Origin of the sequence: Collinsella sp. AF36-3AT (assembly GCF_003475205.1) — a bacterium.
GTDB lineage: Bacteria > Actinomycetota > Coriobacteriia > Coriobacteriales > Coriobacteriaceae > Collinsella > Collinsella aerofaciens_AF.
Genome location: NZ_QROZ01000007.1, coordinates 57,268 through 114,180 on the forward strand (window position 1 = coordinate 57,268; position 56,913 = coordinate 114,180).

55 protein-coding genes (2 of these 55 cut by a window edge) are annotated in these 56,913 nt (G+C 60.8%); 45 read left to right on the forward strand and 10 right to left on the reverse strand.

What is annotated here, in order from left to right:
- From DW003_RS07200 to DW003_RS07215, 4 genes are all read left to right on the forward strand, one after another.
- Positions 1 to 35, forward strand: partial view of a hypothetical protein gene (locus tag DW003_RS07200; RefSeq protein WP_118388300.1) — the 3' end only. 331 nt of this gene lie to the left of the window's left edge; 35 of the gene's 366 nt are visible here — the last part of the coding sequence; its start codon lies beyond the left edge, outside the window; its stop codon occupies positions 33 to 35.
- Positions 36 to 164: 129 nt separating this feature from the next.
- On the forward strand, positions 165 to 920 hold the full coding sequence (locus DW003_RS07205; protein WP_118388302.1) for a metallophosphoesterase: 756 nt from the start codon (positions 165 to 167) through the stop codon (positions 918 to 920).
- A 9-nt stretch (positions 921 to 929) separates the two neighbouring features.
- Complete coding sequence (locus DW003_RS07210; RefSeq protein ID WP_118388304.1) at positions 930 to 1,568, forward strand: metallophosphoesterase; 639 nt, start codon at positions 930 to 932, stop codon at positions 1,566 to 1,568.
- Positions 1,565 to 2,290 carry a metallophosphoesterase gene (locus tag DW003_RS07215; protein ID WP_118388306.1) on the forward strand — a complete coding sequence of 242 codons (726 nt, stop codon included), beginning with the start codon at positions 1,565 to 1,567 and terminating at the stop codon, positions 2,288 to 2,290. Before DW003_RS07210 ends, DW003_RS07215 begins: the two co-directional genes overlap by 4 nt.
- 15 nt (positions 2,291 to 2,305) lie before the next feature.
- Here the strand turns inward: DW003_RS07215 and gluQRS are convergent, their stop codons facing one another.
- Positions 2,306 to 3,310, reverse strand: a complete 1,005-nt coding sequence (gluQRS, locus tag DW003_RS07220) for a tRNA glutamyl-Q(34) synthetase GluQRS (RefSeq protein WP_255413732.1) — start codon at positions 3,308 to 3,310, stop codon at positions 2,306 to 2,308.
- Positions 3,311 to 3,817: 507 nt separating this feature from the next.
- Here gluQRS and DW003_RS09940 point away from each other — a divergent pair.
- On the forward strand, positions 3,818 to 5,764 hold the full coding sequence (locus tag DW003_RS09940; protein ID WP_158573196.1) for a DUF2207 domain-containing protein: 1,947 nt from the start codon (positions 3,818 to 3,820) through the stop codon (positions 5,762 to 5,764).
- Positions 5,765 to 5,953: 189 nt separating this feature from the next.
- Here the strand turns inward: DW003_RS09940 and DW003_RS07230 are convergent, their stop codons facing one another.
- Positions 5,954 to 6,595, reverse strand: coding sequence for a GNAT family N-acetyltransferase (locus DW003_RS07230; RefSeq protein ID WP_117640393.1), 642 nt, complete (start codon positions 6,593 to 6,595; stop codon positions 5,954 to 5,956).
- 277 nt (positions 6,596 to 6,872) lie between these two features.
- Here DW003_RS07230 and purH point away from each other — a divergent pair, with 277 nt between their 5' ends.
- The 4 genes from purH to DW003_RS07250 all read left to right on the forward strand — a co-directional run bounded on the left by purH (position 6,873) and on the right by DW003_RS07250 (position 11,366).
- Entirely contained in the window at positions 6,873 to 8,480 is a 1,608-nt protein-coding gene (purH, locus tag DW003_RS07235) for a bifunctional phosphoribosylaminoimidazolecarboxamide formyltransferase/IMP cyclohydrolase (RefSeq protein WP_117759750.1), read from the forward strand.
- A 250-nt stretch (positions 8,481 to 8,730) separates the two neighbouring features.
- Positions 8,731 to 9,462 carry a hypothetical protein gene (locus tag DW003_RS07240; protein ID WP_118388310.1) on the forward strand — a complete coding sequence of 244 codons (732 nt, stop codon included), beginning with the start codon at positions 8,731 to 8,733 and terminating at the stop codon, positions 9,460 to 9,462.
- A gap of 179 nt (positions 9,463 to 9,641) precedes the next feature.
- On the forward strand, positions 9,642 to 10,313 hold the full coding sequence (locus DW003_RS07245; protein ID WP_117564915.1) for a response regulator transcription factor: 672 nt from the start codon (positions 9,642 to 9,644) through the stop codon (positions 10,311 to 10,313).
- Positions 10,314 to 10,322: 9 nt separating this feature from the next.
- Positions 10,323 to 11,366 carry a sensor histidine kinase gene (locus DW003_RS07250; RefSeq protein WP_118388312.1) on the forward strand — a complete coding sequence of 348 codons (1,044 nt, stop codon included), beginning with the start codon at positions 10,323 to 10,325 and terminating at the stop codon, positions 11,364 to 11,366.
- 221 nt (positions 11,367 to 11,587) lie between these two features.
- On the opposite strand, the gene DW003_RS07255 is transcribed toward DW003_RS07250, so the two are convergent.
- Positions 11,588 to 12,025 (reverse strand): universal stress protein, encoded by a 438-nt coding sequence (locus DW003_RS07255; RefSeq protein ID WP_006235921.1) that lies wholly within the window; start codon positions 12,023 to 12,025, stop codon positions 11,588 to 11,590.
- Positions 12,026 to 12,274: 249 nt separating this feature from the next.
- Here DW003_RS07255 and DW003_RS07260 point away from each other — a divergent pair, with 249 nt between their 5' ends.
- Positions 12,275 to 13,249 (forward strand): undecaprenyl-diphosphate phosphatase, encoded by a 975-nt coding sequence (locus DW003_RS07260; protein ID WP_118388314.1) that lies wholly within the window; start codon positions 12,275 to 12,277, stop codon positions 13,247 to 13,249.
- A gap of 332 nt (positions 13,250 to 13,581) precedes the next feature.
- Complete coding sequence (locus DW003_RS07265; RefSeq protein ID WP_118388316.1) at positions 13,582 to 16,482, forward strand: ATP-dependent helicase; 2,901 nt, start codon at positions 13,582 to 13,584, stop codon at positions 16,480 to 16,482.
- A gap of 158 nt (positions 16,483 to 16,640) precedes the next feature.
- On the opposite strand, the gene DW003_RS07270 is transcribed toward DW003_RS07265, so the two are convergent.
- Entirely contained in the window at positions 16,641 to 17,573 is a 933-nt protein-coding gene (locus DW003_RS07270) for a type I phosphomannose isomerase catalytic subunit (RefSeq protein ID WP_370448113.1), read from the reverse strand.
- A 75-nt stretch (positions 17,574 to 17,648) separates the two neighbouring features.
- Entirely contained in the window at positions 17,649 to 18,368 is a 720-nt protein-coding gene (locus DW003_RS07275; protein WP_117759762.1) for a GntR family transcriptional regulator, read from the reverse strand.
- A 339-nt stretch (positions 18,369 to 18,707) separates the two neighbouring features.
- On the opposite strand from DW003_RS07275, the gene DW003_RS07280 reads away from it, so the two are divergent.
- The 3 genes from DW003_RS07280 (at position 18,708) to nhaA (ending at position 22,377) form a co-directional block, all read left to right on the forward strand.
- Positions 18,708 to 19,661, forward strand: coding sequence for an ROK family protein (locus DW003_RS07280; protein WP_233539868.1), 954 nt, complete (start codon positions 18,708 to 18,710; stop codon positions 19,659 to 19,661).
- A 166-nt stretch (positions 19,662 to 19,827) separates the two neighbouring features.
- Positions 19,828 to 20,751, forward strand: a complete 924-nt coding sequence (locus tag DW003_RS07285; protein WP_118388320.1) for a manganese-dependent inorganic pyrophosphatase — start codon at positions 19,828 to 19,830, stop codon at positions 20,749 to 20,751.
- 267 nt (positions 20,752 to 21,018) lie between these two features.
- Entirely contained in the window at positions 21,019 to 22,377 is a 1,359-nt protein-coding gene (gene nhaA, locus DW003_RS07290; RefSeq protein WP_118388321.1) for a Na+/H+ antiporter NhaA, read from the forward strand.
- A gap of 373 nt (positions 22,378 to 22,750) precedes the next feature.
- On the opposite strand, the gene DW003_RS07295 is transcribed toward nhaA, so the two are convergent.
- Entirely contained in the window at positions 22,751 to 23,005 is a 255-nt protein-coding gene (locus tag DW003_RS07295) for a hypothetical protein (RefSeq protein ID WP_117785965.1), read from the reverse strand.
- A gap of 149 nt (positions 23,006 to 23,154) precedes the next feature.
- On the opposite strand from DW003_RS07295, the gene DW003_RS07300 reads away from it, so the two are divergent.
- The 7 genes from DW003_RS07300 to DW003_RS07330 all read left to right on the forward strand — a co-directional run bounded on the left by DW003_RS07300 (position 23,155) and on the right by DW003_RS07330 (position 30,107).
- On the forward strand, positions 23,155 to 24,459 hold the full coding sequence (locus DW003_RS07300; RefSeq protein ID WP_118388323.1) for an aminotransferase class I/II-fold pyridoxal phosphate-dependent enzyme: 1,305 nt from the start codon (positions 23,155 to 23,157) through the stop codon (positions 24,457 to 24,459).
- Between the two features lie 66 nt (positions 24,460 to 24,525).
- On the forward strand, positions 24,526 to 24,840 hold the full coding sequence (locus tag DW003_RS07305) for an STAS domain-containing protein (RefSeq protein WP_035137695.1): 315 nt from the start codon (positions 24,526 to 24,528) through the stop codon (positions 24,838 to 24,840).
- A 152-nt stretch (positions 24,841 to 24,992) separates the two neighbouring features.
- Positions 24,993 to 25,565 carry a twin-arginine translocase TatA/TatE family subunit gene (locus DW003_RS07310; protein WP_158573197.1) on the forward strand — a complete coding sequence of 191 codons (573 nt, stop codon included), beginning with the start codon at positions 24,993 to 24,995 and terminating at the stop codon, positions 25,563 to 25,565.
- A complete protein-coding gene (tatC, locus tag DW003_RS07315) occupies positions 25,565 to 26,356 on the forward strand; it encodes a twin-arginine translocase subunit TatC (protein WP_055285525.1) in 792 nt (263 codons plus the stop codon). The genes DW003_RS07310 and tatC overlap by 1 nt, the downstream gene beginning before the upstream one ends.
- A gap of 6 nt (positions 26,357 to 26,362) precedes the next feature.
- On the forward strand, positions 26,363 to 26,719 hold the full coding sequence (gene hypA, locus DW003_RS07320) for a hydrogenase maturation nickel metallochaperone HypA (RefSeq protein ID WP_117565013.1): 357 nt from the start codon (positions 26,363 to 26,365) through the stop codon (positions 26,717 to 26,719).
- Between the two features lie 55 nt (positions 26,720 to 26,774).
- Positions 26,775 to 27,458: a hydrogenase nickel incorporation protein HypB gene (gene hypB, locus DW003_RS07325; RefSeq protein WP_117583579.1), complete on the forward strand. Its 684-nt coding sequence runs from the start codon at positions 26,775 to 26,777 to the stop codon at positions 27,456 to 27,458.
- Between the two features lie 54 nt (positions 27,459 to 27,512).
- On the forward strand, positions 27,513 to 30,107 hold the full coding sequence (locus DW003_RS07330; protein WP_118388327.1) for a DNA topoisomerase I: 2,595 nt from the start codon (positions 27,513 to 27,515) through the stop codon (positions 30,105 to 30,107).
- A 142-nt stretch (positions 30,108 to 30,249) separates the two neighbouring features.
- On the opposite strand, the gene DW003_RS07335 is transcribed toward DW003_RS07330, so the two are convergent.
- Positions 30,250 to 31,233 (reverse strand): zinc-ribbon domain-containing protein, encoded by a 984-nt coding sequence (locus tag DW003_RS07335; RefSeq protein ID WP_118388329.1) that lies wholly within the window; start codon positions 31,231 to 31,233, stop codon positions 30,250 to 30,252.
- 238 nt (positions 31,234 to 31,471) lie between these two features.
- Here DW003_RS07335 and tmk point away from each other — a divergent pair, with 238 nt between their 5' ends.
- The 13 genes from tmk (at position 31,472) to DW003_RS07400 (ending at position 45,325) form a co-directional block, all read left to right on the forward strand.
- Positions 31,472 to 32,155: a dTMP kinase gene (gene tmk, locus DW003_RS07340; protein ID WP_117802803.1), complete on the forward strand. Its 684-nt coding sequence runs from the start codon at positions 31,472 to 31,474 to the stop codon at positions 32,153 to 32,155.
- 1 nt (position 32,156) lies between these two features.
- Complete coding sequence (locus DW003_RS07345; protein WP_117802804.1) at positions 32,157 to 33,284, forward strand: ATP-binding protein; 1,128 nt, start codon at positions 32,157 to 32,159, stop codon at positions 33,282 to 33,284.
- The gene (locus DW003_RS07350; protein ID WP_118388331.1) at positions 33,275 to 34,975 is read left to right on the forward strand and encodes a regulatory iron-sulfur-containing complex subunit RicT; all 1,701 of its coding nucleotides are present in this window, start codon (positions 33,275 to 33,277) and stop codon (positions 34,973 to 34,975) included. Before DW003_RS07345 ends, DW003_RS07350 begins: the two co-directional genes overlap by 10 nt.
- Before the next feature lie 102 nt (positions 34,976 to 35,077).
- Positions 35,078 to 35,884, forward strand: coding sequence for a double zinc ribbon domain-containing protein (locus DW003_RS07355; RefSeq protein WP_233545544.1), 807 nt, complete (start codon positions 35,078 to 35,080; stop codon positions 35,882 to 35,884).
- Positions 35,885 to 35,894: 10 nt separating this feature from the next.
- The gene (locus DW003_RS07360; RefSeq protein WP_118388333.1) at positions 35,895 to 37,004 is read left to right on the forward strand and encodes a hypothetical protein; all 1,110 of its coding nucleotides are present in this window, start codon (positions 35,895 to 35,897) and stop codon (positions 37,002 to 37,004) included.
- Positions 37,005 to 37,754: 750 nt separating this feature from the next.
- On the forward strand, positions 37,755 to 38,762 hold the full coding sequence (locus DW003_RS07365) for an ABC transporter substrate-binding protein (protein WP_158573198.1): 1,008 nt from the start codon (positions 37,755 to 37,757) through the stop codon (positions 38,760 to 38,762).
- Positions 38,763 to 39,079: 317 nt separating this feature from the next.
- Positions 39,080 to 39,664, forward strand: a complete 585-nt coding sequence (hpf, locus tag DW003_RS07370) for a ribosome hibernation-promoting factor, HPF/YfiA family (RefSeq protein WP_035137685.1) — start codon at positions 39,080 to 39,082, stop codon at positions 39,662 to 39,664.
- An 80-nt stretch (positions 39,665 to 39,744) separates the two neighbouring features.
- The gene (locus tag DW003_RS07375; protein WP_118388337.1) at positions 39,745 to 40,698 is read left to right on the forward strand and encodes a DegV family protein; all 954 of its coding nucleotides are present in this window, start codon (positions 39,745 to 39,747) and stop codon (positions 40,696 to 40,698) included.
- A 92-nt stretch (positions 40,699 to 40,790) separates the two neighbouring features.
- Entirely contained in the window at positions 40,791 to 41,870 is a 1,080-nt protein-coding gene (locus DW003_RS07380; protein ID WP_118388339.1) for an NAD(P)-dependent oxidoreductase, read from the forward strand.
- Between the two features lie 5 nt (positions 41,871 to 41,875).
- Positions 41,876 to 42,304 (forward strand): hypothetical protein, encoded by a 429-nt coding sequence (locus DW003_RS07385; RefSeq protein ID WP_055310425.1) that lies wholly within the window; start codon positions 41,876 to 41,878, stop codon positions 42,302 to 42,304.
- 15 nt (positions 42,305 to 42,319) lie between these two features.
- Positions 42,320 to 43,018, forward strand: coding sequence for a hypothetical protein (locus tag DW003_RS07390; protein WP_118388341.1), 699 nt, complete (start codon positions 42,320 to 42,322; stop codon positions 43,016 to 43,018).
- Between the two features lie 6 nt (positions 43,019 to 43,024).
- Positions 43,025 to 44,110: an isocitrate/isopropylmalate dehydrogenase family protein gene (locus DW003_RS07395; protein ID WP_118388343.1), complete on the forward strand. Its 1,086-nt coding sequence runs from the start codon at positions 43,025 to 43,027 to the stop codon at positions 44,108 to 44,110.
- 126 nt (positions 44,111 to 44,236) lie between these two features.
- Positions 44,237 to 45,325 carry a hypothetical protein gene (locus DW003_RS07400; protein WP_118388345.1) on the forward strand — a complete coding sequence of 363 codons (1,089 nt, stop codon included), beginning with the start codon at positions 44,237 to 44,239 and terminating at the stop codon, positions 45,323 to 45,325.
- Between the two features lie 114 nt (positions 45,326 to 45,439).
- On the opposite strand, the gene DW003_RS07405 is transcribed toward DW003_RS07400, so the two are convergent.
- Both DW003_RS07405 and DW003_RS07410 read right to left on the reverse strand, forming a co-directional pair.
- Positions 45,440 to 45,655 carry a helix-turn-helix transcriptional regulator gene (locus DW003_RS07405; RefSeq protein WP_254179377.1) on the reverse strand — a complete coding sequence of 72 codons (216 nt, stop codon included), beginning with the start codon at positions 45,653 to 45,655 and terminating at the stop codon, positions 45,440 to 45,442.
- A gap of 33 nt (positions 45,656 to 45,688) precedes the next feature.
- Entirely contained in the window at positions 45,689 to 46,327 is a 639-nt protein-coding gene (locus DW003_RS07410) for a DUF2975 domain-containing protein (protein WP_158573199.1), read from the reverse strand.
- Positions 46,328 to 47,029: 702 nt separating this feature from the next.
- On the opposite strand from DW003_RS07410, the gene DW003_RS07415 reads away from it, so the two are divergent.
- The 8 genes from DW003_RS07415 (at position 47,030) to nagA (ending at position 53,721) form a co-directional block, all read left to right on the forward strand.
- Positions 47,030 to 47,473, forward strand: coding sequence for a PTS fructose transporter subunit IIA (locus tag DW003_RS07415; RefSeq protein WP_055310428.1), 444 nt, complete (start codon positions 47,030 to 47,032; stop codon positions 47,471 to 47,473).
- Complete coding sequence (gene yajC, locus DW003_RS07420; RefSeq protein ID WP_089572405.1) at positions 47,473 to 47,754, forward strand: preprotein translocase subunit YajC; 282 nt, start codon at positions 47,473 to 47,475, stop codon at positions 47,752 to 47,754. Before DW003_RS07415 ends, yajC begins: the two co-directional genes overlap by 1 nt.
- Positions 47,755 to 47,790: 36 nt before the next feature.
- Positions 47,791 to 48,273, forward strand: a complete 483-nt coding sequence (gene agaV, locus DW003_RS07425) for a PTS N-acetylgalactosamine transporter subunit IIB (RefSeq protein ID WP_089572404.1) — start codon at positions 47,791 to 47,793, stop codon at positions 48,271 to 48,273.
- Between the two features lie 90 nt (positions 48,274 to 48,363).
- Positions 48,364 to 49,164, forward strand: coding sequence for a PTS sugar transporter subunit IIC (locus DW003_RS07430; protein WP_089572403.1), 801 nt, complete (start codon positions 48,364 to 48,366; stop codon positions 49,162 to 49,164).
- Positions 49,154 to 50,236 carry a PTS system mannose/fructose/sorbose family transporter subunit IID gene (locus DW003_RS07435; protein ID WP_118388351.1) on the forward strand — a complete coding sequence of 361 codons (1,083 nt, stop codon included), beginning with the start codon at positions 49,154 to 49,156 and terminating at the stop codon, positions 50,234 to 50,236. The genes DW003_RS07430 and DW003_RS07435 overlap by 11 nt, the downstream gene beginning before the upstream one ends.
- Before the next feature lie 185 nt (positions 50,237 to 50,421).
- Positions 50,422 to 51,153, forward strand: coding sequence for a GntR family transcriptional regulator (locus tag DW003_RS07440; protein WP_117806791.1), 732 nt, complete (start codon positions 50,422 to 50,424; stop codon positions 51,151 to 51,153).
- A gap of 114 nt (positions 51,154 to 51,267) precedes the next feature.
- Complete coding sequence (locus DW003_RS07445; RefSeq protein WP_118388353.1) at positions 51,268 to 52,434, forward strand: SIS domain-containing protein; 1,167 nt, start codon at positions 51,268 to 51,270, stop codon at positions 52,432 to 52,434.
- Positions 52,435 to 52,551: 117 nt separating this feature from the next.
- On the forward strand, positions 52,552 to 53,721 hold the full coding sequence (gene nagA / locus DW003_RS07450) for an N-acetylglucosamine-6-phosphate deacetylase (RefSeq protein ID WP_117635803.1): 1,170 nt from the start codon (positions 52,552 to 52,554) through the stop codon (positions 53,719 to 53,721).
- A gap of 75 nt (positions 53,722 to 53,796) precedes the next feature.
- On the opposite strand, the gene DW003_RS07455 is transcribed toward nagA, so the two are convergent.
- A complete protein-coding gene (locus tag DW003_RS07455) occupies positions 53,797 to 54,381 on the reverse strand; it encodes a flavodoxin domain-containing protein (protein ID WP_233503118.1) in 585 nt (194 codons plus the stop codon).
- Positions 54,382 to 54,537: 156 nt separating this feature from the next.
- On the opposite strand from DW003_RS07455, the gene DW003_RS07460 reads away from it, so the two are divergent.
- From DW003_RS07460 to DW003_RS07475, 3 genes are all read left to right on the forward strand, one after another.
- Positions 54,538 to 55,419 carry an aldose 1-epimerase family protein gene (locus DW003_RS07460; RefSeq protein WP_118388355.1) on the forward strand — a complete coding sequence of 294 codons (882 nt, stop codon included), beginning with the start codon at positions 54,538 to 54,540 and terminating at the stop codon, positions 55,417 to 55,419.
- Between the two features lie 59 nt (positions 55,420 to 55,478).
- Entirely contained in the window at positions 55,479 to 56,414 is a 936-nt protein-coding gene (locus DW003_RS07465; protein WP_118388357.1) for a hexose kinase, read from the forward strand.
- 197 nt (positions 56,415 to 56,611) lie between these two features.
- Positions 56,612 to 56,913, forward strand: the 5' portion of a protein-coding gene (locus DW003_RS07475; protein ID WP_117716293.1) for a YhcH/YjgK/YiaL family protein. 172 nt of this gene lie beyond the right edge of the window; 302 of the gene's 474 nt are visible here — the first part of the coding sequence; its start codon is at positions 56,612 to 56,614; the stop codon falls past the right edge of the window.

Here is a 56,913-nt window from a genome sequence, read left to right on the forward strand (position 1 = left end):
CAACATGCTGCCCGCCAACAGTGTGCTCGATCTAGTTTTTTGGGTGTTTGATCCGTTTGGATGGAAGAACGAGGGGTAAGCCCTAAGGGGTGCGGATGCCGGGGCTGATCCGCAATTTCTGCCATCGATTTGTCTAGAGTCGCACAGCACGGAGGTGCCGCTTAATGTCCATTTTCGTTACCGGAGACGTTCACGGTGTTGCCGAGTACGGGGCGAGCCGCTTCTCGTCGCGCGTTTGGCCATTGGGCCGTACGCTGACGCGCGATGACGTGGTGATCGTTGCCGGCGACTTTGGCTTTATATGGAGTGGCTCAAACACCGACAAATACTGGCTCGACTGGTTTGAGTCCAAGCCCTGGACTACGTGTTTTGTCGACGGCAATCACGAGAACTATCATCTGCTGGCGGGGCTGCCGATCCGAGAGTGGAACGGGGGCCTCGTTCACGAGGCTCGCCCGCATGTGCTGCACCTGATGCGCGGAGAGGTGTTCGACATCGCGGGGAACACGGTGCTCGCCATGGGTGGCGCCGCGAGCCATGACAAACAGTGGCGCCGGGAGGGAAAGACGTGGTGGCCCGAGGAAATGCCGAGTGAGAGCGAGATGGAATACTGTCGCGCCTCGCTCGATCGTGTGGGCTGGAAGGTCGACTATGTTGTGACTCACGAGGCGCCGGTCGATTTGGCAGACGAGCTGTGCATGGAGTGCAATCGCGAGTTCTACGACGATTCGCTGCAGGCCTTTTTGGGCGAGCTCGACGGGCGACTCGACTACCGCACCTGGTTCTTTGGCCATTACCATGACGATGAATGGCGCGACGACAAGCATCGCCTGATCTACCAAGATATCGTGCGGATCGAAGCGCGATGTGCTGACGGATTCGGCGAGGCGACGAGCAACTATTCCGAGCAAGAGCGTTAGGAGGTCCCCGTGATCTGGTTTACCAGCGATACTCATTTTGGACACGAGAACATGCTACGGCTTAGCGATAGGCCTTGGTCGACTGTTGCGCAGATGAACGACGCCATGGTCGCCAGCATTAATAGCAAGGTCGCTGCGGATGACGAGCTTTACATCTTGGGCGACTTTAGCTTTAAGATGACGGTCCAAGATGCCTACGAGCTGCGCAAAAGCATTGTCTGCAAGCGTGTCCATCTGCTGCCCGGCAACCACGACAAAGACTGGACGCAGCCTGCGGTGGCGGATGCTTTTATCGTCGAGGCGCCCATTTGCGTGCTCAAGATCGACCGTCAGAAAATTGTGCTGAGCCACTATCCCATGGTCGACTGGCAGGGTATGTCGCACGGCGGCTGGCATCTTCATGGGCATATCCACAGCTGCGGCGGCGCGTACAACACGTTCAACCTTCGGCAGGGGCTGCGGCGCTATGACGTGGGCGTGGACGCCAACGGCTACGCCCCGGTGAGCCTGGAGGAGCTCAAGTCTTGGTTTGCGCAGGTCGATGAGCCGGTGTGTTGCGCTAAATGGCCGTGGTGGGTCAACGCCACGGGCGATGAGCAGGTTGAGCGCGATCTCGAAGCCTATAAGAGGGAAGTGGCAATCCGATGACGGTTTATGTGACGGGCGATGTCCACGGTGGCATCGACATGCAAAAGCTGCGCGATTGGGAACGCGGCGACTCGCTCTCGAGCGACGACTATCTCATCATCGCGGGCGACTTTGGCTTTCCGTGGGATTTCTCTGCCGAGGAATGCGCCGATATCGCGTGGCTCGAGTCGCGTCCCTATACCGTGCTGTTCGTCGACGGCAACCACGAGCGCTTCGATCACTGGGCGGAGCGTCCCATGGAGTTGTGGCACGGTGGGCTGACACAGCGCCTATCGGACACCTCGCCCATACGGCGCCTGACGCGCGGCGAGGTCTTTGAGCTCGACGGCTCAACGATCTTTACCATGGGCGGCGCCACGAGCGTGGACAAGGAATACCGCGTGCCGTATTCCAGCTGGTGGCCGCAGGAGCTGCCGGGTGAGCGCAACTTTGAGAAAGCGCGGACAAAGCTCGATAGCGTGGGCTGGAAGGTCGACTACGTAATCACCCACACCTGTTCCACGCGCATGCTCTCGCCCACGCTCTATCCGGCACCTGGCTGGAATTACCCCGATGTCGATCGGCTTACGGCATTTTTCGACGAGCTAGAAGGCCGCCTGGATTACAAGCGCTGGTACTACGGGCATTTTCATCGGGATGCCAACCCGGCCGAGCGCCACACCGTGCTCTACGACTGCATCGTTCGCCTGGGCGATGAACTCCAGCCCTGGGACGTTGCGTAGGGGCGGGGCGTTTGGTTACTCGGCCATGATGGTGATGTTCTCGCGGTGTGCGCGAATGACGTTCCAGCTAAAGTGTTCGACCAGCTGCTCGGCGGAGCACGGCGTGGTGTCTGGCGCGATGCCCGTTTGCCCGGCGAGCCAGCCCAGCAGTGCTTCGGGCGTGGCAAAGCGGGTGCGCAACTCGCCCAGGTCCAGATCGCGGTCGCGCTTGGAAAGGCGGCGGCCGTCCGCCGACATGAGCAGCGGAATGTGCGCGTAGTGCGGCGTGGCAAGTCCCAGCAGATGCTGCAGGTAGATCTGGCGGGGCGTGGAGCCCAGCAGGTCGCATCCGCGCACGACCTCGGTGACGCCCATGGCGGCGTCGTCGACCACTACGGCCAGCTGATAGGCAAATACGCCGTCGCTGCGGCGCACCAAAAAGTCGCCGCACTCGGTGGCGAGCGCCTCGCATTGGGCGCCGTACGTGCGGTCTACGAACTCGACCACATCGTCGGCGAGGTCATCGACCGTGGGTACGCGCAGGCGCGTGGCCGGGGCGCGCAGGGTGCTGCGGCGGGCAACCTCTTCGGCCGAAAGAGCACGGCAGGCGCCGCGATAGATGGGCGTGCCGTCGCTGGCGTGCGGTGCGCTCGCGGTGTGGAGCTCGGCGCGCGTGCAAAAGCAAGGGTAGGTGAGGCCGGCGTCTTGCAATTGGCGCAAGGCGGCTTCGTACAGATCCAGGCGATCGTGCTGGTAGTAGGGGCCTTCGTCCCACTCGAGACCCAGCCAGGCCAGGTCGTCGATCAGCTGGGCCGCAAGTTCGGGACGCTTGCAGCGATCGTCCAGGTCCTCGATGCGCAACACGATACTGCCGCCCTGGCTGCGGGCCGAAAGCCACGCGCACAGGCAGCTGAACACGTTGCCCAGGTGCATGCGGCCCGAGGGCGATGGGGCAAAGCGGCCCACGACGGGGGTGGGAGAGGGAGTCGCCGTCGACGTGGCCACGGCGGGCGTTGCTATGTTGCGTGCTTTGATATCCATGCGGACGAGTATAGCGCGGGGCGCGATGGGGAGGCGTCACTGTGGTCCGCAAGTTGTCGAGGCCCCTCATTGCGTATGGCGGGTCGCAGACTCGGTGCTTTGATACCTGTCCATCAACTCGGCACCTAAGACGACAGAAACCCCGGCAGCTCTTCGCAACTGCCGGGGTTTCCGCGGAAAAGGGGGACATGATCCTCGAGCGAACGGGAAAGGGGCAAACCGTTTTCGCTCAACTGCTTTATGCCCTTCGCCCGCAGGCTCAATCAGCGTTTTAGCGGCAACACAAAGCCGCTACACCTGTGACGGAGCTGTGAAGTGGTGTCTGCTGCTGGCGCGGGCCATGGCAAGGAGTGTCCCAGACTGCCGGCAGATAAGGAACGTCCCCAAGTGCCGGCCGTGGACGTGACTTTCGTCCCGTTTGATACTCCGCTGGCCTAGATGTTCGTCACATGAGCCCGCAAACGTGGGACAATGACGCTACTGGTACCACAGACAAAGGATGTGCCTATGAACGCCCCCGTTGCCCAGCCCTGTCGGCAGCGCCGCCTGTTTGCGCGATTCGCTTCCGTCTGCGCACTCGTCGCGCTTGCGTTGTTGCTGCTGCCTGCCGCCGCGCACGCCGACGGCTACTCCATGAGCCAAACCTACATCGGCGCCACGGTTGAGGCCGATGGCTCGCTGACCGTTGTCGAGGGACGCCAGTTCGATTTCGACGACGACATCAACGGCGTGTATTGGGATATCAATACAGGCTCTAACCAGCAAGGCGGCTCGGTGGTCGTCAATGTGCTAAGCGTCGAGGAAGACGACACTGCGTTTAACAAGGTCGACAGCGCAAACAAAGGCGACGACGGCGTTTACACGGTGGAACAGTCCGACGACGGCGTAAAGATTAAGGTGTTCAGCCCCCACGAGAGCGGCGACAGCGCAATCTACTACGTGAGCTATTCCATGACCGGTGCGGTTATGAACTGGGCCGATACCGCCGAGCTTTACTGGAAATTTGTGGGTGACGGCTGGTCGGCGGATTCCGATGACGTCGAGATGGAAGTGTATTTCGCAAATGCCGCTGCCGGGACGGCTGCCGTCAAGGGCGATAACTTCCGCGCATGGGGCCACGGTCCGCTGACGGGCGACGTGTCGCTCGATGAGGACGAGCCCATGGTCACCTATACCATTCCCTGCGTGCATCAGGGCGAATTCGCCGAGGCACGCATCGCCTTCCCCAGCGACTGGGTGCCGCAGCTTGCCGCCTCGGGCGAAGAGCGCATGTCAACGATCCTGAGCGAAGAGAAGGAATGGGCCGACGAAGCTAACGCCCGCCGTGAGCACGCGCGTGCGGTTGCCAGCGCGATTGCCGTGGTGTGTGTTGTCGTGGCGGTTGCCTATACCGGTGTGATCGTGATGCTTAAGCTGCGCAGGCCCAAGCCCAAGCCGCTCTTCCAGGACGAGTACTTCCGCGATGTGCCCTCGGCCGACCATCCCGCGGTGCTTGCAGCTCTCATGAGCTGGAACGACGTGCCCGATCAGGCATATATCGCCACGCTTATGAAGCTCACCGACGACCGCGTGATCAAGCTGGAAGAAGCGACCGAGACCAAGAAGAAGGGTCTGCTCCGTCGCGAAAAAGAGAAGCAGACGTATCGCATCACAGTGACCGACGAGGCCTGGAAGGCTGCCAAGAAGGACGGCATCGATCGCGATGTGCTCAAGGTCTTCTTCGCCGGCGTTAAGCCCGATAAAGACGGCGTCCGTTCACGCACGTTTAGCGAGCTGGAGGAGTATGCCAGCGAGCGCACCACATCTGTTGGCGACAAGCTCGAGGACTATCAGAGCACGGTTAAGGGCAAGCTGGAGACGCGCGAGTTTATCGCCTCGGACGGCACCATCGCCCTGGTTGCCGGCTTGGTTCTCGGCATCATCATTGTCTTTGGCATTCTGGGCTCTCTGATCTATACCGACTTTGCGGACGCCAACGTCGGCGCCGCTATGATCTCGATTCCCGTCACGATCGTGGGCTTTGTCCTGAGCTGCACCTTCCGCCGTTACACGCCGGAGGGCGCCGAGGTGGCGGCTCGCTGCAAGGCGCTCAAGCATTGGCTCGAGGACTTTACGCGCCTGAAGGAGGCTATCCCCAGCGACCTGATCTTGTGGAACAAACTGCTGGTGATGGGCGTTGCCCTGGGCGTTTCGAAAGAAGTGCTGCGACAGCTGGCCGAGGCCGTGCCTGCGGATCTGCGCAACAGCGACGATTTCTACGACAACTACCCCTGCTACTGGTGGTATTACCATCACTACGGCAACGAGTCCCCGCTCGATTCGTTCAACGATGTGTACCACGAGACCATCCGCGAGCTGGCTTCGAGTTCCGATAGCTCGAGCGGCGGCAGCGGCGGCGGCTTTTCCGGTGGCGGCGGTGGCGGCGTCGGCGGAGGCGGCGGCGGAACGTTCTAACGGTCGTAAATTATGGGATGGGCTTTTCTCGACAGCCGTCGGGGAAAGCCCATCCCCTTTTTACGCGCTACCTACGAAGACTGTCCCCAGCAACTAGTCATTTAAGAACGTTCCCAACGACTAGGTGCGGTTGCTGCCAAGGAGTGTCCCGGGGTGCCGGCACAAAAGGAACGTCCCTAGCTGCCAGGTTTAGGCTGTTAGATCGAGTTCGTAGAGGAAGCTTTCGCGCGGCATGTCGTGACGGCGCTCTTCGCGGTTGGCGCGGTGCGTGGCCGTGCGCTTAAAGCCGTGCAACTCGTAGAACTTCCACGAGCAGTTGGAGTCGGTGTACAGGTGCGCCCTTGTCGCCCCGCGCGAGGACAGGTACGAGACCGCGGCATCGAGCAAAACCGAGCCAACGCCCAGGCCGTGGACATCGGGATCGACGGCGAGCAGCGTGACTTCGTTGTCGTGCGGCAACGGGCTGCTCTCGAGCAGGCGGTTGTTGGTTCGGATGGTTGCACGCACAAACGAGAGATACTCGGCGCAGGCATCAGGCTCCAGTTCACGCATCTGCGATAGCAGCGCGCGTTCGGTATCCATCCAATGTTCCTTAACGGTGGCGCCGGAGCTCTGTCCCGCACGCGCGAGCGAAATGCCACGCGCCTGACCGTCGATTACGGCAACCTGCGAAAACGTCGATGACGAAAGGCAATAGGCGAGGTCGCACGCGGCCTCGAGGCGGTTGTACTCATCGTTATCCGAATTGTTATGCCAAAGCTGCTGCAGAATCAGCGCGATGGCGTCGAAGTCTTCGGTATCAAACGGTCGGTAGAGAACCCGCGAGACCATGGTGCCTCTTTCTTTTGCGGATGCATATCGAGCACAGTTCTACCACGCTATTGGCATCTAATTATGGTGCCCCTGTGTTCCATGAACTCACCGTGCCCGATGCCGTGTCCATCCCCTCCGCTCGCAAACTTTTTCTGCACAGCCGTGCGTTGCGGGGTGCATCGATGCGCTCGATGCGCTACATTAAATCAGTATTTTCAATGCCGCTGCGCGAGCGCTGCAGATCGACGTATCACCGACTCACAGAGCACGGCGGCGTACCAGACAGGAGGACTGCATGGGATCTGATGTGAAGATCGCACGCGCGTTGATCTCGGTTACCGATAAGACGGGTGTCGTCGATTTCGCACGGACGCTGGTTGACGACTTTGGCGTCGAGATCATCTCTACGGGCGGCACGGCTCGTGCCATCGAGGACGCGGGCGTTCCCGTAACCCCCATCGAGGAGTTTACGGGCTATCCCGAGATGATGGACGGCCGCGTCAAGACGCTGCATCCCAAGGTTCACGGCGCGCTGCTTGCCCGTCGCGATTCCGAGCAGCACATGCAGGAAGCCGCTCAGCACGGCATTAAGCTGATCGACCTGGTCGTCGTCAACCTGTACGAGTTCGAGAAGACCGTTGCCAACCCCGAGGTCACCTTTGCGGATGCCATCGAGCACATCGACATCGGTGGCCCCTCCATGCTGCGCTCTGCCGCCAAGAACGCCGCGAGCGTTACCGTCATCTCCGACCCGGCCGACTACGACGCCGTCCTTGCCGAGATGCGCGAGACCGGCGGTTGCACCACGCTTTCCACCCGTCGTCGCCTGCAGGTGAAGGTCTACCAGACTACCGCCGCCTACGACACGGCTATCTCCCGTTGGCTCGCCGCCCAGGCAAGCGACGTGGCGGACACCTCTGCCAAGCTCGAGATCTCGCTGGAGAAGGTCGACGACCTGCGCTACGGCGAGAACCCGCAGCAGAAGGCCACGGTCTATCGCTTTGCCGAGGGCTGCGAGAACACCGCGAGCTCTCAGTTCCCGCTTGTGGGCTCCGAGCAGATCCAGGGCAAGCCGCTCAGCTACAACAACTATCTGGACGCCGATGCCGCCTGGAACCTGGTCCGAGAGTTCGACGAGCCGGCCTGCGTGATCCTCAAGCATCAGAACCCCTGCGGCTCCGCCGTTGCCGAGGACATCACGGCCGCCTACGACCGCGCTTTCGCCTGCGATCCCAAGAGCGCCTTCGGCGGCATCATCGCCTGCAACCGCGAGGTTCCCTTTGAGCTGGTTGAGCATTTTGCCGACGAGAACAAGCAGTTCGTCGAGGTCATCATCGCCCCGAGCTACACCGATGAGGCGCTCGAGCGCATGGTCAAGCGCCCCAACCTGCGCGTGCTGGCTACCGGCGGCGTGGACCACGGTGCCCAGGTGGAGCTGCGCTCCATCGACGGCGGCATGCTGGTGCAGGAGGTCGACCACGTGACCGAGGATCCCGCGACCTTTACGTTCCCCACCGATCGCAAGCCCACCGACGCTGAGATGGCCGAGCTCGAGTTTGCCTGGAAGGTCTGCAAGGGCGTCAAGTCCAACGCCATCCTGGTCTCCAAGGGCAAGGCCGGCATTGGCATGGGCCCCGGTCAGCCCAACCGCGTTGACTCTGCGCTGCTTGCCTGCGAGCGCGCCGAGGACTTCTGCGAGCGCGAGGGCGTGGAGAAGGGCGGCTTTGCCTGCGCAAGCGACGCGTTCTTCCCGTTCCGCGACAACGTCGACGTGCTTGCCGCACACGGCGTGACCTGCATCATCCAGCCCGGCGGCTCCAAGCGCGATGACGAGAGCATCCAGGCCTGCAACGAGCACAATATTGCGATGGTTTTCACGGGTGCGCGCCACTTCCGCCATTAAGTAGGGAGGTGGCGCTGCGGCTTGCCCAACCACCGCACCTTGCCGCTCATTCGTCGCCCGCGTACCCAAGTACGCGTCGCTCCTCTTTCACGGCAATCTGCGGCACCTGGGCAACCCTCGCCGACCTGTTAGGTTGACTGGGGAGGATGGGATGTTATCTCGTCCCTTGGACCGCCTCGCTTCTAAAATTATCTCTGCAAAAGACGGTCGCTCCGTTTGGAGGGCCGTCTTTTTGGTATAAGAGGACGGAATGACTAACACGAAAGGTATGACCATGCCCCAGATTGATGATGCCGAGCTGTTTGGCAATGCCGAGGATCAGCGTGCGTACGAGGACTTTTGCGCCAATCAGGAGGCGGTCGAGAAGTTTACGCTCGACAAGCCCGCGCTTGTCTGCCGTTGGCGCATGTCCAACAAAAAGGTGCCCATGCTCAACCGCCACATTCGCGCACTGTCCGAGCGCCTGGTGCAGGGCGAGGCGCTCACCCATAACATGCTCAGCTGGGCTAAGCAGCACGTTGAGTGGTCGCTTGCCGAGGGCGATTACACCGCGCACGACGGCGTGCTCATGCTGGTGATCGACGTTAACGGCAATGCCGCCATGACGGTGGGTGAGTACGCGCCGCTGGCCGATACTTCGGCCAAGGCGCTGCGTGCCCGCTCCGCCGAGGCCCGCTCCGAGGCCGACGAAACCGGCGTGGCGCCCGAGCTGCTCGCTGCCGTCAACAACGGCGAGCTGGCCTTTGTGGCGCCGGCGGACGAGTGCCTGTGTGGCACGGCGACGCTCATAGAGCAGCTGGCCCAGACCAAGGGCATCCCGGTCACGCGCGTAGACATTCCCGCACAGCTCAAGGGCGCCTTGTTCCTGGTAAGCGACGAGCACGGCGTGGTGCCTGCCGCCGACGCCGACGCCGCCGAGTCTGATGCCGCGACGGTCGCCTTCTTTGCCGACGGCTACGAAAAGCTTCGCGCCCGCCGCTAAGTGATTTTTCTGGGACGGGGATTAAAGAATCATTTTGGTTCCCGCCACCGCTGCGAGTGCGAGGCGGACAAAACGCCCCCGCTCGCGAACAGTTCTGTCACCTTGGCGATGTGCGTGGCGCGCACCTGCAGTTTCGCAGCCATAATGGTGGCAAGACAATCAAGAGGGGAGCGGAATCCATGGCGCTAATCTATATCGTTGAGGACGACGAGCCCATTCGTCGTGAGCTTGTCGACATCCTTGCCCGCGCCGGGTTTGAAATCGAGGCCTGCGAATCGTTCGAGCATGTCTCGCGCGATATTCTCGCCGCCGCGCCCGACCTGGTGCTGCTCGACCTCACGCTTCCCGTCAAGGACGGCCAGCATATCTGCCACGAGGTTCGCCGCGAATCCGAGGTCCCCATCATCGTCCTCACCTCGCGCACGACCGAGATCGACGAGGTCATGGCCATGACGCTCGGCGCGGACGACTTTGTTCCCAAGCCCTATAGCGCGCGCGTGCTCGTGGCGCGCATCAACGCACTGCTGCGTCGCACCGCGGCGTCAGGCGAGCGCAGCACGCTCGTCCACAAGGGGCTGGAGCTCGACCTCGCCCGCTCTATGGTCACCAACACGGCGACCGGCGACAGCACCGAGCTCACCAAAAATGAGCTGCGTATCCTCTCGCTGCTCCTGAGCCGCGCGGGCAAGATCGTCTCGCGCTCGGCCATCATGCAGGACCTGTGGGACTCCGACGCCTTCGTGGACGACAATACGCTCACCGTCAACATCAACCGCCTGCGCACCACGCTCGAAAAAATCGGCATCAAGGGGTATTTGACGACGCATCGCGGCCAAGGCTATTCGGTCTAGGGGCCGGCTATGTCGTTTGGCAAGTTCTTTAAAGATGCACTGCTTCCCGTCGCCGTGTGGACGTGCGGCGTGCTGCTGAGCTGCTTTGTGCTGACGGTCGCCGGCGCACCCGTTTCTATCGTGGTCGTGGCGGTTGGCGTGTCCTTTATCTTCGGTATGCTCGGCATCGTGATCGAGTACGCTCGCCGTCGCCGTTTTCTGCGTCAGTTGGAGCGCGCGGCAGAGGAGCTCGAGAGTCCCGCATGGGTGCAGGAGATGGTGCAATGCCCAACCTATGCCGAGGGCGAGCTCGAGTACGAGGTCCTGTGCCGGGTGGGCAAAGCCGCCTGCGACGAGGTTGCCGAGGGCCGGCGTCAGACCGAAGACTATCGCGACTATATCGAGAGCTGGGTCCACGAGGCCAAGCTGCCCCTGGCGGCGGCTCACCTGATTCTGGAAAACCTCGACGGCGGCGCAGATGACCCAACACGTGTCGATGACCTGGGTCGCGAGTTGGCTCGCGTGGAACGCTATATCGACCAGGCGCTGTACTACGCGCGCTCGGAAGTCGTGGAGCGCGACTACCTGATTCGCCGCTGGGACCTTAAGACCTTGGTGACGGGTGCGATTAAGGCCAACGCGCGCGAGCTCATTGCGGCGCACGTGGCTCCGGTGTGCGAGAACCTTGACTTCGAGGTCTTTACCGACGAAAAATGGCTCGAATTTATCCTGGGCCAGCTCATTCAGAACAGCATTAAATATGCGCGCGAGGACGGCGCGAAGATCGTGTTTTCGGGCGCGTTGTTGGACGAGGGCCTGGCGAGCGAACGCATCGAGCTCACCGTTGCCGACAACGGCTGTGGCGTGAGCGCGGCCGACCTGCCGCGCGTGTTCGAGAAGGGCTTTACCGGCGACAACGGCCGCACCACCAAGCGCGCAACGGGCATCGGCCTCTACCTGGTGGCGCGTCTGTGCTCCAAGATGGGCATCGACGTCACCGCAGCATCCGATCCCGGCGAAGGCTTCGTCGTAACATTCGCGTTTTCAACGAATAAGTTTCAATATTTCGAGTAACGCACGCGGCAGACGCCCACCCAAACAAAAACGTGCAGCCCAAACAAAACGTGCCACCCCAAACGGGGCGGCACGCTATCTTTTATCAGCCAACTCGCTGAAGTAAGGCTGCGAAGGCCGCGGGGCCGGGAGGGGTTTCCTAAGGGCACATCCCGCAGCCGCAACGCGGCGAGGACGTGCCCGTGGAAACCCCGCAGGCCCCGCGGCCGGTGGGAGCAACGCTACTTCACGACCAAAATGTCGCAGTCCGTATTGCGCAGCAGGAACGTCGAAATCGAACCCAGCAGCGCATACTTGATCGAGGACAGGCCGCGGGCGCCGCAGAGCACCAGGTCGGGCTTGACCACGTCGAGCATCTCGTCTTTGAGCGTCTCACGAATACGGCCGGCGCGAATCATGACTTCGACCTCGGGAATGTCGGGATTGGCCTTGGCCTCTTCGAGCTGCTTGGCGATGGAGTTCTTAAATGCCTCCTCTAGGCCGTTGACCAGATCGACCGGATAGGAGCCAGCACTCTCGAGTGCCGTGGAATCGATAACGTGGCCGATAATCAGCTTGGCGCCGTTGTTCGCGGCAACCTTGATGGCGCGTGCGAGCACAAAATCCTGCTGCTCAGTACCGTCGAGTGAAACAAATACCTTGGTGTAGCCCTCGTTCATGGTTTCCTCCTTGGTCTATCGCACGGGCGTGGGGCTCGTGCATCGGGCGGACGCGGATGCGTGGCCGCCGGACACTTTATCTTGTTGCAGTTATACCCAAGGATTTGGGTTTGACCGCTCGCAATTCTGTGAACGGGCGAGTTTTTTGGTAAGGGTAGGCGCGGGCGCGCCTCCAACGGTTGATAATGGGACATCGCCCGCAACCGTCCGCAGAACAACTATCGGCGGGTGTCTAACGAGGGGGTCCCTTTGGATATCATCGAGCTTCTAAAATCTGCCTTCATGGGCCTGGTCGAGGGCATCACCGAATGGCTGCCTGTTTCGTCGACCGGTCACATGATCTTGGTGGACGAGTTCGTCAAGATGAACATGAGCGAGACGTTCTGGAATATGTTCCTGGTCGTGATTCAGCTTGGCGCCATTTTGGCCGTCTGCGTCCTGTTCTTCTACGATCTCAACCCGTTTTCTCCCAGCAAGGGCAAGGAGGGCCGTCGCGACACCTGGGTGCTGTGGGGCAAGATTGTGCTCGGTTGCATTCCCGCCGCGGCGATCGGTCTGCCGCTTAACGACTGGATGGAGGAGCATTTCTATAATGCTCCCGTCGTGGCGCTGGCGCTCATTGTGTACGGCGTGCTGTTTATCGTGATCGAGAACTGGCGCGCGAACAAGCGCGACCAGGCCGCTCTTGCCGGTTCGTTTGGTTCGCGTGCCGTGGTGGCGGGCGGACGACCCGCTGGTGCGCATTTTGCCGCGCCCGCTGCGACTGCCGCTGCAGACGATGACGATAACCTGGACTTTGGATCCATCACTACGCTCGAGGATTTGAGCTGGAAGACCGCGCTGGGTATTGGTTGCTTCCAGGTGCTTTCGCTGATTCCGGGCACATCGCGCTCCGGCTCCACCATCATCGGCGGCCTGCTGCTGGGCTGCACGCGCTCGGTGGCGTCTAAGTTCACGTTCTTCCTGGCTATTCCCGTTATGTTTGGCGCGAGTGCGCTCAAGCTGGTCAAGTACTTTATTAAGGGCGGCACCTTCGGCACCAACGAGATCGCCATCCTGGGCGTGGGCTGCGTCGTCGCCTTTGTGGTGTCGCTTATCGCCATCAAGTGGCTTATGGGCTTCGTCCGCCGTCACGACTTCAAGTGCTTCGGCGTCTACCGCATCATCCTGGGCATCGTAGTGCTCGCATACTTCTTTGTCCTGGAGCCGATGCTCGGCCTGTAACTTAGTCGACGCTGCGCGGCGGCCGGGGCGACAACTTGTCATTCAAAGGGGGCGGCATGACCAGAAGGTCTATGCCGCCCCTTTTCATGCCAATTTGTTCGCCCCGGCCACCGCTCGCTGCTGCTGCCATGACATCGGCGGTTTCGTGATTGTCAATTGATTGGTGCAGACTAACCTGACCCCATTGCGCCTAATCCGCTGGGGTGGGCCTGACGGTGGCGCACGGAGTCGTGGTGTGATTTGCGTCGGTGTCCGCGCGGCTCGGTATACTGGTACGGCTCAAACTATGGCGCCGCCCGCAGGCGCGCCGTCCGTCAGATGAGGAGTCGCCCATGACCCAGCCCTTGCCCTGGGAAAAGAACGCCACGGTACCCGTGCCGCCCGCGCCGGAACCCGTGCCGCTCGATGCATACACCGCCCCTGCAGCGCCGGAGCCCGAGCTCGTCCCGCTCGACATCTACGGCGCTCCTGCGCCGGCACCCAAACCCGCCAAGCCGCTCGTCGACATCGACAGCCTGAATCCCGCCCAGCGCGAGGCGGTTCTGACCACCGAGGGCCCGTTGCTGGTGCTCGCCGGCGCCGGCTCGGGCAAGACCCGCGTCCTGACCTTCCGCATCGCACATATGCTCGGCGACCTGGGCGTTAAGCCTTGGCAGGTTCTTGCCATTACGTTTACCAACAAGGCCGCGGCCGAGATGCGCGAGCGTTTGGCGGCGCTCATTCCCAGCGGTACCCGCGGCATGTGGGTGTGCACCTTCCATGCCATGTGTGTGCGCATGCTGCGCGAGGACGCCGACCTGCTGGGCTACACCGGTCAGTTCACCATCTACGATGATGACGACTCAAAGCGCATGGTGCGTGACATTATGCAGGCGCTCGGCATTGAGCAAAAGCAGTTCCCCATCAACATGATCCGCAGCAAGATCAGCTCGGCCAAAAACGCCATGATCGGCCCCGAGGACATGCTCAAGAGTGCCGATAGCCCCAACGACAAAAAGGCCGCGCAGGTCTACCTAGAGCTGGAGCGCCGCCTGCGCGCCGCCAACGCGATGGACTTCGACGACCTGCTCGTGCGCACGCTCGAGCTGCTGCGCACCCGCCCCGAGGTGCTCGACAAGTACCAGGAACGCTTCCGCTACATTAGCGTCGACGAGTATCAGGACACCAACCACGTCCAGTACGAAATCGCCAACCTGCTGGCCGCCAAGTACCAAAACCTCATGGTCGTGGGCGACGATGACCAGTCCATTTATAGCTGGCGTGGCGCCGACATCACCAACATCCTGGACTTTGAGAAGGACTTTAAAAACTGCAAGACCGTCAAGCTGGAGCAGAACTATCGTTCCACGGGTCACATCCTGAGCGCCGCTAATGCCGTGGTGCGCCACAACTCGCAGCGCAAGGACAAGCGCCTGTTTACGGCCGAGGGCGATGGCGAGAAGATCCAGGCCTTCCAGGCGAGCGACGAGCGCGACGAGGGCCGCTGGATTGCCGGCGAGATCGAGAAGCTGCACTCCAAGGGCACGAGCTACGACGATATCGCCGTGTTCTATCGTACCAACGCCCAGTCGCGCATTCTCGAAGATATGTTCCTGCGCGCGGGCGTGCCCTACAAGATCGTGGGCGGCACGCGGTTCTTCGACCGTGCCGAGATCCGCGACGTCATGGCCTACCTCAAGATGATCGTGAACCCGGCTGACGAGATGAGCGTCAAGCGCGTCATCAACACACCTCGCCGCGGCATCGGTTCCACCTCGATTCAAAAAATTGAGCAGCTGGCGCGCGACAACCGCTGCTCGTTCTTCCAGGCCTGCGAGATCGCGTGCGCCGAAACCGGTATGTTTAGCGCCAAGGTGCGCAATGGCCTGTCGAGCTTTGTGTCGCTGGTGCGCGAGGGCCGTCGCATGGATGGCGAGCTCAAGGACGTCGTCGAGATGATTGTCGACAAGACGGGCCTGCTGCAGGCATTCCGCGCCGAGGGCACCATGGAGTCCGAGAGCCGCGCCGAGAACATCCAGGAATTCCTGGGCGTTGCGGCCGAATTTGAGGAGACGCACGAGGATATCGAGGGTACGCTCGAGAGCTTGGAAGAGCTGCGCGCGGCTGGCGTTGCCGATGTACCGGCCGGAGCCGAGTCCGAGCCCGTCGTGGTGAGCGCGCCTGCGCCCGAACCGGGGCCGTCTGCCCCGGCATCCTCGTTTGAGGCGCTCGTTGGCGCGCGTGATGCCGCGGGTTCCAATCCGCTCGACAGCCTGGCGGCCCCGGCGCTCTCGCCGCAGGATGCCCTGGCTGCCGCTATCGCGGGCAACGCCTATGCCGCGCCGACTGAGCTGCCGGCGGGCGCCGTGCATGCCGACGAGATCGAGCGCACCTACGGTCCGCTTACCTGCAAGGCGCTGCCGGCACTCATGGAGTGGCTGGCCCTGCGCTCCGACTTGGATTCCCTGGCCGGCGAAACGCATGCCATCACCATGATGACCATCCACTCCGCCAAGGGCCTGGAGTTCCCCGCGGTGTTCGTGGCCGGCATGGAGGAGGGCATCTTCCCGCACGTGCACGACTTTGGCGGCAGCGATGATCCGGGCAAGCTCGAGGAGGAGCGTCGCCTGGCCTACGTCGCCATCACGCGTGCCCGTAAGCGCCTGTTCTTGACCTATGCGGCCACGCGTCGCACCTACGGCTCGACCTCTGCCAACCCGCGCTCGCGCTTCCTCAACGAGATTCCGTTTGAGGATATCGAGTTTGGCGGCATCGGTTCTGCCGGTTTTGAGGGCACGGGCTGGGAAAAGCGCGGCGACCGTCACGGCACCTTTGGCTCGGGCATGGGCTCGGACATGTATGGCGGCAAGGTGTTCGGTTCGCATACGCGCTCGACCGGCGGTTCCGGTTCGCGCGGCGGATCGAGCTTTGACGACTTCTTTGGCGGCAGCAGTTACGGGACCGAGCGCCATCGTGGGGTTTCGCCCGACGCCGGCCGTGTTGCCTCGACCTTTGGCTCGGGCGCGCCGCGAGCCAAAAAGCCGTCGTCTAAGGTGTCACCGACGGTGGAGCGCAAGGTCGATCGCGCCAGCGCGTCGCAGGACTTTGCCGCGGGCGATACCGTGAGCCATAAGACCTTTGGCACGGGTACCGTGATCTCGGTCGCTGGAGACATGATCGAGGTCCAATTCGAAAAGACCGGCCAGACCAAAAAGCTTATGAAGGGTTTTGCACCGATCGTCAAGCTGTCGTAATCCCGGCGGACCTGGGCGGGCGTATGGGGCAACATCGCCTGCTCGGGCAGTCCTGCTCGCACGGAGAGCACTTAATGTGCTCTCCGTGCGAGCGGGACTGTCCGAGCAGGCGACCAAACCCCGCGCCCCGTCCCGGCGAGCGCTCGGGGACCGGTAGCTTACAGGTGGCTGATGATCAGTTCCATCTTGCCTTCGAGGTCGATGGAGCTGACGGTGCTCGGGGCCAGCAGGTGGCTGCCCTTGTGAACGGGCTCGCCGCACACGGTGCCCTCGCCGTCGATGACCGACAGACACATGAAGGGCCAGTGCTGGTCGAGGGTCTTGCTGCCGTTGACGCGCACGCGATCGACGGTGTAGCAGGAGTTAGACTCGAGCTCGGTCACGCCGTCGACCTCGGGCGCGGTCACGGTGCCGTCGGTCGGTGCCTGAACATCAAAGTCGATGCAGTCGAGGCTCTGCTCAATATGCAGCGGGCGCAGCTTGCCGTCGGTGCCGGGACGGTCGTAGTCGTACAGGCGATACGTCACGTCGCTCGACTGCTGCGTCTCCAAAATGAGCGTGCCGGTCTTGATGGCGTGGACGGTACCGGAATCAATCTGGAAAAAGTCGCCCTTGTGGATCGGCAGCACGTTGAGCATGTCGTCCCAGCGGCCGTCTTCGATCATCTGTGCAGCCTCGGCGCGGTCCTTGGCGCGCTGGCCGACGATGATTGTGGCGCCGGGCTCGCAGTCCAGCACATACCAGCACTCGGTTTTGCCCAGGCTGCCGTTCTCGTGCTCGGCGGCGTACTCGTCGTTGGGATGGATCTGGATCGAAAGGTCGTCCTTGGCGTCCAGAATCTTAATGAGCAGCGGGAACTCCTTGCCCTCGCAGTTGCCAAAGAGCTCGCGGTGCTCGGCCCACAGCCACGAAAGCGTGTGGCCTGTATACGGGCCCTCAGCGATCTGGCAGTCGCCGTTGGGGTGTGCCGAGATGGCCCAGCACTCACCGATGGGACCCTCGGGAATGTCATAACCAAATACGGTTTCGAGCTGGCGGCCGCCCCAGATCTTCTCGTGAAAGATCGGCGTCAGTTTAATCAAATCGGACATGTTCATACCCCCATGGTGTTGCGCGGCCGCCCACTCTAAACGAGCCGTAACGAGCGCCCGCATGACTACAAAAACCTATGCCAACGTTACGTTGTGCAGCTCAAAGCGGTCGCCAACGTTGCGCGAGATCGAATGCTCAAAGGCGGTGCCGCTATCCAAAAAGCCAATCTGGTTGAGCTCGAGCAGGGGAGAGCCGGGTTTGGTGTCCAGGCGCTCAGCCTCTTCCTCGGTTGCCGCTACGGCGCGAATGGTGCGGTGGAAGCTCGAAATCTTCAGCCCGCATTGCTTGCGGATGAAGCTGTAGACCGATCCATACAGGTCTTTCTTTTTAAGGCCCGGAATCAGCTCGAGGGGCATGTAGGTGTACTCGATAACGATGGGCTTCTCGTCGACCTGGCGCACACGCACGATGTGATAGGCAAAGTCGTCCTCGGCAATTCCCAGCTGGACAGCGACGTCTGCTGGCGGATTGACAATCGAGAAATCGTAGACCACCGAGGTCACCTTCTCCCCGCGGTGCTCATACGAAAAGCCCTGGGAGCGATCGTTCTTGCCCTGGAAAAACGCCTGGCCGGGAAGCCCCGCCGTGTCCTTAACGTAGGTGCCCGATCCGCGCCGGCTGGTAACAAGACCTTCATCGGTAATCTGCTCAATAGCTCGTTTGACGGTGATTTTGGAAACGCTATAGAGCTCGCAGAACTCAACGACGGTGGGCAGCTTGTCGCCCGGCTTTAGAGCGCCGTCCTCGATGCTTCGACGGATATCTGCAGCTATTGCCTCGTATTTGGGAATCATGGAACCTCCTTTCCGGCTTGATTGAGTACAAACGAAAGTATAGTCCACGCCTAAGCATCCCTATTGCGTTTTGAAAAGTTCGAGAAAGATATAATCAAAAAACGCTTTTCTATATTAACTAGAGCGCTCTAAATGAATATGCATTCGAATAATGTGGTATTGAGCAAATTGATCGGCTCGAAGATGGGGTTGGGCCGTTTTGCCGCCCAGCGAACCGAATCTCATGCCTTGCGTTTTCCCAGATAAAACCTGCCAAAACAAACCTGTCCCTTTTTGACAGGTTTTTGCCTGGGGAGCGGTACCATACAGGCAATGTTTAAACGAGAAAGGTGGGCTCCCATGGAACCTAAGCAGTACTACATCGGCATCGACGTTGGCGGCACTTCGGTTAAGGAAGGCCTGTTCGACGAGGACGGCAACCTGCTTGCCAAGGCCAGCGTGCCCACGCCTCCTATCGTTGACGCCGCGGGCTTTGCCGCGGTGACCGAGGCTATCGATCAGGTGGTCGCCAAGGCTCAGATTCCGCGCGCCTTTGTGGCGGGCATTGGTCTGGCCGTTCCGTGCCCCATCCCGGCTTCGGGCGATGCCAAGGTCAAGGCCAACATTGCTATCAACCTGCCTGAACTGAGGATTGCCATCCAGGAGCACTGCCCCGACGCGGTCGTTAAGTACGAAAACGATGCCAACGCCGCTGCCATGGGCGAGGCCTGGCTCGGCTCTGCCAAGGGCGTACAGAACGTGGTGATGGTCACCATCGGTACCGGCGTGGGCGGTGGCGTTATCGTTAACGGCGACGTGGTATCGGGCGTTGTGGGTGCCGGCGGCGAGATTGGCCACATGTGCCTGAACCCCGAAGAGGAGCGCACCTGCGGCTGTGGCGGTCATGGCCATCTGGAGCAGTATTCCAGCGCCACCGGCGTGGTGAGTAACTACCTTGCCGAGTGCAAGAAGGCAGGCGTCGAGCCCATCGAGCTCACCGGGCCTTCTGATTCCAAGGACGTGTTCCAGGCCTGCCGCGAGGGTGACAAGCTCGCGCTGGCAGCTGCCGATACCATGGCCGACTATCTCGGCCGCGCCCTGGCGCTTATTGCCAACGTGGTCGATCCCGAGATGTTCCTGATCGGCGGCGGTGCTTCCGCTTCGGCCGATGTCTACCTCGACAAGGTCCGCGAGCACTTTAAGCAGTACGCGCTCTCCGCCTCGCGCGAGACGCCCATTAAGGTCGCTTCGCTCGGCAACGACGCCGGCATCATCGGTGCCGCTTACGTAGCCCTGCGCGCCGCCGGCAAATAGCTGGTGCAAGGGGGCCAGGTTACTTTGCACCAACATGGTGCAAAAGGGACAGCCTTGGCCCCCATGCCTGCCCCAAAATATGCCGTAGCCCTTCCGTCTGCGAAGGCTCGGCATCGGCGTGCTACCATAGCTACGTCCAAGTACACATATCAAGTGGAGGATATCCATGGCAAACGTTCTTGTCTTTGGTCACCAGAACCCCGATAACGACGCCATTATGAGCGCCGTCGTCCTGTCCCAGCTACTCAACCAGGTTGAGTATGCCGGCAACACCTACGAGGCCTGCGCCCTTGGTCAGCTTCCGGCCGAGTCCGCCAAGCTGCTCGCCGACGCCGGCATCGCCGAGCCCCGCGTGATCGAGTCCGTCGAGGCCGGTCAGCTCGTCGTCCTCACCGACCACAACGAGTCTGCCCAGTCCGTCGCCGGCCTTAAGGACGCCACGGTCTTTGGCGTTGTCGATCATCACCGCATCGGCGACTTCGAGACCGCCGGCCCGCTGCGCTACATCTGCCTGCCCTGGGGCTCCAGCTGCACCATCGTCACCAAGCTCGCCGGCGTGCTCGGCGTTGAGCTTTCCGACGTCCAGGCCAAGCTGCTGCTCTCGGCCATGATGACCGACACGCTCATGCTCAAGAGCCCCACCACCACCGATGTCGACCGCGCCGTTGCCGCCAAGCTCGGCGAGCAGGTGGGCGTCGACCCGGTCAAGTTTGGCATGGAGGTCTTCCTCACCCGTCCGTCCGGCTCCTTCACCGCAGCCGAGATGGTCGGCAACGACATCAAGATGTTCGAGCCCGCTGGCAAGAAGCTGCTCATCGGCCAGTACGAGACCGTCGACAAGAGCCGCGCACTCGGCATGATCGACGAGATCCGCGAGGCCATGCGCGCCTACGCCGCCGAGAAGGGTGCCGACGGTATTGTCCTGTGCATCACCGACATCATGGAGGAGGGCTCGCAGGTCCTGCTCGAGGGCGAGACCGAGGCCGCTCAGAAGGGCCTGGGCATTGCCGATGAGCACGACGGCGTCTGGATGCCGGGCGTCCTCTCCCGTAAGAAGCAGGTCGCTGCCCCCATCATGGCCGCCTGCTAGGTTTAGTTGACCGAACGCCACGACCGGATCGCGGACGCCCCGCGCTCCGGTCGTTTTTTGTGCACGGCGCTGCGTCGTCTCTTGGGCAGGCGCGCCCGTGCCGTTGAGCAAATAATGTTCAACCTGTGGTTCCGCTTTTCGGCCACGCCTGCGTGCTTGTCGTGCAGGGTAGGCTAGATGCAAGCGTAATACGATAGAGCGCGGCGCCGCCACTTGGGCGGGCCGTGCTTTTTTAAGACGGGAACTTTCCCGTGAAAGGAGCCGCCCATGGCAGCAACTGAGCAGCTGTTCAACGTTCGTGAGCGCAAGCGCTTTGAACGTCACGACATTTGGGAGCGCATTGCCGAGAACGGCACCATTTCTGCCGCCGTCATGGTGATCGCCGCTATCGCCGCCGTCATCTGCGCCAATACCGATGCCTACGAGGCCATCCATCACTTTTTGGAGACCCCGCTGTATATGGGTCTGGGCAACCTTACGGCTGGTCTCACCGTTGAGCTTTTCGTCAACGACTTCCTCATGGCGATTTTCTTTTTGTTGGTGGGCATTGAGCTTAAGTACGAGATGACGGTCGGCGAGCTCAAGAATCCGCGTCAGGCCATGCTTCCCATGCTGGCGGCCGTGGGCGGTGTCGTCGTTCCCGCCTGCATCTACCTGATCTTTAACCATGCCGGTGCCCGTAACGGTTGGGCCATCCCCATGGCAACCGATATTGCCTTTGCGCTGGGCGTGCTGTCGCTTTTGGGCAATCGCGTGCCCAACGGCGTGCGCGTGTTCTTCTCGACGCTCGCCATCGCCGACGACCTGATCTCCATCGCCGCCATCGCCATTTTCTACGGTCAGAGCCCCAATCCGTTTTGGTTGGGCGCCGCCGCGCTTGTGACCTGCGCGCTCGTGTGGCTCAACAAGACGCAGCATTACCGCCTTGTCCCGTATTCGGTACTGGGGCTGCTGCTGTGGTTCTGCATGTTCAAGAGCGGCGTGCACGCTACGCTTGCTGGCGTCATCTTGGCCTTTACCATCCCGGCCAAGTGTGGCGTCAAGCTCGATAGCCTCACCGATTGGCTGGGCGAGTGCCTGCCGCTGCTCGATGACCGCTACGATGATGAGGCACACATCCTGGGCCAGCATGACTTTACCGTCTCGACAACCAAGGTCGAGCGCGTCATGCACCGCGTGACCCCGCCGCTTATCCGCATGGAGCGTCTGATCTCCACGCCGGTCAACTTTGTGATCCTGCCGATCTTTGCGTTCGTAAACGCTCAGGTTCGCTTAGTGGGCGTGGACATGAGCACGCTGCTCACCGATCCGGTGACGCTCGGCGTGTACTTTGGCATGCTGCTGGGCAAGCCGATCGGCATCTTTGGTATGACGTTTGCCCTGGTTAAGCTTAAGGCCTGCGAGCTGCCGCACAATGTCAACTGGCACATGATTGCCGGCGTGGGCATTCTGGGCGGTATCGGCTTTACCATGTCGATTCTCATCAGCGGCCTTGCCTTCCCGACGGCCCAGTTTGAGGTTCTTGCAGCCAAGGCCGCTATTCTCGCCGGTTCGGTCACCGCAGCCGTGCTTGGCATGATCTACATGAGTGTGATCTGCAAGCACCCCGCGACCAAGGACGAGTAAGAGCGCGAAAACCGGCTCCAGAACCGATTCGGGCGCGTTCAAAATGCGGATTCGGGCGGTGCTTGCCGCCTGCCAGACACGCCAGTGGTCAAAAAACGCCGTTTGTGAGTACTGTCACAAACGGCGTATCATTTTAGGTGCGGAAAATAATGAACAAAGTTATAAGAACTGTAAGTTAATGAGTGACCATCGACTTCCAATTTGGCGCTAGCTGACGGTGATTAGGAAGTTTCAAGTCGAGTTTTGCCGATTTCGACCAAGAATCGCTGCTACTAAAAAGGTAACAGTACTCATATTTGCCCTTTTTTGGCCACAAGCCCTAAAACAAGCCTCGCCAAGGTCGGGAAGCGGGCCAAATCGCCGGCCTCGAGGCTTATTCCACCGTTCCGTAGACGGCGCCCCAGCCGTGGGCAGCCAAGGCGGAGTTGAGCTGGTCGCACAGCGACCGGCGATCGTAGCAGCCGGGCGGCAAAAGGTTCACGATTTCCATGAGGTCGGGTGCCAAGTCGACGATTTCGGCCTGCACGATTAGGTCAAGCCGGTCGATGGCGTGGCGGTCGTAAAACAGTCCGTCGACCAGGCGCTGCAGGTCACCGAATTCCTCGGCCTGGAACAATCCGTACTCCATAGTGCCTCCTTGGGCGCCCCACGCCGGCATGCGCGGCGATTCGTAATTTATTGCGATGGACTTAATCTATCACGGCTTCATAACGTTGCGGCGGTGGCGGTCTATACTTAGACGAACTGCAACGTCCCGCTTCGCGAAAGGTCGCACCCATGCAGACGATCTACCAGAAGATGGAAACCACCGAACTCGATGCCGCCATCGAGGCGCTCAAGGCCGAGGTCGCCGAGGTCAAGGCCAAGGGTCTGGCGCTCGATATGGCCCGCGGCAAGCCGTCGCCCTCCCAGGTGGACATCTCGCGCCCCATGCTCGATATCCTCAACGCCGATGCCGATCTGCACGACGGCAGCGTCGACTGCTCCAACTACGGCTGCTTCGAGGGTATTCCTTCGGCACGCAAGTTGGCAGGGGAGTTCCTGGGCTGCCCCGCCGAGCAGACGCTCGTGCTGGGTTCGTCGAGCCTTTTGATCGAGCATGACATCGCCGGCATGTTCTGGCGCTGTGGCTCGTGCGGCAGCGAGCCCTGGGACGCCTACGAGGCCGCGCACAACGGCAAGAAGGTCAAGTTCCTGTGCCCCGTTCCCGGCTACGATCGCCACTTTGGCATCACCGCCGACTTGGGCATCGAGAACGTCCCCGTCGCGATGACCGACAACGGCCCCGACATGGCCGAGGTTGAGCGCCTGGTTGCCACCGACGACTCCATCAAGGGCATCTGGTGCGTGCCCAAGTATTCCAACCCCACGGGCATCACCTTTAGCGAGGACACCGTGCGCCGCCTGGTCGAGATGCCCACGGCCGCGCCCGATTTCCGCATCTTCTGGGACAACGCCTACTGCGTGCACGACCTGTACGACGAGACCGACGAGCTCGCCAACATCTTCGATCTTGCCCGCGCGGCGGGCACCGAGGACCGCGTGGTGGCCTTTGCCTCGACGTCCAAGATCACCTTCCCGGGTGCCGGCATCGGCTTTATCGGTGCGAGCCCCGCGGTCATCGCCGAGTTCTCCAAGCGCCTGAAGGCTGGTCTTATTAGCGCCGACAAGCTCAACCAGCTGCGTCACGTGCGCTTCCTTCCCACCATCGAGGCGGTCAAGAAGCACATGAAAAAGCATGCCGAGTTCCTGCGCCCGCGCTTTGAGGCCGTTGAGCGCAAGCTCACCGAGGGCCTGGGCGACACGGGTTGCGCCACCTGGACGCATCCACGCGGCGGCTACTTTGTGAGCTTCGATGGTCCCGAGGGCTCGGCCCAAAAGGTCGCCGCGCTCTGCGCCGACTTGGGCGTCAAGCTCACGCCGGCCGGTGCCACCTGGCCTTATGGCAAGGACCCGCGCGACACCAACATCCGCATCGCGCCGAGCTATCCCACGGTCGAGGACCTGGAGGCCGCGCTCGATGTGCTGGTGCTGGCCGTTAAGCTTGTCGCTGCCGAGCTTGCGCGTGCCGAGCGCGCCTAACGCGTAGGGCCCCGCAAGTCCGCGCCTAGTACTATCCGCACTTTCGATACGTAAAGGAGCGTATACATGGATTTGGGTATTTCCACAAACCCCACGCCAGAGCTCTACACCATTAAGGTGACCGGTGAGATCGATATCTCTAACGCCGATAGCCTGCGCAATGCCATCGACCTGGCACTCGAGCAGCCCACCGAGGCCGTTGAGCTCGATTTTGCCCAGGTGAGCTACATTGATTCGACGGGCATTGGCGTGCTCGTGGGCGCCGCGCACCACGCGGTTGACCACGGCAAGCGCTTTAGCTGCACCAATGTGCAGCCCCCGGTGATGCGCGTGGTTCAGCTGTTGGGTGTCGACCAGGAGATTTCGATCACCGCTGCATAATCTTTGCCCCAAAAGGGCGTGCCGTTTGGCATATGTTTGTGATGCGCTCGGACGTTTTGGCGTCCGGGCGCTATACTTGACCGAATGAATAGACGAGTTCCGGCCGAATGGCGCGGTGCGGGCTCGAATCACATCGAGCCTTGGAGGTATGTGTGTTTGGTATTGGAGAAGGTGAGCTGGCAATCATCGTGGTCTTCGGCTTTTTGCTGTTTGGCCCGGATAAGCTCCCGCAGATGGGCCGTACGATCGGCCGTGCCATCCGTCAGTTCCGCGAGACGCAGGAAAAGATGACGGCCGTTGTTCAGTCCGAGATTATCGATCCGGTGAGCGAGGTCGCGTCGGCCCCGGTCAAGCCCAAGAAGACTGCTGCGACCGACGACGATTCCGATGCGGACGAGGATGTCGCCGAGACGGCAGCGCCCGCCAAGAAGGAGACCTTTGCCGAGCGTCGCGCCCGTCTTGCTGCCGAGAAGGCCGCAAGCGAGGGTGCTGCTGAGGGCGAAGGCGCTGTTGATGAGGCCGAGGGTACAGAGCCTGCTGCTGCCGTCGAGCCCGAGCCTGCTGCAGAGCCCGAGCCCGAGCCGGCAGAGCCCACGACGGCTGACCTCTACGCCCGTCGTCCCCGCAAGCGCAAGGCCGTCGTCGACCAGCTCGCTCGCGAGCTCGAGGTCGAGGACGATGCCGAGGCTGCTGCCGCCGACGCCCCGAAGGGAGGCGATGAGTAATGCCGATCGGACCTGCGCGCATGCCGCTCTTCGATCATCTGGGAGAGCTCCGTCGCCGCCTGACCATCGTGGTCGTTTCGGTGTTTGCCGCCGCCATCGTGCTGTACTTTGCCACGCCCGTGGTGCTCGATATTCTTGAGGACCCCATCCGCTCCTTTGTGCCGGACGGTAAGTTTTACATCACCACCACGCTCGGCGGCTTTGGCCTGCGCTTCTCGCTTGCCATCAAGATGGCCGTGGTCATGTGCACGCCCATGATCATCTGGCAGATTCTGGCATTTTTCCTGCCGGCACTGCGCCCCAACGAGCGCAAGTGGGTTGTGCCCACGGTGCTCGCCTCGACGGTGCTGTTCTTCCTGGGTGCCATCTTCTGCTACTTCATCATCATCCCGGCGGGCTTTGAGTGGCTCATCGGCGAGACCTCGGCTGTCGCTACGGCGTTGCCCGATCTGGAGAACTACGTCAACATGGAGCTGCTCTTTATGATCGGCTTTGGTGTGGCGTTTGAGCTGCCGCTCATCATCTTCTACCTGTCCGTTTTCCACATCGTGTCCTATGCGGCCTTCCGCAGCGCCTGGCGCTACGTGTACGTAGGCCTGCTCGTGGGTTCGGCTGTGATTACGCCCGACGGCTCGCCCGTTACGCTGGGTCTCATGTATGGCGCCCTGCTCTCGCTCTACGAGATTTCGCTCGCCATCGCTCGCGTGGTCATTACCGCGCGCGAGGGCAAGGAGGGCCTGTTCGTGAGCCGTCTGGACCTGTTCTCGGACGACGAGGACGACGAGGAGTAAATCGGTATGCACGAGGTTGGCATTGTCAACGGCATACTCGATACAGTGATTCGCGCGGCGCGTGGGGCGGGGGCCTCGCGCGCCGTTTTGGTAACGCTTCGTATCGGGGATATGACCGAGGTCGTGCGCGAGGCACTCGACTTTGCGTGGGAGACGTTTCGCGATGAGGACCCGCTCACGCGCGGCTGCGAGCTTGCCGTGGAGGAGGTCCATCCACAAAGCGAGTGCCTGGACTGCGGCGAGGTCTTTGAGCACGACCGTTTCCATTGTCGCTGCCCCCAGTGTGGCGGCGCCAACGTGCGCCTGCTGCACGGCCGCGAGCTCGATATCGCAAGTATCGAAATCGAAACCCCCGACGATTAGCCCGCTAGCCATCTAATGATGGGGTATAAAGGGGCCAAAGTAAGGAGCGCTAAGTATGGCCGAGAAAACGATTGATATCGCGTCGCCGATCCTGTCGCGCAACGAGCGCCTGGCAGATCAGCTGCGTCAGCGATTTAATGAGGCAGGCACCTACGTGATCAATGTGCTGTCGAGCCCCGGCTCGGGTAAGACCACCACGATTCTGGGCACCAACGAGCGCCTGCGTGACAAGGCCGGCCTACGCTGTGCCGTCATCGAGGGCGATATCGCCTCGGATGTCGACGCCATCACCATGAAGGAAGCCGGCATGCCCGCCATCCAGATCAACACGGGCGGTCTGTGCCACCTCGAGGGCAACATGATCATGGAGGCTGTCGATGCCTTCGACCAGGCTGTGGGTCTGGAGAACATCGACGTCATCTTTATCGAAAACGTGGGTAACCTGGTCTGCCCGGTCGACTTTGACCTGGGCGAGAACCTGTCCATCATGATTCTCTCGGTGCCCGAGGGCGACGACAAGCCCATCAAGTACCCGGGCATCTTCCAACACGCCGGCGCGCAGCTGCTCAACAAGGTCGACGTGGCTCCGGCTTTCGATTTTGACATGGATAGGTATACTAAGACACTCGATGACCTCAATCCGCAGGCGCCGCGGTTTGCCGTGAGCGCGCGCAAGGGCGAGGGCATGGATGCCTGGTGCGATTGGCTCATCGGGCAGATTGAGCAAGCAAGGGCGTAAGTCGGCCGCCATACGGGCGGGCGTAGCCGCAGAGACACGAGATAGGAGCCTCTTTTGAAGCTCATCATCGCCGAGAAAAACGATGCCGCGCGTCAAATCGCCGAGCGGCTGTCCACGGGTAAGCCCAAAAAGGACAAGGTGTACAACACCGCCATCTACCGTTTTGAGTGGAAGGGCGAGGAGTGCGTGACCATCGGCCTTGCCGGTCACATCCTGGCTCCCGATTTTTGCGACAGTGTGCTGTTCGATAAAAAGCTGGGTTGGTATTCGGTCACCGAGGACGGCGAGATGTTGCCGGCCGATATGCCCGATGGCCTGGCCCGCCCGCCGTACGACACCAAGCGCAAGCCGTTCCTTGCCGATGGTATCTCCATCAAGGGCTGGAAGCTTGAGAGCCTGCCTTACCTTACCTGGGCGCCCGTCATTAAGCTGCCGGCCGAGAAGGAGCTCATTCGTTCGCTCAAGAACCTTGCCAAGAAGTCCGACAGCGTCATCATCGCCACGGACTTCGATCGCGAGGGTGAGCTGATCGGCTCGGACGCCCTCAACAAGGTGCGCGAGGTCGCGCCGGACTTGCCGGTCGCCCGCGCTCAGTATTCTTCGTTTACCAAGGCCGAGATTACGCAGGCCTTCGATAATCTTGTCTCGCTCGACCAGAATCTGGCCGATGCCGGCGAGAGCCGCCAGCACATCGACCTCATTTGGGGTGCGGTGCTCACGCGCTACCTGACGCTCGCCAAGTTTGGCGGCTTTGGCAACGTGCGCTCCGCCGGCCGCGTGCAGACGCCGACGCTTGCCCTGGTGGTCGAGCGCGAGCGCGAGCGCATGGCGTTTGTGCCCGAGGACTATTGGCAGATTCGCGGCATGGGTGCCGCTCAGGGTGCTGCCGAGGATGACCGCTTTAAGATTGCGCACAAGACGGCACGTTTTACCGATAAAGATGCTGCCGAGACGGCGTACGGCCACGTCGACGGCGCTACGACGGCAACCGTCGCCGCGGTGACCAAGCGCTCCCGCAAGCAGCAGCCGCCCACGCCGTTTGCGACGACCTCGCTGCAGGCTGCCGCCGCGGCCGAGGGCATCTCGCCTGCGCGTACGATGCGCATCGCCGAGTCCCTCTACATGGCGGGCCTCATCAGCTATCCGCGTGTCGACAACACCGTGTACCCCGCGACGCTCGATCTGGGCGCCGTGGTGAGCGACCTGGCAAAGATCAACCCGGCGCTGGCGCCCGTGTGCAAAAAGGTACTCGCCGGCCCCATGAAGCCCACGCGCGGCAAAGTCGAGACCACCGACCACCCGCCCATCTACCCCACGGGCGAAGGCGATCCGTCCACGCTCGATGGCGGCCAGCGCAAGCTCTACGACCTCATCGCCCGCCGCTTCCTGGCGACGCTTATGGGTCCCGCGACCATCGAGAATACCAAGCTCGAGCTCGACGTGAACGGTGAGCCGTTCGTGGCTTCGGGCGATGTGCTCGTGACCCCGGGTTTCCGCGAGGCGTACCCGTACGGACTCAAGCGCGACGAGCAGATGCCGCCGCTAGAGCAGGGCGACACGGTCGACGTGTTCGACATTAAGCTTGAGGCCAAGCAGACCGAGCCGCCCGCGCGCTACAGCCAGGGCAAGCTCGTGCAGGAGATGGAAAAGCGCGGCCTGGGCACCAAGTCCACGCGCGCGAGCATCATCGAGCGCCTGTATGCCGTGCGCTATCTCAAAAACGATCCCGTTGAGCCGAGCCAGCTGGGCATCGCCATCATCGACGCGCTGACGCAGTTTGCCCCGCGCATAACGAGCCCCGATATGACCAGCGAGCTCGACGGCGACATGACTCGCGTCGAGCGCGGCGAGGACACCGAAGAGCATGTCGTGACGCACTCGCGTGCGCTGCTGGCCGGCGTGCTCGACGAGCTGCTCAAGCATACGCAGGAGCTCGGCGACGCCATCAGCGACGCCGTCACGGCTGATGCGCGCGTGGGCGCCTGCCCCAAGTGCGGCAAGGACCTGGTTATGAAGACGAGCGCCAAGACCCGTGGCAGCTTCATTGGCTGCATGGGCTGGCCCGACTGCGACGTGACCTATCCGGTCCCGAGCGGCGTCAAGGTGAGCCCGCTCGAGGGCGAGGCCGCCGTGTGCCCCGAATGCGGTGCGCCGCGCATCAAGTGTCAGCCGTTCCGCCAGAAGGCTTTCGAGATCTGCGTGAACCCGACGTGCCCCACCAACTACGAGCCCGACCTTAAAGTGGGCGAGTGCAAGGTGTGTGCCGAGGCCGGACGCCATGGCGACCTGATCGCGCACAAGAGCGAGAAGAGCGGCAAGCGCTTTATCCGCTGCACCAACTACGATGACTGCGGCGTGAGCTATCCGCTGCCGGCGCGTGGCAAGCTCGAGGCGACGGGCGAGACCTGTCCCGAGTGCGGCGCCCCCATCGTGGTGGTCAACACGGCGCGCGGTCCGTGGCGTATCTGCGTCAACATGGACTGCCCGACCAAGGAGAAGAAGCCCGCCCGCGGTCGCAAGACCACAACCAAGGCGAGCACGGCAAAGAAGACGACGGCGGCCAAGAAGACGACGGCTAAGAAAGCCACTGCCGCCAAAAAGACGACCGCGAAGAAGTCGACTGCCAAGAAAACAGCCGCCGACAAGTAACGGCGCAGTCGAAACATTGCCCAAAAAAACGAGCGAGGACCCCGCGATCCTCGCTCGTTTTTTTGACCGGCAGTTAGGGACGTTCTTTTTCTGCCGGCAGTTTAGGAACGTCCCTAACTGCCGGCTCGGGAACGACAAAGCGCTAGTTCACCTCGACAGGCTTAGCGCCGGGATAGCGCTCCTCAAAGTCTAGGCGGTACTTATTGTCATTGGTGCCCGCCACGTTGTCGCGCGACAGCGGCGCCACGATCTCATTCTTGTGGTCCGCAGGCTTGGCGTATTTCAGGCTGATCTCCCAGGCATCACAGATTGCGTCAATGCGGTGATCCAGGTCGTCGTACAGGGCGATGATATCCTTCCAGGAGCTGTAGTTCTTGGAGCTCGTCGGGACGTCCAGGTCCTCGACGATGTCGTAATACTGCTCGATGGTGTCCTCCGTGCGCTCGGCGACGTCGGCGAGATTTTGACGGGTGGTTCGATCCTCTTCCAGATAGTTGCCGTTGAAGTTCTGCGCGCAGCCACGGACCTGGCTGTCGAGATCTTCGAGCAGGTCGTAGTATTCGCTCAGGCGACGGTAGAGGTTCTGCTCGGAGAGCGTTGCTTCGCCGCCATCCTCGTCGTCATCGTCATCATCGTCGTACAGGCTGTTGGGATTGCCGAGAGGCTTTAGGTCATCGTCGTCGACGTCATGGTGCAGCTTAGCTACCTCGGCAGTCGTCTGCGTGGCGGCGTTGTCGAACGGTCTGATCGCAAAGAAGATGACCAGGGCGATGATGATCGCCACCAGCACAACGATAACGGCGATAAGCGGCCCGGTGCCGCTCTTTTTGGGAGCGGGGGTCTGTGGAGAAGCGGGCGCGTATGCGGGAGCCGGCTGCTGTTGGGGCGAGCCGCTCGCGACGAGCATGCGCTGCGTGGTCTCGACGGCCTCGGTCCTTGCGGCGGGGTCGGGGCTATAGGCGAGGGAGTCGTCCGCCTTGGCTTGCGGCGTATCAAGGGAGCCGGTCTGCTCAAAAGCGGGCTGGCTATCGCTCGCGGCTGTTTGCTCAACGGGTGCACCGCACGAGGTGCAGAACTTGGCATCATCTGCAAGAAGCTTGCCGCACGAGGCGCAATACCGAGACATTGCCACTCCTTTCGCCACATTTCAATGCAATACGACGATTATACCCAGCATCCCAAAAAGCCGGCAGTTAGGGACGTTCCTTTTCTGCCGGCACTTTAGGAACGTCCCTAACTGTCACCTAGTCATTTAAGAACGTCCCCAATGGCTAGGTGGGATTTGGGACGCACCGAGCACTGGGGTATCATGGCTTGGTTGCTATAACTTGCATTTTCGCGCCTTGTAGGAAGGGGCTGCGCCCATGGCTTTTGAGCCCGCTCAACATAGCTTCATTACGCTCGAGGGCGTCGACGGCGCCGGCAAGTCCACGCAGGCGCGCCTGCTGGCCCGCGCGCTCGACCTTGCCGGCTATCAGGTTGTGAGCCTGCGCGAACCGGGCGGCACCGCCATCAGCGAAAAGATCCGCGCCCTGCTGCTCGACCCCGCCAATATGGCGATGGGCGACACCTGCGAGTTGCTGCTCTACGAGGCTGCGCGTGCCCAGCTGGTGCACGAGGTCATAGCCCCCGCCCTTGCGGCCGGCAAGGTGGTCCTGTGCGATCGCTTCTACGATTCCACGACCTGCTACCAGGCGTTTGCCGATGGCCTCGACCGCCAGATGGTGCGCGACGCCAACAACCTGGCCGTCGCGGGAACGCACCCGGCGCTCACACTCGTCTACCACATCACGCCCGAGCAGGCGGCGCTACGCATGGCAGCCCGTGGCGCGGCAGATCGCATGGAGGCTAAGGGCATGGCATTCCAGGAGCGTGTGTACCAGGGATTTTGTGCCATTGCTGCCGAGGAGCCAAACCGCGTAAAGCTCATCGACGCCACTACGACCGTCGAGGAAGTTTTCGAGAAGACGGTCGAGCAGGTTCGCGCGTACGGTCTCGATATCCCCCAGGATGCTGTCGCCGCCGCGCTTGCCAAGGAGGCCGAGTAACATGGCCCCCGCTCAGGCAAGCCTGCTGGCCAAGCTCGACACCCAAGAGCGCGTGCGCGACTTTTTGACCAATGCCGTCGCCAGCGGCCGTGCATCGCACGCCTACCTGTTTTTGGGCGCCCCCGGCGCGGGCAAGCTCGATGCCGCGTGGGCGCTCGCCCAAGCCTTCCTGTGCGAGCAGGACGGCTGCGGCGCATGCGACAGTTGCGTGCGCGTCTCTCGGCATACGCATCCCGACGTGCACTATTACACGCCCGAGAGCGCCACGGGCTACCTTATTGCCCAGACCCGCGAGCTGCTCGATGACGTGCCGCTGGCACCCATTCGCGCCAAGGCCAAGGTCTACATCATCGACCGTGCCGAGCAACTGCGCGCCAACACCGCCAACGCACTGCTCAAAACACTCGAGGAGCCGCCCGAGGGCGTTATGTTTATCTTGCTGGGCACCTCGGCAGACGTGATGTTGCCCACCATCGTGAGCCGCTGCCAGTGCGTGCCGTTTCGGCTGGTGTCGCCCGCCGTCGCCGCGCAGGCCGTGAGCCGCGCCACCGGTCAGGATATCGCGCGTTGTCGCATGGCCGTCGCCGTGGCGGGAAGCCCCACGCGTGGCATCGAGTTCCTCAAGAGCGCCGAGCGTCAGGATGCTCGCCGCCAGATGGTTCGCGCCATCGATTCGCTCATCGCCGCCGACGAGGCCGACGTGCTCAGCCGCGCCAAGTCACTCATCGTTGCCGTTAAGGCGCCGCTCGCCGAGGTCAAGTCCACGCAGGAAAAGGTGCTCGAGCAAAACGCCGACTACCTGTCGCGTGGAGCATTGAAGCAGCTTGAGGACCGCAACAAGCGCGAACTCAACGCGCGCGAGCGTTCGGGTATCATGGAAGCGCTGGCGAGCGCGCGGACGCTCATGCGCGACGTGCTGCTGACACTTCAGGACGAGGCAGCCGACGTGGTGAACGAGGATGTGCGCGACACGATCGGTCGGCTTGCCGCCGCGACCAATGTTGCGGGTGCCACCCAGGCGCTCGAGGCGGTCGCGACCGCCGAGCGCAACATCGCCAGAAACGTTACTCCCCAGCTGGCCATCGAGGTCATGCTGTTCGATATCAGGAAGGCACTGAAATGCCGTTAGTCGTACCCGTTAAGTTTACCTACGCCTCGCGCGACCTGTGGTTTGACCCGCAGGACCTGGATATCCTCGAGGCCGATTATGCCATTTGCTCCACCGAGCGCGGAACCGAGATCGGCTTGGTTACGGCCGATCCCTTCGAGGTGCCGCAAGACGAGATCGGTCAGCCGCTCAAGCCCGTGCTGCGCGTGGCGAGCGACATCGACCTGCAGCTTGCCGACGACCTGGCCATCCAGGGCGACGAGGCGATGGTCGATTTCCGCCGTCTGGTCAAAGAGCTCGATCTCGAGATGAAGCCGGTGGGCGTCGAGTACCTGTTTGGCGGCGAGAAGGCCGTGTTCTACTTTGCCGCCGAGGAGCGCGTCGATTTTCGCCAGCTCGTCAAGGATCTGTCCTCGACGCTGCACATTCGCGTCGACATGCGCCAGATCGGCGTGCGCGACGAGACCCGCCTGGTGGGCGGCTATGCCCAGTGCGGCCAGGAGCTCTGTTGCACGCGCTTTGGCGGACAGTTTGAGCCCGTCTCGATCCGCATGGCAAAAGAGCAGGACCTACCGCTCAATTCCTCCAAGATCAGCGGCGTGTGCGGCCGCCTGATGTGCTGCCTGCGCTACGAGTTCGAGGCCTACAAGGACTTTAAGAGCCGCGCGCCCAAAAAGAAGACGCTTATCGATACGCCGCTCGGCAAGGCGCGTATTCAGGAATATGACACGCCGCGCGAGCAGCTGGTGCTGCGCCTGGAGAACGGCAAGGTCTTTAAGGTCAACCTGGCCGATATGACGTGCTCGGAGGGCTGCAAAAAGAAGGCTGCCGAGCAGGGCTGCAATTGCCGCCCCGACTGCGTGACGCGCGACGTGCTCGAGCGCATCGAGTCGCCCGAGATGCGCCTGGCGCTCATGGAGCTCGACCGCGAGAACGGCGTCGACGTGGGCGATGGCCTGTCGAGCGCCGACCGTCTGGCCGGTACGTCGATGCCCAAGCGCCGTCGTCGCGATGCCGATTCCGATGCTCGCGCCGGTCAGGGGCAGGGCGAGGGCCGTGGCCGCGGAAAGGGCCGTGGCAATGCCGCAACGCCTGAGGCCGAGGAGGCCGCCGGTGGCCGTCGTCGTCGCAAGCGCGCGGGCTCGGGCGATGTCGGCGAGGCTGCAGCTGCAGGCAAGAACGCCTCCCGCGAGCGCGAGGTTCAGCAGTCCCAGCAGCAGAATCGCGGCGGTGGTATGAACCCCACGCGTCGTCGCCGCCGTCACCTGTCGAGCGAGGAGCGCGAGGATGCCTTCCGCGCCGCAGCTGCTCGCGAGGCCGGTGCCGCTTCCAAGGGTCCCTCGGCCTCCGATGCGCCTGTCGACAAGGGCGGCAAGTCACGTGGCGAGGAGGAGCGCGCGCCGCGTCCGCGCCGTCGCCATTCCTCGGGCGCACAGCAGAAGCCTTCAGTGCCCTCCGTGGCCGATCAGGTCTCGGATGGCGAGGTCAAGGTCACGCGCCGTCGTCCCGGAGATGGCGGGGGAGCTGCTGCCAAGGCTTCGCGTGGCGCCGCTCGCGACGAGCGCGAGCCGCGCGAGGATCGCGGTGGCGAGGGCTCGGCCGACCAGGGTCAAAAGCGCCGTCGCCGTCGCCGTTCCCGCAAGCCGCGCCAGGATGGTGGCGAGGGCTCGACCCCGTCTTCGGCCGCACCACAACCGCCCGCCGGCGAATAACGCCCGCGAGCGGATTTAACCCGCCTTACCCCAATCGCGTCGGGGTACCATAGCGCTGAATCAACAACCCTCCCTGCGACCGAACGTAGGGAGGGTTGTGTCTTGAAGAGCCATCTGAACAAATTGAGCCGTCTGCAGGGTGCCGGCGCCCTACCGTTTGCGGACGAATTGCTGCCGTTTGCCGAGCGGGCGGCACGCGAGGCACTCGAGGCATTGTCGCCAACACGATGTGCCGGCTGCGAGCGCGCCGGTGCGCTTATTTGCCAAGACTGCCTGGCCGCGCTCACGCTCATCGACCCACGTCATAGCTGTACCCGATGCGGCGCCCCGTTTGGGGATTTGCTGTGCACTGAGTGTTCGGTCGAGGGCACGTCCTCGGCAATGGCGGAGGCGCTCGACCGCTGCCTGGCGTGCTCCGTCTATGCGCATCCGCTGCCGCGCATCATTAAAGCGTACAAGGACGCGGGCGAGCGACGCCTGGCGCCGTATCTGGCGGAGCTGCTCTACGACACTGCCCTGCATGCCCAGGTCGTAGCGCCCGAACGCTTAGGAGGTGTGCTGTCCGGTGCGGATGCGGTGGTGTTTGTGCCCGCGACGGCGGCAGCGTTTCGGCGGCGTGGCTTTGATCATATGGAGGCTATTGCGCGTCCATTTTGCGAGCTGTCGGGTGTTCCCCTGCTCGATGCTCTCGTCAAGTACGGGCATGGCGACCAGCGCGAACTCGGTCGTGAGGAGCGTCGCGAGCGTGCCCAAGGCATGTACGAGACGGTTGAGGACGTGCGCGGCCGCCGTCTACTGCTTATCGATGACGTTATCACCACGGGCGCGACCATGGCAGCAGCCTCGGCGGAGCTCAAGCGTGCCGGCGCTGCGGCAGTCGATGGCCTTGCTATCGCACGTGTTTGGTAGGGGTGGTTTTGTGGCAGTGAAGATTGAGCGGCGCAACGAGCCGACAGGCGAACAGCTAGCGGCTTCCGTAATCCTAACAGGCGCTTCAGCGCTGCGCATGATGCGCGCCGAGCGCCGGCAGATGGGCTATATCAGCTGGAAGGACCTTAATCCCGATGAAGAGCGCCGTGTGCTGCGCACGTCGTCGCCCTCGACCGAGGACATCTATCTTCCTGACTTGGTGCGAATTGGAGCCAAAAGTGGCGAGGTGCAAGAAGATCTGTGCTTGCTGGTGGGATCTGCGGCGCAGCGCCGCCGCATGCCTGGCGTAGGCTGGTCCGTGTGTTCCGGGTTGCCCGCCGGCTCGATTCTAGAGGTGGAACCGGGGGTGTACAGCCTATCTCCCGAGGCCCTTTGTGTTGCCGTTGCGCGCGAGGTCGGCTGCATCCAGGCGTTTGCCCTGGCCCAGGAGCTGTGCTCTAAGATTTCACTGAGCGACCGCGGGAAGTATCTGCCTCCCTACACCTCGCCTGTTACGAATAAACTTGCAAAGGACAAGGACCAGCCAGCAGACGTGGGCTACTTTGAAGTCGAACCGGTGCTGACGCCCGATCGCCTGGCAGATTACCTTACGACATGCAAGGGAAGCACGGCCAAACAATTGCAGCGTCTGTGTCCCTACTTGTCAGAAAACCTGCTCTCGCCCATGGAGTGCATCATGCTCGCTCTGTTTTCGCTTCCGTTTTCCTATGGCGGGTTTGCCTGCGGACCTTTTAAGACCGACTACAAGATCGAGTTCGATGACCGTGCGCAGGCAATCTCGGGGATGCCTCATGCAGTTTGCGATGCGTATCAAGAAGCGGCCCGGTTTGACCTGGAATACAACGGTGAGCTGGGCCATTCCTCTCGGAGGGGACGTATCCATGATGAAAAGCGCAACACGGGCTTGATTACTATGGGAATCGAGGTCGCGACGGTCAATAGCGAAATGCTCTGTGACATGGAAGCGATGGAAGCGCTCGCATGGCGCATGCACCAGCGTATGCGAAAGCGGTACCGGAATCGTGTCGATGCTCGCAGGAAGAAGCAAGAGGCGTTGCTTAACACGCTGCGGGCGTGTTTTGGGCTTAAGCCGGTCTAATTCACGTCGAAAATAGGGGGTTAATCATATGCCCTGGCCAAAATATGGCAAATATGAGTACTGTCACTAAATCAGTAACAGCAAAATCAAGGAATTTAGGACTCGGAGGCGGCATAAAGTAAGAAGATAATAAACAAATGTGGAATAACTAAGCATCAGGTTGGCGACACTGAGCGCAAAATCTGTCCGAGAGGCCAAAATTGCCTGTTACTAAATTGGTGACAGTACTCATATTTGCCATTTTTTGGCCACGGCACCCTAGGAAGGGTGCCCCGGAGCTCCCCATAGGGGAGCTCCGGGCTTCACAGAGGCACGAATAGCCCACTCCGACCTGCGAAATCTGTACTCGCGATGCGAATGACGCCCCTAACCTTAAACTTTAGCTTGAACTTAGCTATAATGCGCTACGTTCCTACCAGGCTGTGGTTGCGGACGGACGAAATGCCCGCCCTAGTCCAAGACAGACGCGGTCAAAGGGATCCACGTAAGCGACCGCGTGCGCGCGGCGCGATCATGGCGCGTCCTAGATGTAAGCCGCACCGTCCGTTCTACTTTCTTTGGGGCAATACCGCCTCGCGGGCGAGCGGGCCAGTCGTGAAGGTGGCTGCGGCCTCCCGAGCAAACGCCCCGGTGCGCAAGTGTGGGGTCAAATACCAGGTCAGCTGGTGGGAACAACCTGATATTCCGCGCAACGCACGGATCGTATACGACACAGAAGGCAGGGTAGTGGACATGGTGAGGGGCAGCTTGATGCACGCGGCTCGGTTAGGTGCTGGGACCGCAGCGGTCATCGCCGTTTTGGGCCTGAGCGGATGCGCGTTCAACCCGCTGTCTACGTTCACGACTCCCACGATCGACCAGATCGAGTACGAGACCGTCACGCCGGCGGTGTCGGACGATGCCCTGGTCACTCCCGGAACCCTGACGGTCGCCCTCGATACTTCCGATGCGCCGCAGGCCATGCAGGACGCCGACGGCGAGCTCACGGGGTATGCGGTTGACGCCGCCCGCGCCCTCGCAAGCCGCATGGGCCTTAAGGTCGCCTTTGTCGATGCGTCCTCGGCAGGTTCCGCGCTCGGCGACAAAAAGGCTGATATCTTTATCGGCGAGATCAACTCCACGGACGGGGACGTTAGCTCGCTCGGCACCTGCCTGTACGATGCCGCTTCCGTGTTCGGTAAAACCAGCGATGGTGGGTCGCTAAGCGTTTCCACCGATACCCTTAACACGTCTACTCTGGGTGTCCAGATGTCCTCGGCCTCGCAGGAGGCGCTTGCTAAGCAGAGCATCACCGCCAACCAAAAGACCTACTCCAACATCAACGAGTGCTTTGAGGCGCTCGAGTCCGGCGAGGTCGACTATGTGATCTGCGACTCCACAGCCGGCGGCTATCTTGCACGCCTGATGAGCGAGGTCTCCTATGTCGGTGCGCTTGAGGCGCCCTCGACGCTTGGTGTTGCGGGCCTATCGTCCAATGACGAACTGTGCCGTGCCGTGAGTGATGCCCTCGACGACATCACGGTCGACGGCACGCTCGAGGCGGTTCACTGCGTCTGGTACGGCCAGATTCCCTACGACCTCACCACTAAGACGGTTTCGGGCGCTAACGTGCAGCCGGGCGATTCTGAGTCCAGTGAGGCCATGTTCTCCGGCAGCGAGTCCTCCGATTCCAACAATGAGACCGCATCCTCCGAGGACAAATCGTCCAGCCAGGAAGGCACTATCACCGACGACGACATTAACAAACTCAATAGCTAGTTATTGCTAGGGGTGGTGTCTCCTATACGTTGGAAAGGAAACCTCTTCACGGTTTCAACACGCACTGCCGGGCTTTCCCAATAGGGGAGTCCGGCTTTTTCATCCCTATAAAACCAGCAGGTCAAAGCCATTTTTCGGGACCAAATACAAAGCCGTCGGCTCCCTCCTATAGCGCACTTTGCCACGGAAAAGTGCGAGACTTCGGTATGCGGTATCAAGCAATCGTTATTCGGGTCTTTGAGAATCCGCGTGATTAAATGCATGGCAATGGGTACATAGCCAGTACAGTAAGTCCCCGAGGCAGATTGGAGCCACGTATGGATATCAAGGTTTCTGGACGCAAGACGACGGTAACCGATGCTCTGCGTGCGCATGTGGATGAGAAGATCGGCGAGGCGCTCAAGGTTTTCGATATCGAGCCCATGACGGTCGACGTTGTACTTCGCTATGAGAAGAACCCCTCGAACCCCAACCCGGCAATCGTCGAGGTTACGGTTCGTGCCCGCGGTTCGGTGATTCGCGTTGCCGAGCACGGTGCAGATATGTACGCCGCCATTGACCTCTCCGCCGATAAGGTCACCCGCCAGCTGCGTAAGTTCAAGACCAAGGTCGTGGACAACCGCCAGGGCGGTGCCAGCGCCGCGGATGTTGCGCCGGTCGAGCGCGTCGAGGATCTGGCCGACCTGCTGCTGCCCGAGGAAGAGGACGACCTGCTCGTCCGCGAGAAGGTTATCGACGTCACCCCGATGACTGAGGAGCAGGCGCTGGTGCAGACCGATCTGCTGGGTCACGACTTCTACGTGTTCGAGAACGCGACGACCGGCCTTATCAATGTGGTGTATCACCGTAAGAATGGTGGATATGGCATCATCAAGCCCCGCATCGAAACACTTGACGAGTAAAATACGTTAACTTGCATGAGTTAACGGTTGGCGGCCATCCCATGCGGGTGGTCGCCTTTTTTACGTAAGGAGTCGCTTTGATGGACAAGGCCGCATCCGCCGGTCATTCGGACCGTTGCCGCATCGTCGTCGATACCTGCTGCGACTTTAGCCCCGAGGTCGCTGCGAACCTCGATGTCGATATCTTGGGCTTCCCCTTTATCATCGATGGCGAGGAGCGCACGGACGATATCTGGTCGAGCATGAGCCCTAAGGAGTTCTACGACCGCATGCGTGCCGGCGCTCGCGTGTCTACCTCGGCTGTGTCGCTCGGTCGCTATATCGAGTTCTTTACCGAGTGCGCCAAAGAGGGCACGCCTACGGTCTACCTGTGCTTTACCTCGGCGCTGTCGTCGAGCTACAACTCCGCGTGCCAGGCGGCGGACGCCGTGCGCGCCGAGTATCCCGATTTTGAGCTGTACGTGGTCGACAACGCTCTGCCCTGTGCGACCGGCGAGCTCTTGGCGCTCGAGGCCGTCCGTCAACGCTCGGCGGGACTCACCGCCAAGCAGCTGGTCGACTGGGCAAACGAGGCCAAGACCTATGTCCACGGCTACTTTACGCTCGAGAGCTTTGACGCGCTGGCTGCCGGCGGTCGCATTCCGCCCGCGGCGGCGCAACTCACGGCTAAGCTCGATGTCAAGCCCGAGCTCTCCTACGATCTGGCCGGCTCGCTGTCGCTGATCGGCGTCAACCGCGGCCGCAAGAAGGCGCTCAAGTCCATCCTCAAGTCGTTCCGTGAGAACTACGTGCCCGATCGCACTATGCCCATCGCCATTATGACTGCCGATGCCGAGAAGGACGGCGACTGGCTCGAGGCCGCCGTTCGCAAGGAGGAGGGCTGCGCCGACGTCACGATTATCCGTAGTTCCGTCGGTCCTACCATCGGCTCGCACGTGGGGCCCGGCATGGTGGCACTTGCGTTTTGGGGCAAGAACCGCGCCGAGAAAGCCTCGCTTTCCGACCGCATCGCGCGCCGTGTGCGCGGCGAGTAGACAGGCGCTACGACCACGGGCGCCTCGCAGCTCAAGCGCTGGCGCTGAGTATTCAACCTGGTAACAACACCCAACCCAAAAGGAAAGGTTTCATGGCAAACAAGCTCTCTGTCGCATTTATCGGCACCGGAATCATGGGTGCCCCCATCGCCGGCCACATCCTGGATGCTGGCTATCCTGTCACGGTCAACAACCGCACCAAGTCCAAGGCCGCCGCGCTTATCGAGCGCGGTGCCGCCTGGGCCGATACGCCGGCAGATGCCGTGGCTAACGCCGATGTCGTCTTTACCATGGTGGGCTATCCCTCCGAGGTCGAGGAGCTCTACCTGGCGGGCGACGGCCTGCTCGCGTGCACCAAGCCGGGCGCGGTCTTGATCGACCTCACCACGAGCTCGCCCGAGCTCGCCCGTGACATTGCCGAGGCCGCCCAGGTTTCTGGTCGCATGGCGTTTGACTGCCCCGTCACCGGCGGCGAGTCTGGTGCTATCGCCGGCACGCTTACGGCTATCGTGGGCGCCACCGAGAACGACATCGCGCCGGTCCGCGACATCCTTGCCACCTTCGCGGCCAACATCTGCTGCTTCGACGGCGCCGGCAAGGGCCAGGCTGCCAAGCTCGCCAACCAGGTGTCGCTGGGCGCCTGCATGGTCGGCATGGCAGACGCCATGGCATTTGCCGAGCTGAGCGGCCTTGACCTGGAGAAGACCCGCCAGATGATCCTGGGCGGTACCGGCAAGTCCGGCGCCATGGAGAGCCTGGCGCCCAAGGCATTCGACGGCGACTACAAGCCCGGTTTTATGGTCGAGCACTTCATTAAGGACTTGCGCTTGGCGCTCGCCTATGCCGACGATCGCGAGCTTGCGCTGCCCGGCGCCGACGTGGCCTTTACGCTCTACGACATGCTCGATGCCATCGGTGGTGCCAAGCTGGGCACCCAGGCCATCACGGTCCTCTATAAGGAGGAGGCCGACGCCATCGCCGCCGGTCTGGACTGGTCGCAGTATCGTCCTGAGGAGCATGGCGCTCACGAGGAAGGTTGCGGTTGCGGCGAGCACGGCGACGACCATGAGTGCGGTTGCGGTCACCATCACGGCGAGGACCACGAGTGCTGCGGCGGCCACGGCCATGACGACGGCCATGAGTGCTGCTGCGGCCACCATCACGGGGAGTAGCGCCCATGAGCTGGACGTTCGTGGTACTAGCGCTGGTGCTCTTTCTCTTTGCGATCTACATTGGCTTTTTGTGCGGCCAGTGGGCCTGCGAAAAGCGCGTGATCACCAAGCGCGACTACTGGATCGCCAATTTTGCAGGCGCGGCGGCAGTCGTCCTGCTGACCTGGGTGTTCTCGCTGTTCCCGCTGGTGCAGTTTGCGCCGATCGGCTGGCTCGGCGGCTTTATCGCCGGTCTTAAGATGAGCTTTGGCGAGTCCGTCGGTCCGTGGCGCAAGCACGACGAGGTCTTTAACGTCAACAAGGCCCATCGCGCCGCCGCCGACGCGGGCGACGCCGAGGAGCGCCGCCGCGCGCGTCGTAATGGCGCCGCCGACCGACAGCTCATCTCGGTCACCGATGACAGCAAGGGTGCTGGCAAGCACGCTAAGAAATAGTAAGAAGAGGTAACTATGGCAGAAAACAAAGACGAACAGCTCACCGACGAGGAGCTGGCACAGCTTCAGCTGGCAGAGGAGAACGAGAACGCCGTCGACCGCCTGGTCCAGGAGCTCGGCTGCCCCACGCGCCGCATCCGCCAGTTTGCCGCCCGCGTGCTGCACCTGCTTGCCGAGCGCGATCCGCAGTGCGTCGTGCCCTGCGTGCCCGCGCTGATCGAGGCGCTCGACCGCTCCGAGGCGCAGACCCGCTGGGAGGCCCTCGATGCCCTGGCGGCGCTCGCCACCACCTGCCCCGAACAGCTGGGCGATGCCTTTGAGGGTGCCGAGACCGCGCTGTTCGACGAGATTTCCTCCACGCTGCGCTATGCCGCCTTCCGCCTGCTGTGCGTGTGGGGCGCCACGAGTGTCGAGCGTTCGCGCGAGGCTTGGCCCATCCTGGACGAGGCCATCCAGTGCTACCACGGCGACCTTGAGTATCGCGATATGCTCGGTTGCCTGTACGAGTTTTGCCAGGGCGAGATCGACGCCGAGGTTGCCGAGAAGCTTGCGCTGCGCCTTAAGTTCGATGCCGAGAACGGCAAGGGCAGCTATCTCAAGGCCCGTTCGAGCGAGATTTGCGAAATGCTTGTTAAACGTTTTGGCCTGGATCTCTCCAAAAAGAAGAAGCGTGCTAGCGTTAAAAAATCTGACGACGCCGAAGACGAGGAGTAACAGATTATGGCGCACGATGTAGTCCTGATTCCCGGTGACGGTATCGGTCCCGAGATTACACAGGCCATGCGCCGTGTGGTCGAGGCCACCGGTGTCCGGATCAACTGGAACGTCCAGGAGGCCGGCGCCGGCGTCATGGACGAGTTTGGTACGCCGCTGCCCCAGCACGTGCTCGATGCGGTCGCCGAGACCAAGGTTGCCATCAAGGGCCCCATCACCACGCCGGTCGGCACGGGTTTCCGCAGTGTTAACGTGGCCCTGCGCAAGCACTTTGACCTGTACGCCTGCGTGCGCCCCTGCCTGTCGCAACCGGGCGACGGCTCGCGTTTCCGCGACGTCGACCTGGTCATCGTGCGCGAGAACACCGAGGACCTCTACGCTGGTATCGAGTTCGATGAGGGCGCTGCCGAGGTCGAGGAGCTCTCGCAGCTTGTCGAGCGTTCGGGCCAAAAGACCTTCGCCGCCGATTCCGCGATCTCGATCAAGCCGATCTCCATCGCCAAGAGCCGCCGCATTGTGGAGTATGCCTTTGAGTATGCCCGCCGCTGCGGCCGCAAAAAGGTGACGGCCGTGCACAAGGCCAACATCATGAAGGCGACCGACGGCCTGTTCCTGCGCGTTGCGCGCGAGGTGGCCGCCAACTATCCCGATATCGAGTTCAACGACAAAATCGTCGACGCCACCTGCATGGGCCTGGTCCAGAACCCCAACGACTTCGATGTCCTGGTGCTGCCCAACCTGTACGGCGACATCGTGAGCGACCTGTGCGCCGGCCTGGTGGGCGGTCTGGGCATGGCCCCCGGCTCCAACATCGGTGCCGACTGCGCAATCTTTGAGGCTACGCACGGCTCCGCGCCCGATATCGCCGGTCAGGATATCGCCAACCCTACGGCCGAGATTCTGTCTGCGGCTATGATGCTCGATCACCTGGGCGAGAACGATGCTGCCAATCGCATCCGTGCTGCCGTATCTGCCACGCTCGACGAGGGCGAGCAGGTTACCGGTGACGTGCGTCGTGCCCAGACCGGCTCCGTTGAGGGCGCTGTGGGCACGCAGACCTTTGCCGATGCCGTTATCGCGCACCTGGCCTAAGACATGCACGCTGCAAACGCCTAAATAGTACTTAAGTGTTTGCGTATAACCTAAGAATCAATACGCCCGGCGCTCCGTCGGGCGTATTCTATTGAGGACTATGTTTCCTAACAAGGAGTAACCGATATGGGTCTGATTCAAAAGAAGGACGAGAAGGACGAGATCGACGGCATCCAGATCATCGAGCGCGGCGAAGGCCCCGACGGTGACGAGGACGAGAAGATCGACCTGGTCGCCGGTACGTCTGCCGAGCACATTGCCGCCGGCACGACGGCCGAGGAGGAGGACGCCCGACTGGAGGCTCAGATTGCCGCGGATGCCGCTGACGAGAATCTGATGCCCGAGGCCCAGGATGAGGACGAAACTGACGCCGACGCGGACGACCATGCATCCAAGCACAAGAAGACGATGATTGCCGCCTTTGTGGTCGCTGTCGTGATCGCTGCTGTGGTCGGCTTTTTTATCGGCAACGGCGGCTTTGGCGGCAAGGGCGTCGGCTCGGCGATCCTCACCGAGGACCAGCTCGATTCGACTGTGGCAAGCTATAGCTACAACGGCAAGAAGAGCGACATCACCGCGCGCGAGGCCATCGAGAGCCAGTACAGCCTCGATACCGTCAAGGATAGCGATGGCAACTACACCGCTCCTTCTGCCGACGTCATCCTGTCCTATGTGCGCAACAAGATCCTGCTCGACGCTGCCGAGGACGAGGGCATTACCGTCTCTTCTAAGGAGATGAAGCAGTACGCCGAGGATTCCATCGGCACCTCCGACTACAAGACCATGGCAAAACAGTACGGCGTGTCCAAGGACCAGGCCAAGCAGATCGTCCGCCAGTCCGCGACGCTGCAGAAGCTCTACAAGAAGAAGGTCGGCGATAGCTCCGCAAGCATGCCAACCGCCCCGACCGAGCCTGCTGACGGCAACGAGGAGACCGCGAGCAAGGACTACGCCGACTACATCATCAACCTTGCCGGCGACGAGTGGGATAGCGAGAAGGGCACCTGGAAGGACGCCGATAGCACCTATGCCAAGGCCTTCGCTGACGATGCCTTTACGGCCGATAGCGCTACCTATAAGCAGGCCATGACCGCCTATTACACCGCCTACCAGCAGTATTCCTCGCAGGCTTCGAGTGCCAGCTCCAAGTGGACCGAGTATGCTAACGGCCTCTACGCCAAGGCCAACATCAGCATCTACGGCCTGTTTGCGTAAAGAGTTGCACGGCTCATCGAGCATCTAGCTGATAGAAAACAAATTGCCCGCCAGTACGGAAGTCGTTCTGGCGGGCAATTTGCGTTGAGGGCGTGATTGGCGGCTTAATTATGGCTATTCATCTTTAAGTCCAAAAAGGCTATCGGCTTCATCGTCGGATATATATTCCAGTACATCGCCCGGTTGGCAGTCGAGTGCCCGGCATATCGCGTCAAGAGTTGAAAAACGTATGGCAGAAACCTTGCCCGTCTTAATGCGTGACATATTGACCTGGGAGATGCCCACGCGTTCCGCAAGCTCTTTGGATGAGATCTTGCGTTCGGCGAGCATGCGGTCAAGCCGCAGAATAATCATGGATTCCCCCTAGAGCAACTCGTCATCTTGTTTTTGCAGGATATACCCGTAGCGGAAGATGCTGGCAATCAGGCAAATAATCAGGCCTGCAAAGAGCATGGAGGGCTCGAATAGCTGGCCGACGAACGCATCCGTAAAGCTGCCGCCAAATCCTGAGAGTATCATTCCTGTGATTACGGCACCAAGAAGCCTCACGGCAACGCCGCCGATAAGGAATAAATGTCCTACTCGACGAAGTGTCTGGTTGCATTCAAGGTCAAAGGGCCTGCCTTCCTTTTCAATGTTGAAGAAAAGCCTGCGCACACTTATCGCGATGGTAAGCGCGAGACATGTCATCAAGAGGCTCCCTATGGCAGTGTGACCATCGTGTGCAACGAGCATAAGTGGGGCCTGCGCATCGGTACCGACGATAGCAAGGCACGGCCCTTCGCCGGCTTGAAGTTCTACGGATTGGAGACACGACCCTTGGGAGAGGCCAGGCAATATGAGTAGAAGGTCAATCGCAATGACTGCGAGGAGTCCCAGAGCGAGCGCGGTGGTAATGCAGATCGTGGCCCATTTGCAGATACGAGCGAGCTTCCTCAGTTTGGCTATTGTCTGTTCGCGGCTGATGGTTTCATTCGATATAGATGCGTTTCGATGGACCATAACCCCTCCAATCGGCGTTTTGGATGATATTTGTATCATATCAGAATTAACGATAAACGATAAATAATTACGGATACTGAGTAAGTAATGATTGAAAACGATTAACGTGAGCTATTGGCTCATTTTGAATGCCGGAGTTTGACGCGCGGGGGATGAGGACAAATGTCAAAACTTCCAGTGATCGTACAAACGCTTCATCGGGTTTCCCCGATTCATATGGGAAAACAACTGCAAACGATTGCAAATAATCGGTGAACGGTCGAAAACTACCGTTCACCGATAATATCGAAACTGGTTCTAACTGGTATTAAGTCAAAAAGACCAATTCACAAATCTTCACAATGACCTGCAATTTTTCTACACGCCATTTTTAGCCACCCTGCGTTGTTTAGACACAGAAAAGGTTCCGATCTTTCGTCAAAGTATTTCGATACGGTTTCAAAACCGCAGGTAGAAGTGTTAACGAGCGGTAAACGGTCGATTTTTTACCGTGAACGGTGCAAAAACGTTTTACTGTATGAATCAACGAAAGCAACCTCTTCTGTGGTGATATAGTGACAACAACACGTCACGTGGTTACTACCAGTTGAGAGACCACTGGTTCTCAAAGAACGCTTTCCAAGAAGCTTTAAGGGCGATTGCCCGCTGGCTTCCGAAAATCATCGGACTCAGATCGTACACACCTTCGGAAGGGAAATTTGAATGGTTGGCTTTATTCTTACCGGTCATGGACAGTTCGCACCCGGCCTTGCAAGTGCTATCGCTATGGTTGCCGGCGACCAGCCCGCTTTTACCGTCGTTCCTTTTGAGGGCGACCAGGCTGCTTCCTACGGTGAGGATCTCCGCGCCGCTATTACCGCCATGCGCGAGGAGTGCGATGGCGTGCTCGTCTTTACCGACCTGCTCGGTGGTACTCCGTTCAATCAGTCGATGATGATTGCCCAGGATGTCGACAACGTCGAGGTTCTGACTGGCACCAACCTTCCCATGGTTATTGAGCTTCTGTTCCTCCGCGGTAACGCCACGCTCGCCGAGCTTGGCGAGCAGGCCGTGACCGTTGGCCAGACGGGCATCACCGCCCAGACGGTCGCATCCGTTGCCGGCTCCGAGGAAGAGGATATCTTCGGCGACGAGGACGGCATCTAATGGCCGATTTCGGAGCCAACGTCCTGAGCTCCTCGGTTGCCCTTTTAGGCCTGCTTGTCGTCATGGGCTTGATTTACACCATCTGGTCGCAAATCAACATGAAGAAGAAGCAGAAGTACTTCAAGGAGCTGCACACCGAGCTCAAGCCGGGTCAGGAGGTTCTTTTCGCCGGCGGTATCTACGGAACCGTCAAGGGCATCGAAGGCGAAAAGGTCCAGATCAAAGTCCGATCCGGTGCCGTCGTAGATGTTTCGCGTTACGCGATTCAGGAGATCAAGTAACTGTCGTCAGCAAATAACGAAAGGAAGCTGATCAACATGGCAGAACCCAACATTCTTCTTACCCGCATCGATAACCGACTGGTCCATGGTCAGGTCGCTACCCAGTGGAACTCCACCCTGGGCTCCAACCTCATCCTCGTCGCCAACGACGATGTGTCGACCAACACCATGCGCCAGAACCTCATGAAGATGGCCGCTCCCGCCGGCGTCGCTACGCGTTTCTTCTCCCTGCAGAAGACCATCGACGTCATTGGCAAGGCGAGCCCGCGCCAGAAGATCTTCATCGTGGCCGAAACACCGGAAGACGTGCTTACGCTCGTCAAGGGCGGTGTGCCTATAAAGAAGGTAAACATCGGCAACATGCACATGTCGGAAGGAAAGCGCCAAGTCGCCACCTCCGTCGCAGTTAACGACGAGGATGTCGCTGCGTTTAAAGAGCTGCAGGAATTGGGGGTGGAGTTGGAGATCAGGCGCGTTCCGAGCACGCCTGTTGAGGACACGAGCAAGCTCTTCTCGTAATCCTCATGATCCACGCTGTCAGGAATGAAACCCTGACATTCTGTACGTGAAATCCAAAGTGCGTACATACATTTTGAAAGGAGGAGCAAGATGGAATACTCGATCATCCAGGTCGCTCTGGTCTTCATCGTCACGTTCGTCGCGGCAATCGACCAGTTCAACTTCCTCGAGTCTCTCTATCAGCCCATCGTCACCGGCGCCGTCATCGGTCTTATCCTTGGCGACCTCAACACCGGTCTTCTCGTGGGTGGTACTTATCAGCTCATGACGATCGGCAACATGCCGATCGGAGGCGCTCAGCCGCCTAACGCCGTCATCGGCGGCATCATGGCAGCCATTCTCGCTATCGCTACGGGCCTCGAGCCCAACGCGGCAGTCGGCCTTGCCATTCCGTTCGCTCTGCTTGGTCAGCTCGGCGTTACCCTGGTCTTCACGCTTATGTCGCCCCTCATGTCCTCCGCGGACAACATGGCTCATAACGCTGATACCAAGGGTATCGAGCGTCTGAACTACTTCGCCATGGCTCTGCTCGGCCTGATCTTCGCCGTCGTCGTCACCCTGTTCTTCATCGCTGGCGCCACCATCGGTCAGACCATCGCTTCCGCCATCCCGACTTGGCTGCAGACCGGTCTCTCCGCTGCAGGCGGCATGATGCGCTTCGTCGGCTTCGCCGTCCTGCTCAAGGTTATGATGAACCGCGATATGTGGGGCTTCTTCCTCATGGGCTTTGGCCTCGCGCTCATCACCGTTGCCAACGATTCTCTGGCAACCCCTGCTCTGCTCATCCTCGCTCTCATCGGCTTCGGCATCGCTTTCTGGGACTTCCAGCAGCAGACCGAGCTGAAGGGTGCAGCTGTTTCTGACGGAGGTGACTTCGAAGATGGCATCTAATGAGTATGTGATCCCGGAGCACTACGAGGATCTCACTCCTGCTCCGCAGCTCGACCAGAAGACCCTCAACAAGATGGCTTGGCGCTCCTGCTTCCTGCAGGCCTCGTTCAACTACGAGCGTATGCAGGCCGCTGGCTGGCTCTACTCCATCATCCCCGGTCTGGAGAAGATCCACACCAACAAGAACGACCTCGCGGCTTCCATGAGCCACAACCTGGAGTTCTTCAACACTCACCCGTTCCTCGTCACCTTTGTTATGGGCATCGTGCTTTCGCTCGAGCAGAACAAGGTTGACATCCCCACGATCCGCGCCGTCCGCGTCGCCGCAATGGGCCCGCTCGGTGGTATCGGTGACGCCCTGTTCTGGCTGACGCTCGTGCCTATCACGGCCGGCATCACCTCCAACATGGCCATCAACGGCAACGCCGCTGCGCCGATCATCTTCCTGGTGATCTTCAACGTCGTCCAGTTCGCTCTGCGCTTCTGGCTCATGAACTGGTCCTACAAGCTTGGCACCAGCGCTATTGACGCTCTGACCGCCAATATGCAGGCCTTCACGCGTGCCGCTTCCATCATGGGCGTCTTCGTCGTCGGTTGCCTGGTCGTCACCATGGGTGGCACCCAGATCAACCTCCAGATCCCCAACGGCACCACCCGTGGCCTCTCCGCTACTACCGTGATCGTCTCCGAGAAGGAGGCCGAGAACTTCACCGGTATGGAGGGCATCGATACCGAGACCGCTGAGGCCGGTACCATCGCCATGACCGATGAGGACGGCAACGCCCTCACCGCTTCCGATGCCGACGGCAACGCTGTCACGTGCGGCGTCACCGATCTGGGCAACGGCATGGAGTCCGTTACCTACGGCACCGTCACCGAGGATCCGGTCAACTTCTCCGTTGCCGACACCCTCAACACCATCGTCCCGAAGCTCGTCCCGCTTATGCTTACGCTGCTGCTTTACTACATGTTCGCTAAGCACAGCTGGACCCCGACCAAGGGTATTCTGCTGCTCTTCGTTCTGGGCATCTTGGGCGCTGGCCCGCTTGGTCTCTGGCCGAGCATCTGGTAAGGCTCTAGCTTGAGGGGTGTGTCCCTACGCGGCTCACACCCCGACCCCTTAAGCCATGTGTATGTTAAAAGCCGCGTGCTCGAAAGAGCGCGCGGCTTTTGTTTTCTTGATGATTCGGGTGTGGCAGACAGATAATGCTTAACACCTTAGGTAGTTAGCCGAATTCGATCAAAAGGGAGGATAGGATGGCGATCGGAGCGCGTAAGCAACCGCTGTACGATCAGCTGGTCGATATTCTGACCGAAAAGATTGACCATGAATATCGCGCCGGTGACATGATTCCTTCCGAGCGCGAACTTTCGGAGCGCTATGGTCTCTCGCGCACTACGGTACGCCTGGCTCTGCAGGAACTGGAGCGTTTAGGGCTGGTGGTTCGGCAGCACGGTCGCGGTACCTTTGTGACCGACCGTTCGGCAAAGGCAACCAATCTTATGCAGTCCTACAGCTTTACCGAGCAGATGCGCGCGATGGGTCGCGACCCCGAGACCACGATTCTCGAGTTTTGCGAGATGGAGGCCGATAAGAATTTGGCCGAGCACATGGGATTGCGTATCGGTGATCGCATTTTTAAGCTCAAGCGCCTTCGTTCTGCCGACAACATGCCCATGATGGTCGAACGCAGCTATCTACCGGTTCGTCAATTTCTGTCCCTAAAGCGACCGCTGCTGGAGCGTAAGCCGCTTTACGATGTGATTGAGCAAGACTTTCAGCAAAAGATACGTGTGGCCGAAGAGGAGTTCTATGCGAGCATAGCCCGTCCTACCGATGCCCACCTTTTGGGAATTGTCGAGGGTTCGCCTGTGCTCGATTTGGTCAGAACCACGTATAACGAGTCAAACGAGGTTGTGGAGTATACACTCTCGGTTGCTCGTGCCGATCAGTTTAAATACAAGGTTTACCACCAGCGTAGCAACTAGTGTCCGCATCGTTTCCATATGGTGATTCTTTGCATTTAACTGGTTACTACCAGATAACCAACCGAAGTGTATAATTGCACGTCAGAGGATTACTTCTAGAGAGAGGTATTAGAAATGTTCGAGAAGAGTGTCGAGGAGCTCACCGAGCTCGGCGCCCAGATCACCACGGCCGAGATTGCTCAGCAGCCCGAGCTTTGGCGTGATACGCTCAACATCTATCGCGAGAACAAGGAGGCCATCGAGGCCTTCCTGGCCGAGGCTCGCGCTATGGGCGAGGGCCGTCTGTCCGTTGTCTTCACCGGTGCCGGTACGTCCGACTACGTTGGCGATACCTGCGCCCCGTACCTGCGTCACGCTGGCAACACTGATCTCTACGACTTTAAGCCCATCGCCACGACCGACATCGTGAGCGCTCCGCGCGACTTCCTGCGCGCCGAGGATCCCACGCTCGTGGTTTCCTTTGCCCGCTCTGGCAACAGCCCCGAGAGCCTTGCCGCCGTTGCCGTCGCCAAGGAGCTCGTCCACAACGTCAAGTTCCTCAACATTACCTGCGCTCCCGAGGGCAAGCTTGCCGTCGAGTCCGCCGATGATCCCAATGCGCTGACGCTGCTCATCCCGCGCGCCAACGACAAGGGCTTCGCCATGACCGGTTCCTACACCTGCATGACCCTGCTCTCCACCCTTATTTTCGACACTGCCTCTGACGAGCAGAAGGCCGAGTGGGTCGAGACCATCGCCAAGATGGGCGAGGAGGTTATCGCTCGCGAGTCCGAGGTTGCCGATTACCTCGCTGGCGACTTCAACCGCGTGACCTACTTGGGTTCTGGCTCCTTCGGTGGCCTTGCCCAGGAGGGCCAGCTCAAGATCCTCGAGCTCGCTCACGGTCTGGTCGCTACTTCCTACGACACCTCCATGGGCTATCGTCACGGACCTAAGTCCTTCGTCGACGATAAGACGCTCGTCTTCGTGTTCGTCAACAACGACGCCTACACCCGTCAGTACGACATCGACATCCTCAACGAGATCGGTGGCGACAAGATCGCTCAGCACACCGTCGCCGTTCAGCAGGAAGGTGCCACCGTCTATGAGGGTGAGTCCTTCACCTTTAAGGGCTACGAGGCGCTTCCCGAGGGCTACCTTGCTCTGCCGTTCGTGATGTTTGCCCAGGCTATCAGCCTGCTCAACTCCGTGCGCGTGGGCAACACGCCCGATACGCCGAGCCCCACCGGCACGGTCAACCGCGTGGTTAAGGGCGTGACGATTCACCCCTTCACCGCTTAATCGCGTCCCCCTGTAAGGGCGCCCGTCCGCTCATAACGGCGGGCGGGCGCTTTTTGTTTTACCTGAGATGGGTATAAGCATCACCACAGTCAACTGCTTTAGAAGCAAGGAGTGCATATGAGCACGTACGCAATTAAGGCTGACAAGTTCTTCTTGCCGGCAGGCCCGCAACTGGGCGGCTATCTTATGGTCGAGGATGGCGTCTTTGGCGCCTGGCAGGCCGACGAGCCCTCTTGCGAGATTAAGGACTACACTGGATCGTGGATCGCACCGGGCATGGTCGACACCCACATTCATGGCTTCTATAACCACTCAACTACCGATAACGATCCCGAAGGCATCGATATCAGCTCGACCGAGCTTGCCCGTCGCGGTACCACCAGCTGGCTGCCCACGACGTTCACCGATGGCGTTGAGCAGATCAAGGACGCCTGCGCCGCTATCGCCCAGGCGGACGAGGGTCGCGGCCCCGACTTCTGCGGCGCTCGCATTCAGGGCATCTACCTGGAGGGCCCCTTCTTTACCATGAAGCACGTGGGTGCGCAGAACCCCGCTTACCTGATCGATCCCTCCGAGGAGGTCTTCGACCAGTGGCAGGAGGCTGCTGGCGGACGTATCGTCAAGAGCGCTATGGCCGCTGAGCGCGATGGCGCTGCCACCTATGCTGCCGCCCTCAACGCGAAGGGTGTCGTGACCAGCATCGGTCACTCCGACGCCACCTACGATGAGTGCATCGCCGCCATCAACGCCGGTGCCAGCTGCTTTACGCATACCTATAACGGCCAGCGCGGGCTGCATCACCGTGAGCCCGGTGTCGTGGGTGCTGCCATGTCCACGCCCGAGACCTACGCTGAGATCATCTGTGACGGCAAGCACGTAAACCCTGCCGCCATCAAGGCGCTGCTGCAGGCAAAGGGCTGGCAGCACACGGTACTCATCACCGACTGCCTGGGCTGCGGCGGCATGCCCGAGGGCAGCTACACCAGTGGCGGCATGGACGTCATCATGAAGGACAACCTGTGCTGGCTCGCCGACGGCAAGAGCATTGCCGGCTCGGTGCTCACGCTTGCCCAGGGTGTCAAGAACATCGTCGACTGGGGCATCGCCAGCGCCGATATCGCCATTCGCATGGCAACCGAGGTGCCGGCACGCTCCGCGCACATCGAGGATAAGTGCGGCAGCATCATGCCGGGTCGCGACGCCGACTTTGTCGTGTTCGACCACGAGCTCACCCTCGTCGAGACGTATGTTGGCGGTCAGAGCGTCGGTAACGCCTTTACCGAATAACGATAGAAAAAGACGGCGGGCCCGAATCTGCTCGGACCCGCCGTATGGGTTAAACGCTCAAAAGCACCTTTACAGTTACAGCTTGTTAGCGATCTTCTTTGCCGTGCGCTTAACGCCGGCCACCAGGCCTCCTGCAGGATGCTCCTTTTCGTAGGCTAGACGCTTCTCGCGCTTGGCATACTCTTCGACGATGATGTCACCATACTCGTCTTCGATCTTGTCGAAGAAGTCGACGGCGCCCTTAATTTCCTCAGCGTTCGGGTGCCCCTTTTGGACACCGCCGGTGAGTTTGAACGGCCCCCACGTATCAAAGCCGGGGCAGCCGTAGACGCCCATAAAGATGGCCTGCCTCATGCGGCAGATGCCATCGATATCCTTGCCGTACCACTTGTTTTTGCCACCGTAGGTCATAAGGCCAAACACCTTGTCCTGCGGCTGCAGCACGTTCGTGAGCACGCGTGCCATGTCCTTGTCGATCTCGGAGTAATAGATGCCCGTGGCGACACCGATCAGATGATATTCGTGCAGGTTGGGATACTCGTTTTTGCCGAGCGCCTTGACGTCGAGGGTATCGATTTCGGGGTGCGCCTCGACGATGGCGTCCACGAGCTTTTTCGTATTGCCGTGGTGGCGTGAGGCATAAAGGATGATGGTTCGCATAAGAAGGCCTTTCAGCTGTAATTGCATCAATGTCTGTATGGTACCCCGTTGCATGGCTGGGATACCGGACGCATCGATGAACGTGCGGGTTTGTCCTTTGGTCAGGGCCGAGACGGGTTCTTGCGAGCAAAAAGCAGTTGTTCGAAAGGATGGACAATGGAATACGCTCTCTCCAACGATTCGATTTCTATCAAGGTCTCCACGGCCGGCGGCTCGTTTACCTCGATTGAGGCTGGAGGTCGCGAGTACCTGTGGCAGGGTGATCCCGCCGTGTGGTCCGGCCAGGCACCGATTTGCTTCCCGATTTGCGGAGGCCTGCGTGATGGTAGCGCCATGACGTTTGCCGGGCATCATGTAAAGCTCGCTCGCCACGGCTTTGCGCGCAAGCAGGAGTGGAAGCTGCTGAGCCAAGGCGAGAACGAGTTGGCTATGTGCCTGGCTTCGGAGGATAACGCCGCGCTGCTGAGCGATTATCCGTATCCGTTTAAGCTCGTCGCCCGCTATACGCTCGAGGACGCTGCCGTGCGCGTCTCCTATGAGGTGACCAACGAGGGCACCGAGGACATGCCGTTCTTTATCGGTGGACACCCCGGCTTTAGGTGCCCGCTCGACGAGGGCGAGGCCTATACGGACTACGAGCTGCGCTTTGAGAAGGACGAGGCTGCGGAGCTCTGCACCGCCGTTCCTTCGACTGGCTTGATTGATGTGGCAAACCGCTCCAAGAACCCCATGGTGGGGAAGACGTTGCCCCTGTCGCACGAGCTCTTCGATTTTGCGGAGACCATCTTTGACGTACTCGAGAGTCGTCAGGTCACGCTTTCCAAAAAGGGCGAGGACAAGGGCGTTCGCCTGAGCTTCGAGGGCTTTCCGTACCTCATCGTGTGGAGTAAGCCCGAGGGCGATTTTGTGGCAGTTGAGCCCTGGGGCGGCCTTTCGACCTGCTCCGATGAGGACGACGTGCTTGAGCATAAGCGTGGCTGCCTTGTCGCCAAGCCCAAGGAGACCGTCGTTCGCTCGTTCACGATTGAGATTCTGTAATTCCGTTTTGTCGACTCGTATCGCGAGGCACAAGGAGCCTGCGAGATAAGGAGCTAAAAATGATCCTCACCGTTACGATGAACCCGTCCGTCGATACACGCTATCAGCTCGATGAGCTCATTATCGACGACGTTAACCGTGTGACGCCCGAAAAGACCGCCGGCGGCAAGGGTCTCAACGTGGCCCGTGTACTGGGTCAGCTGGGCGACGACGTTGTGGCAACCGGTCTACTCGGCGGCCACATGGGCGCCTACATGGCCGAGCTCATGGATGCCAACGGCATTAAGAATGATTTTGTACCCATCAAGGGCGAGACTCGCATTTGCCTTAACATCCTCCACGCCGGCAACCAGACCGAGCTACTCGAGAGCGGCCCGACGATTGCCCCCGAGGAGCTCGATGCCTTTACCGCCAAGTTCGCCGAGCTTGCGAGCAAGGCCGCTGTCGTTACCATCTCGGGTTCGCTGCCCCGCGGTGTCGAGGCAGACTACTATGCCAAGATCACGGGCATTGCCGAGAACGCCGGTGCCAAGGTGTTGCTCGATACCTCGGGCGCTTCGCTCGAGGCCGCCCTTAAGTCCGAAATTAAGCCCGAGCTGGTCAAGCCTAACCTGACCGAGATCAACGGCCTTTTGGGTACGAGCTTTACTACCGACGATGTGGACGAGCTCCGCGCCGCGCTCGCCTCTGATGCCCGCTTCTCCGATATCCCCTGGGTCGTCGTGTCCATGGGCGCTGCCGGCTCCGTTGGCTTCCACAATGGCCGTGCGTTCCGCGCAAAGACGCCCGATATCCCTGCCGTTAACGCTACGGGCTCTGGTGACTCCACTATCGCTGGCTTCGCGCATGCCATTGCTGCTGGCGCGGACGACGAGACGGTGCTGCGTACCGCCAACACCTGCGGCAAGCTCAATGCCATGGATCCCATGACCGGCCACTTGGTTATGGACCGTTGGGACGAGGTCTACAACGGCGTTGTCGTGACCGAGCTGTAAAAGCCTGGGCGTCGGCCCCGGCATTGCTTGCTAGCTCATGTCGACGACAAGTGCGGTAGCATTATGCTGGGGCGCGACGCCGAGTTTGTCGTGTTCAATCCCGACCTTACCCTGGTCGAGGCGTATGTGGGTGGCAACAGCATCGGTAACGCGTTTGCCGATTAGCCGCCAAAGAAGCGATCCGAGAGGGGATTTAGATGATTTACGGTGCATTGGGCGATATCGAGGAGTACCGCGGAATGCTCAAGGGCCTCGACGTGCTGATCGACTGGCTCGAGGAGAACGACCCGGCAGAGCTCGAGGTCGGCAGCCATCCGATTCTGGGCGACAAGGTCTATGCGAACGTCATGGCTCCCACGACGCGTCCCGAGGCCGAGGCTCACTATGAGACGCATCAGCGCTATCACGACCTGCAGATCGACGTCGAGGGTCGCGAGGCCTTTAAGGTCGCCACGGGCAGCCTGACGCTGGTTCAGGAGTTTGACGAGAAGGACGACTA

Coding starts and splice junctions, on each gene's coding strand:
- tmk (WP_117802803.1), top strand. CDS start 31,472: ATGGCTTTTGAGCCCGCTCAACATAGCTTCATTACGCTCGAGGGCGTC.
- DW003_RS07455 (WP_233503118.1), bottom strand. CDS start 54,381: ATGCGAACCATCATCCTTTATGCCTCACGCCACCACGGCAATACGAAA.
- agaV (WP_089572404.1), top strand. CDS start 47,791: ATGGCAGAACCCAACATTCTTCTTACCCGCATCGATAACCGACTGGTC.
- DW003_RS07345 (WP_117802804.1), top strand. CDS start 32,157: ATGGCCCCCGCTCAGGCAAGCCTGCTGGCCAAGCTCGACACCCAAGAG.
- DW003_RS07465 (WP_118388357.1), top strand. CDS start 55,479: ATGATCCTCACCGTTACGATGAACCCGTCCGTCGATACACGCTATCAG.
- DW003_RS07410 (WP_158573199.1), bottom strand. CDS start 46,327: ATGGTCCATCGAAACGCATCTATATCGAATGAAACCATCAGCCGCGAA.
- hpf (WP_035137685.1), top strand. CDS start 39,080: ATGGATATCAAGGTTTCTGGACGCAAGACGACGGTAACCGATGCTCTG.
- purH (WP_117759750.1), top strand. CDS start 6,873: ATGGGATCTGATGTGAAGATCGCACGCGCGTTGATCTCGGTTACCGAT.
- DW003_RS07440 (WP_117806791.1), top strand. CDS start 50,422: ATGGCGATCGGAGCGCGTAAGCAACCGCTGTACGATCAGCTGGTCGAT.
- DW003_RS07335 (WP_118388329.1), bottom strand. CDS start 31,233: ATGTCTCGGTATTGCGCCTCGTGCGGCAAGCTTCTTGCAGATGATGCC.
- DW003_RS07445 (WP_118388353.1), top strand. CDS start 51,268: ATGTTCGAGAAGAGTGTCGAGGAGCTCACCGAGCTCGGCGCCCAGATC.
- DW003_RS07300 (WP_118388323.1), top strand. CDS start 23,155: ATGCAGACGATCTACCAGAAGATGGAAACCACCGAACTCGATGCCGCC.
- DW003_RS07390 (WP_118388341.1), top strand. CDS start 42,320: ATGGCAGAAAACAAAGACGAACAGCTCACCGACGAGGAGCTGGCACAG.
- DW003_RS07380 (WP_118388339.1), top strand. CDS start 40,791: ATGGCAAACAAGCTCTCTGTCGCATTTATCGGCACCGGAATCATGGGT.
- DW003_RS07230 (WP_117640393.1), bottom strand. CDS start 6,595: ATGGTCTCGCGGGTTCTCTACCGACCGTTTGATACCGAAGACTTCGAC.
- DW003_RS07435 (WP_118388351.1), top strand. CDS start 49,154: ATGGCATCTAATGAGTATGTGATCCCGGAGCACTACGAGGATCTCACT.
- DW003_RS07285 (WP_118388320.1), top strand. CDS start 19,828: ATGGCAAACGTTCTTGTCTTTGGTCACCAGAACCCCGATAACGACGCC.
- DW003_RS07245 (WP_117564915.1), top strand. CDS start 9,642: ATGGCGCTAATCTATATCGTTGAGGACGACGAGCCCATTCGTCGTGAG.
- DW003_RS07405 (WP_254179377.1), bottom strand. CDS start 45,655: ATGCTCGCCGAACGCAAGATCTCATCCAAAGAGCTTGCGGAACGCGTG.
- gluQRS (WP_255413732.1), bottom strand. CDS start 3,310: ATGGATATCAAAGCACGCAACATAGCAACGCCCGCCGTGGCCACGTCG.
- DW003_RS07375 (WP_118388337.1), top strand. CDS start 39,745: ATGGACAAGGCCGCATCCGCCGGTCATTCGGACCGTTGCCGCATCGTC.
- DW003_RS07395 (WP_118388343.1), top strand. CDS start 43,025: ATGGCGCACGATGTAGTCCTGATTCCCGGTGACGGTATCGGTCCCGAG.
- nhaA (WP_118388321.1), top strand. CDS start 21,019: ATGGCAGCAACTGAGCAGCTGTTCAACGTTCGTGAGCGCAAGCGCTTT.
- DW003_RS09940 (WP_158573196.1), top strand. CDS start 3,818: ATGAACGCCCCCGTTGCCCAGCCCTGTCGGCAGCGCCGCCTGTTTGCG.
- hypB (WP_117583579.1), top strand. CDS start 26,775: ATGGCCGAGAAAACGATTGATATCGCGTCGCCGATCCTGTCGCGCAAC.
- DW003_RS07270 (WP_370448113.1), bottom strand. CDS start 17,573: ATGTCCGATTTGATTAAACTGACGCCGATCTTTCACGAGAAGATCTGG.
- DW003_RS07415 (WP_055310428.1), top strand. CDS start 47,030: ATGGTTGGCTTTATTCTTACCGGTCATGGACAGTTCGCACCCGGCCTT.
- tatC (WP_055285525.1), top strand. CDS start 25,565: ATGCCGATCGGACCTGCGCGCATGCCGCTCTTCGATCATCTGGGAGAG.
- nagA (WP_117635803.1), top strand. CDS start 52,552: ATGAGCACGTACGCAATTAAGGCTGACAAGTTCTTCTTGCCGGCAGGC.
- DW003_RS07265 (WP_118388316.1), top strand. CDS start 13,582: ATGACCCAGCCCTTGCCCTGGGAAAAGAACGCCACGGTACCCGTGCCG.
- DW003_RS07430 (WP_089572403.1), top strand. CDS start 48,364: ATGGAATACTCGATCATCCAGGTCGCTCTGGTCTTCATCGTCACGTTC.
- DW003_RS07295 (WP_117785965.1), bottom strand. CDS start 23,005: ATGGAGTACGGATTGTTCCAGGCCGAGGAATTCGGTGACCTGCAGCGC.
- DW003_RS07350 (WP_118388331.1), top strand. CDS start 33,275: ATGCCGTTAGTCGTACCCGTTAAGTTTACCTACGCCTCGCGCGACCTG.
- DW003_RS07305 (WP_035137695.1), top strand. CDS start 24,526: ATGGATTTGGGTATTTCCACAAACCCCACGCCAGAGCTCTACACCATT.
- DW003_RS07255 (WP_006235921.1), bottom strand. CDS start 12,025: ATGAACGAGGGCTACACCAAGGTATTTGTTTCACTCGACGGTACTGAG.
- DW003_RS07385 (WP_055310425.1), top strand. CDS start 41,876: ATGAGCTGGACGTTCGTGGTACTAGCGCTGGTGCTCTTTCTCTTTGCG.
- DW003_RS07240 (WP_118388310.1), top strand. CDS start 8,731: ATGACTAACACGAAAGGTATGACCATGCCCCAGATTGATGATGCCGAG.
- DW003_RS07365 (WP_158573198.1), top strand. CDS start 37,755: ATGCACGCGGCTCGGTTAGGTGCTGGGACCGCAGCGGTCATCGCCGTT.
- DW003_RS07275 (WP_117759762.1), bottom strand. CDS start 18,368: ATGATTCCCAAATACGAGGCAATAGCTGCAGATATCCGTCGAAGCATC.
- hypA (WP_117565013.1), top strand. CDS start 26,363: ATGCACGAGGTTGGCATTGTCAACGGCATACTCGATACAGTGATTCGC.
- DW003_RS07400 (WP_118388345.1), top strand. CDS start 44,237: ATGGGTCTGATTCAAAAGAAGGACGAGAAGGACGAGATCGACGGCATC.
- DW003_RS07280 (WP_233539868.1), top strand. CDS start 18,708: ATGGAACCTAAGCAGTACTACATCGGCATCGACGTTGGCGGCACTTCG.
- DW003_RS07460 (WP_118388355.1), top strand. CDS start 54,538: ATGGAATACGCTCTCTCCAACGATTCGATTTCTATCAAGGTCTCCACG.
- DW003_RS07215 (WP_118388306.1), top strand. CDS start 1,565: ATGACGGTTTATGTGACGGGCGATGTCCACGGTGGCATCGACATGCAA.
- DW003_RS07205 (WP_118388302.1), top strand. CDS start 165: ATGTCCATTTTCGTTACCGGAGACGTTCACGGTGTTGCCGAGTACGGG.
- DW003_RS07250 (WP_118388312.1), top strand. CDS start 10,323: ATGTCGTTTGGCAAGTTCTTTAAAGATGCACTGCTTCCCGTCGCCGTG.
- yajC (WP_089572405.1), top strand. CDS start 47,473: ATGGCCGATTTCGGAGCCAACGTCCTGAGCTCCTCGGTTGCCCTTTTA.